This window comes from Paenirhodobacter enshiensis, assembly GCF_000740785.1.
Lineage (GTDB): Bacteria > Pseudomonadota > Alphaproteobacteria > Rhodobacterales > Rhodobacteraceae > Rhodobacter > Rhodobacter enshiensis.
Window position 1 is genome coordinate 1 of sequence record NZ_JFZB01000027.1, and the last position, 57,671, is coordinate 57,671.

Genomic DNA, 57,671 nt, shown 5'->3' on the forward strand with positions numbered 1-57,671 from the left:
ACCATCAAACCGTGGGATCAAACACCTAGAGTTTCTGGGCGTTGATCACAATGCCGGGCTGGCGGCGCCATCGGGGCTCGGGACGTTGTATCCAATCGCGCTATGCGGTCTGTCGTCGTTATAGTGTCTACACTGATCATCCAGCTTTTCGCTGGCATCTGCAAGGCTCATGCACCAGTGCGCGTTCAGGCACTCGGACCTGAGCTTGCTGTTGAACGTCTCGATGAAGCCGTCGTCTGTCGGCTTGCCCGGTCGCGAGAAGTCCAGCGTGGCCTCCTTGGCGCAGGCCCACAGATAGAGATCTCTGGAGACAAATTCGCTGCCGTTGTCGACCCTTATGGTTTTCGGATAGAAACTCGGGGCTATTCATACCTCGCTATCCTCAAGTTCGAGAAGGAGGGCAGAAACGCCAGAGACGTGGTTTGCGGCCCGCAATCAGTCGCCATAATGTTCAGCGAGCACTTCGACGCATAAGTATCTGAAACCGCATGTGCCAGGGCAGATACACAGAGTTCAGGACATTCTCCGACTGACAAACTCGGCCCGCAGCAGAGCACGAGGCCCAACGCCAGCTACACCATCAGCGGGGACATCATCCGCGCCCCGACCGGACGTTCCGGCGAAGCCCGTCGCGCCGGAGGTATCTTCCGGTGCGGCACAGGAGCAGAGGCGGGAAACGATCGTGTCGCTCACCTCGTTCCCGCCGCGGATGGCAACCATCGCCGGGTGCATCGGATCCCTGAAGCAACAGTCGATGGCGGCGGACCGGATCTTGCTGTGGCTGTCCGAAGAGCAGTTCCCGAACCGGATGCAGGATCTTCCCGAAGCGCTGCGCTCTTTGGAGGACGAGCGGTTCTCGATCCGCTGGGTGCGCGGCGATATCGGTCCGCACAAGAAGTATTTCTATGCGATGCAGGAATTCCCGGACGCGGTCGTGGTGACGGTCGACGACGATGTCGCCTATGACCGCGATCTGCTGCGATGCCTGCACGAAGCCCATCTGGCCCATCCGGACACGATCGTCGCCGGGCGGACGAACCTGGTCCGGTTTCGTCCCGACGGCGGCGTGCGCACCTATGACCAATGGGCCTACGACTACCAGCACCTGCGCGAAACCGAGACCTATGCGCTGTTGCCCACAGGGGTTGGCGGCGTGCTCTATCCTGCCGGGGCCATTCCGTCAGAGGCTTTCGATGCCGATCTGATCGCCGAACTCTGCCCCCATGCCGACGATCTGTGGCTGAAGGCGATGGCAACGGCCAACGGCTATCCGGTGTCGATGCCCCGCAAGCGGTTTTCCTATCCGAATATCGACGGCTCGCAGACCGCGGCACTGTGGCGGGGAAACTCGTTCCGCAACGGCAACGATCTCGCGCTCGGGAAAATCCTGGCGGGGCTGGAGGCGGCTTATGGCATTGCGACGCCGATCCTGCACCGGATCTGGGGGGTCCGTCCCGACGGGTCTTTCGTGGGGCCGGGCGACACACCGGACCGCGAGCCGCTCTGGCCCGACGCGAGCCGGGAGCGGGCCGGCGAGTGCCTGCGCCGGTCGGGCTGAGTGCGGAGCCGCCCCGATGCACAGGAAAACCCATATCCCCACCCTCTCGGTCATCGTCACGTTCCACAACGAATCCGCCTATCTGGAACAATGCCTGACCTCGATTCTCGGGCAGAGCCTGAGCGACATCGAGGTCATCTGCGTCGACGATTCCTCGACCGACAGCACTCCGAAACTGCTGAGGAAATTCGAACGCGCCGATTCCCGGGTCGCGGTTCTCAACAGCAGCATGAAAAGCCTGCCCGCCTCGCGCAACATCGGGCTGCGCGAGGCCACGGGAGAGTATGTTGCCTTCGTCGACGGAGACGACTTCCTCGACCCCGGTTACTACGAGGCCCTGCATGACGCGGCCCGCGATGCCTGGCCCGGAGGCGCGGACGGTGCACGCTCCGGCTACACGAGCCTCTGGCCCGACCGTCAGCAGGACGACCGCTTTTGCGAGATCATCGAGCGGCGGGCCACAGAGGGATGCCTGCTCAATTCCTGGGACAACAGCAATGTCGTGTGGAACGCGATCTACCGGCGCAGCTCTCTGCTCGGGGCGGGGTGCTACTATTTCCGGGAAGACCCCAAAACGACCGAGGATCTGTTCTGGACATTGCGCGCGATGCATCGGCTGCGGATCATGGTGCCGGTCGCGGGGGTGCGCTACTGGTATCGCATGGACAAGCCGAACAGGCTGTCCTCGGTCACGGTGCCGAATGCGCTGAACCTGCTGAAAGCCAACAAGCAGGCTCTGGACTACATCCAGGGTGCGATCTGGGGGAATGTCGACGAATATTATCACCAGTTCGAGCGCATCCTGTGGCGCTATACGCTGTGGGAAGAGCGGCTCCGCGGGCTGGTCGGCGACAATCATCCCGCCCTCGCGAGAACGCATCGGGACATGCGGGACGCTTACGCGGCATGTCGCCATCCCCAGATCGCAGAGCACATCCACCGCAATGACTGGTGGCCGAAATATGACGCGATCCTCGGATCTGGCGGGGGCGCCGCGGCACAGCGGCCGGCCGCAGGGCTGAAATCCGTGCCGTGACGGGGGCGGGCACGGGGACGGGGGGCATGGCATGAGGCCGGTTTCCTGCGGCGCGCGGTCATTCGGGTGGTTGCCTCGGCGGCGCGGACGTCGGATGTAAGGCGGGCATCTGCGACGTCTGATATGCGTTTCTGCGTCGGGTCGGATGCCTGCCGCAGGAAATGACCGAGATGCCCGAACACCAGCGCCCCATCCACCCTCCCGTCCGCCTTGCCCCGTCGCCGTGCCGCGCGACCGTCTTCGTGGCGCACCCGACCGGGGGCGTGATGCCGGCGCAGGCCGGCCCGCTGCTGCGCGCGCTTGAACGACTGGGGGCGGTGACGCTGGTGCTGTGCGGCGACGCCCTGATGCAGCAGGAATGGCGTGCGGCCTTCCCGGGGCTGACCTGCCGGTCCGCCCCCGGCGACACCCCCTTGCCAGAGGGGTATCGGATCGGGCTGCAACAGCTCGGGACCGACCCGGATCGGCTGGTCCCGGATCAGCTGATTTTGTGCGACGACCGCAGCTTCGGCCCGGTCGGGTCGGTCGTGCCGCTGCTCGGGGCGGCACAGGCCTCGGGTGCGGGGGTCTGGGGGGCTTTCGCGCGCGGCGACGGCAGCCCGCTGCCCGACGATGGCTGGCTGATCCTGAACCGTCCGGCCTGGCTGGACCCGCTGACGCAGGCCTGGCTGCGGGGCGATGCTGTGCCGGCCGATGGCACGCTCGCCGGACTTCTGGAGCGCACCGGGCTGGGGGTGAGCGGCCGCGCGGCAGCCGAAGACGGGCTGCACCATCCGCTCGCCGATCTGGAGGCCGGTTTTCCGCTGCTGCGCGCCGAGGCCCTGCGCTCCTCGCGGCATACCGGCGACAGCATCGCGCAGACGCTCTCCCTGCTGCACGCGCGTGCCCCCGAAATCCATGCCGCGGCACTTGCCGAAATGGAGATCGCCCGGTTCGGCGCCGCCCCCGAGGTCGGGTTCTCACTGATCGTTCCGGTCCTCGCGGGGCAGGAAGCGGCGCTGGAGCGCACGCTCGGAACCGCGTTCGCCCAGACCCACCCCCGGTTCGAGGTGATCGCGGTGGCAACGGCAGGCGCCGAAACGGCCCAGTGGGAACGCCGCTTCGCCGCCGAGTGCACCCGGGGCCGGTTGCGACTGATCGCCGGAACAGAGGCGGCGGATGGCTGGCAGGCGCGCAATGTCGCTCTGGCACTGGCCCGATACGACTGGATCGTCTGCCCGGAGCCCGGCGAGGAATTGCCCCCGGCCTGGCTCGGACGTCTGGCCGAGGCCATCGTCGAACATCCCGGTCACGACAGCTTCCTGACCTGCGGCCCGCAGATGCCCTCTTCCGGAACCGCCCGGACCGGGGGGGACGATGTCCTCGGAGCTTTCGTGCATCGCCGGGCCCTGATGCACCGTGCGGGCGGCTTCGATCCGGATGCGGGCGCGCTGGCCGGAGCCGAGCTGATCGCGCGCCTCGGGCGTGTCCAGCCGCCGCTGCAGCTGGCGCTGACGCGGCCCCGGGCCCCGGCCGCCGCGCCCCGACCGACGCAGCCGGAGGCCGTCATTGTGCATCGCGCCGACGCGACGATGCCAACCGTCTCGACCGTGATCGTCAGCTACAACCATCAGGATTTCATCGCCGAAGCCATCGAAAGCGCATTGGCGCAACGCACCCCCTTCCCGCATGAAATCCTGATTTCGGACGACGGTTCAAGCGACGGAACCGGACGGATCGTCGCGCGCTATGCGGCCCGTTATCCGGACAGGATCCGAAATATCGGAAGATCCGGAAATCACGGTATTTCGGAAAACTACCGTCATTGCCTGCGCGAGGCCAGGGGCCGCTTCGTCGCCATCCTCGAAGGCGACGACTACTGGAACGACCCGGACAAGATCGCGAAACAGGCCGGGGTGATGATGCGCGAACCCGATGTGGGGCTGGTGTTCTCGCGCTATGTCTCTCTCGACATGACGGATGGGAAGCTGCGGCGCCTGAAGTCGCAAGAGACACTGCCGCCGTTTCTGACAGGGGCGGATTTCGCGGCGCTGCCGTCGCTGAATTACATCGTGAACCTGTCGTGCATCATGGTGCGCCGCGCGGCGATGATCTGCGCCCCGGCCTGTCTCTACGATCCCCGGCTGAGTGAAATCGCCCTGGCTTTCTACATGGACCGTCTCGGCCGCATCGGGTTCCTGAACGAGATCATGACCGTCTACCGGCTGAACCAGGGATCTGTCTGGTTCGGCGCCGACCCGCCAGAGCGGCTGCGTCAGGCGATCGCCGTGCGCAAGGCGGCGATCGCCGTCGCCCGGCCCGAATACCGGATGCAGATCCTCGAACGGCTGCGCGAGAAAGAGGCCGAACTGGCGGAGCTGACGCACTGACGAAGCCCCGGGGGTCGCGCGCACACTCCCGTGCCGGGGCCCCCGGCCCGGGTCATTTCCCGCGCTTCAGCAACCGGCCGATCGCCCGGATCGGCGCCGAAATCTTCCACGACGTGCTGGCGCGATAGGACCTGTGCACGGCCTCGAGCGCCTTGCGGTTGGCCGAGCTCAGCGTATCGAGCCGCTTCTTATTGTCGGCCGTCAGCGTATCGAGCCGCTTCTTGTTGTCGGCCGTCAGCGTGTCGATCCGTTTCTTGTTATCCGCCGTCAGGCTCGCCAGCTTCTTATCGAGCACGGCCTTCTCCTGCACGGCCTTGCCCCGCAGGGTGCGGATTTCGTCTTCCAGCCGGGCGATCTTTGCCTCATGGGCCTTGCGATCGGCGATGGCCTTCTTGTCGCGCTCGATCAGCTTGTCGGTGATGGCGCGGCTTTCCTTCTCCAGCGCATCGCGCTGGAAGGCCGCATCGTTGCGCAGCGCCGCGATGGCCTTGTCGCGCTCGATCAGACGGTCGGTCGCGGCGTCGATCTCGGCGCGCAACGCGGCGATGGTGCGCTCGCTCTCGGCCAGACGGTCGCTCAGCGCATCGCGTTCGGCCTTGCCGGCCTCGGTCTCTGCGCGGGCCTGATTCAGCATCTCCTCGCCCTGGCGCAACTGACCTTGCCGTTCATGATCAAGTGCCGAAAGCGCATCGCGCTCGCGCAACAGCGCATCGACCCGGCTGCGCTCCTCGCCCAGTCTGGCGTTCAGCGTCCCGATCTCGGCTTCGGAGGCCAGTCGCGCCTTCTCCGCCGCCTGACGCTCCGCGGCGAGTGTCGCCGTCAGCGTCTCCGTCTCGGCGCTCAGCGCCTTGCGCTGCCCCTGCTCGCGTCCAAGCGCGGCCAGCGGCTGCACGAACAGACCCGAGCTCAGCTCCAGCTCGGCCCGGATCGCGTCGAGAACCTCGCGGCCGGCCGCATCCTCGCCGGCGTCCGCCCAGCTCTCGAACACCGCCAGCGCATCGCGGATCAGCGGCGAGACCGCGCCGTTCTTCAGCAGCGCGGAAATCCCCGTGTCGTGATGGCGCAGGCTTCCGTCCATGAAGCTCCGCACCGCCTGCTCGCGCGCCGCCATCGACAGCGGCCAGCCGAACCCGAAGGTTTCCTCGGCCCGCTCCGACATCTGCGCCCAGTCCTCGAGCAACCGCCCATAGCTGGTGAAGATCCGCGCCAGCCCGCGGCTCGCCCGTTCGGCATCGAGAACATGCCGCAGCCACAGCAGCATCCCCATACCGGTATCGACCTCGATGCCGACATGCGGTTCGAGCGAGCGCGCCACATCGAGCGGGTTGCGATGGGTGTGGATGCACACCACCCGATAACCGATCTCCTCAAGCACCTCGCGCCACAGCGGCAACAGCCGGCAGATCCGCGGATCCTTGAGATAGATCAGCGAGGCGGCGCCGTATTCGTCCTCCATCACCCGGGCGATGCGGTCGCGGAACTCGTTGAACCGGGGCGAGCTCTGCCAGCCCGGGTTCAGCGGCATCCAGTCGCTCCACTTCGAGCCGAGCGCGGTGAAGATATCGTCGTTCAGCGGCTTGATGGCATTGGATTCGAAATACCCCTTGGGGTTTTTCGCATTGCCGAGCATCACCGATTTCGGTCCCTGGCACCCGAGACATTCGAGAACACCGCCGAGCATGGAGGTGCCGGAGCGGTGCATCCCGAGGACCAGAACCGCGACTTTGGAGGGAGAGGAAGAAGGCATGTTTCGGTCTCTGTCTTGCTGTTTCGGAAAGTCGGACGGCATCTGCGCACTCATGCCGCCCGGGGGCTCTGGCCGGTTTTCGTCAAGGCCGCCAAAGCGGCTTCCTTCTCGGCGATATGCCTGCGCAGGGTAGCGTGATAGATCGGGCGGGCGACCTTCAGCGCCATCTGGCGCACCGCGATGGCCTGTCTCAGCTGGGACGCCTGATCGGCCCCGGTCCAGACGCTGGCACCGTTCAGCCGATAGGTGCTCATGACCCCGGGCAGGAACCCGAGCGGCCCCAGCCGGTCCAGATAGAACGCCAGGGCGATCTCGCTCAGCCGCGGGTCGTAGAGCACCGAGGGCAGCGCGGTCATGACATCCTTGCGGAACATGCAGCACGACAGATTGACGATCAGGTTGAGGTTCTGATCGGCGGCGAACTCGCGCGCCGAGACCAGCTCCGGCAGTCCCTCCTGCCGTTTCAGCAACCGACGGCTGTTGTTGCGCATGTCGAACAGCTCGATGCGCGAAAAGACCATCGGAGCCGTGTCGTGACGCTTCAGAAACTCGGCCTGTCTGAGGTTCTTCTCCGGGTCGGTCCAGTAGTCGTCGCCTTCGAGAATGGCGACGTAATTGCCGGAGGCCTCCCGGAAGCAATGCCGGTAATTGGCCGAAATGCCATGGTTCCCGCCCCGGGTGATGTTGCGGATCACCCCGGGATATTTTGCGGCATATCGCGCCATGATGCGCGCGGTCGCATCGCTCGATCCGTCGTCGGACAGCAGGATCTCGTGATAGAAATCGCCTTTCTGTTCGAGCGCGCTCTCGATGGCCTCGACGAGAAAATCCTCGTGATTGTAACCGACGATGGCGGTCGAGACGGTCGGCTTGGGGCCGTGCTTGCTGTGCACCGCGATCTTAGCCTTTAGGAATGATTCCTTTACCGAAATTCGATCTGAATGTTCTTGGTCCGTATAATCAAGAAGAATGGCACTAAGATATCCCGGCGCCTTGTGCCGGGTGTAACGGATACAAAGATCCCAGTCGACAAGGCGGCGCAGTTCTCCATCAAACCCACCGAGACGGGCTACCAAGCCAAGTCGATGCACAAAAACACCAAGGTCGATGAAATTGCCATGCAGAATCCCTTCACCATCGAACGGCTTACCGACGATACGGCCGCTGTTTACATGAATGAAGCGGCCATAGAACGCATCCTTTTCTGGAGCGGCGACGATCAGGCTGGCCATCATCGTTAGATAATAGGGCCGCATCGCATTGTCGCTGTCGGCATAGGCGATCAAGGGATTGCGCGCATGGGCAAGACCTACATTGCGCGCATTGCACACGCCGATGTTCTTCTCCAGCCGGACATAGCGGATCTTCCCATCCACGAAGTCTTGCGCGAAGCGGTCGCGCATCATCGCTTCAGTGCCGTCGCTCGAGCCGTCATCGACGATGATCAGTTCGAAATTCTCGTGAGTCTGCGCCAGAACCGCTTCTACCGCCACCGAAATACACCATGCACGATTATGGGTCGGCATGATAATTGAAAAAGCAATATCTTTGGCATCTTCGAACTTGGCAATATCCAGATCAGATGTTGCACAAGCATGGACATCAGGGGCGTGCTTATACAGCCAGTTCAGAACTTGCCCCTGACTGTTCATGTTCATACGCGGCTCTCGCAGCGCCTTGACCTTGACCAGAGGCACCCCGCTTTCCATCGCATAGAGCGGAAACATGGTCATGTTCCAATATGTCGGATCTTTTGGATGCACCCCTTCGAGCTGATTTTCCAGCATCGCCCCCGAGGTGAAACCCGCGTCCTTCAGGCATCGGGTCAGCCCGAGTTCATAATTCAGAATGACCTGCTGAACATTGGCCTCTTTCTCGATCCCGGAGATGAAATCGCGAAATACCTGCGAGGAAAATGCCTTGCGCGTCAGAACAACGAAATAGCTCTGCAGGTGATAATTGATCTGATGACTGTCGGTCGCGCCCCAGAAATCGAGGCCCTTCGCCTCCATGGTCGCGAACATCGGCTCGAACGAGCCGACCGGGCCGAAACAGCTGTCGTTGCACAGCACCAGCGCATCGGCACTGTCTAGACGGCCGGTCTCGCGCAGCCAGGCAACACCGCGCTTGTAGGAGCCGAAGTCGTATTCGCCATGCCGGCCGGTGATGACATGGGCGGCAAGGCCCGAAAGCTTTTGAATTTCCTCGGGCAGAAGATCGTTGTCGCACACCACCACGATATCGGAGACCAGCGGTTTCAGCCCCTGCAGATAGGGGATGACCTGCGGCGGCAGCAGACCGTTGCCGCTGTAGGAGGCGAAGACCGCGACCCGGCGGCGCGGCTGCAGCACGGCCGTGACCGGGGCACGGCGCGGGCGGACGAACAGGTTCGCGGCAAGCGGCGTCAGAATGCGGGGAATCGACTGCTCGACCCGCGGCAGATCGGCCGGAAAGCCGGTCTCGGGTTCGGGGAAGCGGTCCGGGAAGCGCAGGTCCTGCAGCAGGACCTTGCCGCCCGAAAGCGCCACCGCCAGACCGAACATCCGCTCCGCGGCATGGGCGAGCGTGCCGTCGGTGGTGTAATCCCCGGCGCGGAATCTGGGCTCGCAGGCCGCCATCCGCGTCAGGACCGAGGTGCGGATCCAGAAGCAGGTTCCCGCGATGAACCCCCAGTCCATCTCCCGGATGTCGGCCGTGCCGATCATCGGCGCAAAAGCTCCGACAAGCCCCTCCGCATTCTTGAACAGATAGGACGGACCGTGCAGGAACAGCTGCCGCGCCCCGGCCAGCATCAGCTGCGGATCGGCACGGAACCGGGCGACGATATGGCCCGCCTGCGCCGCCGATCCCAGCACGCCGCCGAACAGGGCGGTGCGCCAGATCTCGGGCATGTTCATGCCCTTCTTGGTATGGATCTTGCAGATGAAATCGTAGCGCCCCAGATCGACCTTGCCCATCAGCTGGAACAGCGCCCCCACGTCCTGACCGGCGTTCTCGACCGCGACGAGGACCGCTCCGGGCAGGGCCGTCGCGACGCGGGCACGCTGCGCGGCCGAAAAGCTGTCGGGAACGGTGACGAAACGATCCACGCCCGGCGGCAGATTGTCCGCCGCCGCCGCCAGGTCGTCGAGCACATCGAGATGCCAGACATGAACGACCAGGGCGAAATCCGTCGTTCGTGCAAGAGTGTCCAACAGTCTGTCCTTTCCAGTCCTGCAAACCGGCCGCTTCGATCTGACGCAAGCCCGGATCCAATACGAAACGCCTGCACCGGCTTTGCCCCGGACGCAAGAGGATGGCACAGCCGATCGTGCCGGCGCGGCATCTTCGCAACGCCCCGCCACCCCTCTCCGCATATCCGCCGAAGGCGCACAACCGCATGTGGACGGCGGCGCCGAATTGTGGTTGATGTGATGCCCGATCCGCCGGCCTTTCGCCGGCCCATCCAAGGGCCGAAACCGGCCAGAACGAACAGCGGGACGCACAGACATGCAGATTGAGCAGACGAGCCTTCCGGGCGTGGTCATCCTGACCCCGGTGCGGCACGGCGATGCACGCGGATTTTTCTCCGAAAGCTGGAACCGCCAGCGCATGATCGAGGCCGGGCTCGACATCGACTTCGTGCAGGACAACCATTCGCTCTCGGCCCGCGTCGGCACGATCCGGGGTCTGCATTACCAGGCCCCGCCCCATGCCCAGGCAAAGCTCGTGCGCTGCGGCAAGGGCAAGCTGTTCGACGTCGCCGTCGACATCCGCAAGGGCAGCCCGACCTACGGGCAGTGGACCGGCGTCGAGCTCAGCTTCGAGAACGGCCGTCAGCTGCTGATCCCGGCGGGTTTCCTGCATGGCTTCGTCACCCTCGAACCCGACACCGAGATCGTCTACAAATGCTCGGACTATTACGCGCCCGAATGCGACGGCGGCGTGCTGTGGTCGAGCTGCGGCATCGACTGGCCGTTCACCGGCGAGCCGCTGCTGTCCGACAAGGACCGCAAGGCGGTGCCGCTCGCCGATTTCACCTCGCCCTTCAGCTTCGAGGCCTGAGCCATGAAGATCCTCGTCACCGGCGGTGCCGGTTTCATCGGCTCGGCCGTGGTGCGTCAGGCGATCGCACGCGGTCATGCGGTCGTCAACCTCGATGCGCTGACCTATGCCGCCTGCCTCGAGAACGTCGCCTCCGTCGCCGACAACCCGGCCTATGCCTTCGAGAAGGCCGACATCCGCGATCCCGCGGCGCTCGCGGCGGTGTTCGCCCGTCACGACCCCGATGCGGTGATGCACCTTGCCGCCGAAAGCCATGTCGACCGCTCGATCGACGGGCCCGGGGCCTTCATCGAGACCAACGTGATCGGCACCTACAACATGCTCCAGGCCGCCCGCGCGCATTGGGAGCACAAGGGCCGGCCCGAGACGTTCCGCTTCCATCACATCTCGACCGACGAGGTGTTCGGCTCGCTGCCCGCCGACCCGGCGGTGAAGTTCACCGAGGATACGCCTTACGATCCGCGCAGCCCCTATTCGGCCTCGAAAGCCTCGTCCGACCATCTGGTGCGCGCCTGGCACGAGACCTATGGCCTGCCGACGGTGCTGACCAACTGCTCGAACAACTACGGCCCCTATCACTTCCCCGAGAAGCTGATCCCCGTGGTGATCCTGAACGCGCTCGCCGGCAAGCCGCTGCCGATCTACGGCAACGGCGCCAACATCCGCGACTGGCTTTACGTCGAGGACCACGCCACGGCCCTGCTGACGGTGCTGGAAAAGGGCGAGATCGGGCGCAGCTACAACATCGGCGGCGAGAACGAGCGCAGCAACCTCGAGCTGGTCGAGACGCTGTGCGCGATCCTCGACCGCAAGCGCCCGAAGCCCGCGGGCCGCTATGCCGATCAGATCGCCTTCGTGACCGACCGGCCCGGCCACGATGCGCGCTACGCCATCGACCCGTCGCGGATCCGCGCGGAACTGGGCTGGCGGCCTTCGGTGACGGTCGAGGAAGGTCTGGAGAAGACCGTCGACTGGTATCTCGCCAACGAGGCATGGTGGCGGCCGCTGCTGAACCGTCAGGGCGTGGGCGAACGGCTCGGCACCGGGACGGAGAAGGCCCGGGCATGACCCCTTCCGGCACGCTGTGGCTGCATGTGGGCACCCACAAGACCGGGACCACATCGATCCAGCGGGCGCTGCGTCTGAAGGAGGCGGCGCTCGTCGCGCAGGGCATCGCGCTCTCGCCCTACGAGAACGCCTGGCAGGTCGCCAACCTGTTCTTGCGCGGCACGCTGGTGACCACGCCGCGCCTCACGGGGATGTGCACCCTGCCGCGGCTGCCCGATTACGACGCGATCACCACCCGGCTGCGCAGCAGCCGCGGCAGCTGCGCGGACATGATCCTGAGCAGCGAGGAATTCTGCATGTTGCGCGACGGGCTCGAAGCCTTTGCGCTGCGCAGTTTCTTTCGCCCGATGTTCGCCCGCATCGTGCCGATCCTCGCGACCCGCGATCCGACACACTGGCAGGCCTCGCGCACCGATCAGCTGCGCAAGTCCGGCACCTGGGAACAGCAGAAGGCCCTGCCCGACGCGCACAGCAACGACGGCCCTTGGTATTACGATCTCGCCGCGATCCGCCGGTTCTGGGAGGCGATCGGACCGGTCACGCTGATCGACTACGATGCCGCCTGCGCGACCGAGGGCGACATCCTGCCCGCCTTCGCCCGCGCGATCGGCCAGCCCGGCCTGTTCGACGAGCTGACCCCCCTGAGACTGAACGAACGGAGCACCCGATCCCAATGACCCTCCTCGTCTTCGGCAAGACCGGCCAGGTCGCCCTCGAACTCGCCCGGCGCGTGCCGGATGCCGTGTTCCTCGGCCGCGCAGAGGCCGATCTGTCGGATCCCGCCGCCTGCGCCGCCCGCATCGCCGAAATCCGGCCGCAAGCCGTGATCAATGCCGCCGCCTGGACCGCCGTCGACCGCGCCGAGACCGAGGAAGCCGCCGCCCTCGTCGTCAACGGCGAGGCCCCGGCCGCGATGGCGCGCGCCTGTGCCGCGGCCCTGATCCCCTTCGTGCAGATCTCGACCGATTACGTCTTCGACGGCACCGGCACCGAGCCCTTCGCGCCGGACCATCCCACGGCACCCCTCAACGCCTATGGCCGCACCAAGCTCGCAGGCGAGGACGGCGTGCGCGCCGCGGGCGGGGTCCATGCGATCTTGCGCACCTCCTGGGTGTTCTCGGCGCATGGCAACAATTTCCTCAAGACCATGCTGCGCCTCGGCGCGACGCGCGAGGTTCTGAACGTGGTCGGCGACCAGATCGGCGGCCCGACCCCCGCCGGCGCCATCGCCGACGCCTGCCTGCAGATCGCGCATCGGCTGCGCCGCGCCCCCGAGACCAGCGGCACCTATCACTTCTCGGGCGCCCCCGACGTCAGCTGGGCCGATTTCGCCCGCGCGATCATGGCCGGGGCCGGACTCGCCTGCCGGATCGAGGACATTCCGACCTCGGCCTGGCCGACCCCCGCGGCACGACCGGCGAATTCGCGGCTCGACTGCACATCGCTTTCGGTCTTCGGCCTCGACCGGCCGGACTGGCGCGCCGCCGTGGCGCAGATCATCGACGAACTGGACGAAACGAAATGAAACAGCGCAAGGGCATCATCCTGGCCGGCGGCTCGGGCACCCGGCTTTACCCGATCACCATCGGCGTCTCGAAGCAGCTGCTGCCGGTCTACGACAAGCCGATGATCCATTATCCGCTCTCGGTGCTGATGCTGTCGGGCATCCGCGAGATCGCGATCATCACCACGCCGCAAGATCAGGAACAGTTCCGCCGCACCCTGGGCGACGGCAGCCAGTGGGGGCTCGATCTGCATTACATCGTGCAGCCCAGTCCCGACGGGCTCGCGCAGGCCTTCATCCTGGCCGAGGATTTCCTCGACGGCGCGCCCTCGACGCTGGTTCTGGGCGACAACATCTTCTACGGCGCCTCGCTGCAGCAGATGCTGCGCCGGGCGGCGGCACAGGAGCGGGGCGGCACCGTCTTCGGCTACCGCGTCGCCGATCCCGAGCGCTATGGCGTCGTCGCCTTCGATGCCGCGGGCAAGGCCACGCGGATCATCGAAAAGCCGGCCGAACCGCCGTCGAACTACGCCGTCACCGGGCTTTACGTCCTCGATGCCGATGCGCCCGCGCGCGCGCGCGCCGTGCGCCCCTCGCCGCGCGGCGAGCTGGAGATCACCAGCCTGCTCGAGATGTATCTCGACGAGGGCGCCCTCTCGGTCGAGCTGATGGGGCGCGGCTATGCCTGGCTCGACACCGGCACCCACGCCAGCCTGCTCGACGCCGGCAACTTCGTGCGCACCTTGCAGATGCGTCAGGGCCAGCAGGTCGGCTGCCTCGACGAAATCGCCTATGTCAGCGGCTGGATCGACGCCGATCAGCTTGCCGCGCGTGCCCGGCTGTTCGCGAAGAACGATTACGGCAAATACCTCGCCCGGCTGCTGCGCGAGGAAACCCCCTTCCGCCCGGGCGTCTGAGGCCGCCCTGCCCGTTTCGGCTTTCGGGAAATATCCCGGGGGAGTCTCCGAAGGAGACGGGGGCAGCGCCCCCGCCCCCCGTCGGGATCGGAAACCGGGCGCCGGAAGCCGGAAACCGCCCGCGAGTGCGCAGCGGCGTCCAAAGCTGCGTGACGCCGGCGGCCCGGTTGTGTATGGCAAGAACGCACAGAGCCCTGCTCCGCAGCGGAGGCAAGGCAAGCCATTTCCCGCCGCAGGGCAGATCGCGCCTGCCCCCGGCACCTTCATTCCTGTCGCGCGAACCGAGGGTTACATGAAAATCGCCGTTGCCGGTCTTGGATATGTCGGTCTGTCGAACGCCGTTCTTCTCGCGCAGCACAACGAGGTGACGGCGGTCGATGTCAGCGCCGCGCGCGTCGATCTGGTCAATGCCCGCAAATCGCCGATCGTCGACGCCGAGATCGAGGACTTCCTCGCCCACAAGCCGCTCAGCCTGACGGCGACGACCGATGCCGCCTCGGCCTACAAGGACGCCGAATTCGTCATCGTCGCGACGCCGACGAACTATGACACCAAGACCAACCATTTCGACACCTCCTCGGTCGAGTCGGTGATCGAGCTGGTGACCTCGGTCAACAAGACCGCGACCATCGTCGTCAAATCGACGATCCCCGTCGGCTTCATCGAGGACGTGCGCCAGCGGATGCACACCGAACAGGTGATCTTCTCGCCCGAATTCCTTCGCGAAGGCCGCGCGCTTTACGACAACCTCCACCCCTCGCGCATCATCGTCGGCGAGCAGAGCGACCGCGCCCACCGCTTCGCCGAACTGCTGATCGGCGGCGCGATGGAAAAGGACATCCCCGTCCTTTACACCAACCCCAACGAGGCCGAGGCGATCAAGCTCTTCGCCAATACCTATCTCGCGCTGCGCGTCGCCTTCTTCAACGAGCTCGACAGCTACGCGCTGTCGCGCCACATGGATGCGCGCCAGATCATCGAGGGCGTCTGCCTCGATCCGCGGATCGGCAGCCATTACAACAACCCCTCCTTCGGTTACGGCGGCTACTGCCTGCCCAAGGACACCAAGCAGCTTCTGGCGAATTACGACCAGGTGCCGCAGAACCTGATCTCGGCGGTGGTCGAGGCGAACCGCACCCGCAAGGATTATCTCGCCGATCAGATCATCGCGCGCCATCCGAAGGTGGTGGGCGTCTACCGTCTGGTGATGAAGGCGGGGTCCGACAATTTCCGCCAAAGCTCGATCCAGGGCATCATGAAGCGGATCAAGGCCAAGGGGATCGAGGTCGTGGTCTACGAGCCGACGCTGAAGGAAGACAGCTTCTTCGGCTCGCGCGTGGTGCGCGATCTCGGCGCGTTCAAGGCGGGCTCGGACGTGATCGTGGCGAACCGGCGCACGCAGGACCTCGCCGATGTCGAGGATAAGGTGTTCACCCGCGACCTGTTCGGCGCGGACTGAGCACGCGCCATCGTCGTCCCGACACTCCCCGGGGGCCGGGACGACCCCAGAGGAAGCGATCCGCCATGTCAGGCCCCCCCAGGCTGAGCTTCATGATCTGCGGCGTGCAGAAGGGCGGCACGACCGCGTTGTGGCATTTCCTGCGCAGCCATCCGCAGATCGGCTTCGGCCCGCGCAAGGAGATGCACTTCTTCGACGACGAAAGCCGGGACTGGAGCAACCCGTCCTGGGACGATCTCGAACGGCCCTACGCCCATCACCCGGCCGGCAGGATTTTGGGCGACGCGACGCCGATCTACACCTACTGGCCGTCGAGCCTCGGGCGGATCCGCCGTTACAATCCCGGGATGCGGCTCATCGTGTCGCTGCGCCATCCGGTCGAGCGCGCCTATTCGCACTGGCGCATGGCCACCGCCCGCGGTCAGGAAACCCTGCCCTTCGGCGAGGCGATCCGCGCCGGGCGCCGGCGTCTGGACACGGGCGACGAGCGGGCGCTGCGGGTGTTCAGCTATGTCGAGCGCGGCTTTTACACCCCGCAGCTCGACCGGCTGTTCGCCCTGTTTCCGGCCTCGCAGGTGCTGCTGCTGCGTCAGGCCGATCTGCAGTCCCACCCTGCCGGGACCCTGAACCGGGTCTACGACTTTCTCGGCCTTCCCCGTCCGGAACGGATGCCGGCTCCCGAAACCGTCTTTTCGCATATGGGCCATGCGGTCGCTGCGCTGAGCGCAGAAGACGCAGCCTGTCTGCAAGCGCTCCATGCCGGGGATCTGCGACAGCTGCGCGCGCGCTATGGCATCGTGCTGTAACCCCGCCGCGATCCGGATCCTTGCCAGCGAAAAAGACGATCCCGGGCGGATATGCCGTCTTTCGGCGGACAGGACGGGCCGGAACGGATCGCCCTAAAAATGCGCAACATATTGTCTTGAAATGACTTTTATGGGGAACTAGACAGCGAATATCTGGCAAGGCACCGCCGGCGAGGTCGGAGCAAAAGACGATGGAAACGATCTATTCCGGCGCGGATATCGTCGTATATCTCGAACCGGGCTCTGGCGGGGTCGCGGTGTTCAGCTTTTCCGGCCATGGGATGCACAAGGCCGACAATCCGCGCTACGGAGACGGGCTCTTCCGCAAGCTCGGCGTCACGGGGGTGTATTTCACCACCCGCGACGATCACTGGTGGCAAAGCGCCGAGATGCCGGCCGCCATCGCCGCCGCCAATGCCGCGACGGCCGGGATCGCGCGTCGCATCGCCTACGGTCAGAGCATGGGCGGCTTCGGCGCCGCGGCCTTCGCCCGCGACCTGAATGCGGACTATCTGATCACCGCGCCGCAACTGTCGGTCCGCGCCGGGGAGGTGTTGCTGAACCCGATCTGGGAACAGTCGATCCGCCTGCGCCCCGTGCTTTTCCCGAATGCCGCCGAACGGCTGTCGGGCCTGTCGGGCACCATCGTCTACGATCCGCGTCACAGGATCGACCCGACCCATGCCCGCCTGCTGAACGGGCTGGCCGGACAGCACCGCCGCCTGATCGTGCCCTTCGGGTCGCATTTCATTCCCCGGACCCTGACCGAGATGGGCATTCTTTCGACTCTGGTGTCGGATATCGTGCTCGGCCGGGCGAAGGATCTGGCCTTCTACCGCCGGATCATCCGCGAAAACCGGATGAAATCGTCGCGCTATGTCGAGATGCTGACCGCGCTGTTGCCGCAGCGACAGACCCCCGGGTTGTGGCGGCTGGCCGGGGCCCGCGTTCTGCGCGAGATCCGCGACAGCGGCGCGAAGGCGCACGATGCGCCGCATCTCTTCGCATTTCTGGCAAGCTACGACAGCGCGAAATGGGGGCCGCGCTCCGAGGCGGAAACGAAGGCCCTGGCCGGGCTCGGCGCGGCCGTTGCGGTTTCTTCCCCGCCGGTTGCTCCCCAGACAGCCGGTCTCTATCATCAGGCCGGGCAAAGCGCACCGATGGGCACCATGAAAATCAGGTTCGAAACGACGAACACCTCCACGAAAATCCGGAGCTATCTCAATCCGCAACTGGCGACACAGCTGCAGGAGGGGCGGATCTGCCTGTCGGGCTGGGCCTACGACCCCGACGGGGCGATCCCCGAGGTCGCGATCCGCACCCCGGAGACGACATTCCTCACCGCGCTGAAAAACGTCCGGCCGGATGTGGAACAGCATCTGCAGAGCCGCGGGTTCGGCCATATCCGCCAGCCGCTGGGATACAAGTTCGATTTCCTGTTCACCCCCGGCATGGAGATCGGATACCGGATCGGGGACCGGACGGAGTGGGTCTACCGGCTGTCGGCCGACACGATGGTGTAATTCCCCCGCTTCGACAGCCTTCCCGCGCTGGTCCGCTCCGGGGAAGGCGTATGCGGCAATGTCTATTTCCACGATGGCCCGGACTGGTCGAAGGCGGTCGTGATGTTCAACGGCGCGCTGACGCCGGGCAAGGTGGCCGCCGAAAAGGCGGTGTTCCAGCGCTGGAGCTGGGCCAGGCAGTTCCGTCACCCGGTGTTCTGCATCGCCGACCCGCTGACCCTCGGCGAGGATCCGATCGTGCTCGGATGGTATCTCGGCGCGAGCGGGCGCAATGCGCTTCCCGCCCTGCTCGAACCGGTTCTGGCCGCGATCCGGGACAGGGCGCCGCAGTGCCGGACCCTCGGCTTCGGCAGCTCGGGCGGCGGGTTCGCGGCCCTGGGCGGCACCTTGCTGGGCCTTCTCGACGAAGCCATCGTGATCAATCCGCAGATCGACGCCCTGAAGTTCGAGGTGCAGAGCGCGGTGAAGGACTTCCTGCGCAAGCGCAACGGAACCGCGTGCGATTCCGATCTGAAAGCCTATGACATGTCGCGAATGAAGCCCGGGGCGCGGATCTTCTATCTGCAAAACCGCTTCGACCGGCATCACCTCGACATCCATTACCGGCCGTTCCGCGAGACCTGCACCGCGGCGGGGCTGGCGTCCCGGATCTCGTTCATCGAATACGAGGACGAGAAGGCCGGCCACATGCCGCCGAACATGGCGGACATGGAAAAGATCCTGGGAGAGCCGTTCTCCACGCTGCTGAAGGCCTGAGACGACGCCTGTCAGACCCTTCTGCGGGGGCGGTTTCAGGCTCGGCGGTCTCAGGCTGCGGTGACCTCGATCCGGCGGTGACGGCCGGACTCCTCGGCCCAGGCGAGGGGACCGGCGCCGGCGCGGCAGCGAAAGGTCTGCACGAACCAGCTGCCGGGCCGGTCGGGGGCGCTGAGGCGCAAAAGCTCGGCCCCGCCGGGCAGACGGTAAGGCCGGGCGGGCTCGCGATGCGCCGGCGCCGGTGTCTCGGGGTCCCACAGCACCACGATCTCGTCCTTGCCCGCCCCACCGGGGGCGCTCAGCGCCCCCGCCAGACGTTCGCCGGCGCGACACCGCGCGGGCAGGCCCAGAACCGGCAGCGCCGGAGCGTCCGGCACCGGCCGGGCGGGCCGGGGGGTCGCGATCATCGCGCGCAGCACCCGGACGAGGTCCGCCACCCGCTCCGGATCGAAATAGGTGCCGTGGCTGCCGGGCAGGATCGCCACCTCGTGGGACGGATAGATCCGCTCCCAGACCGGAACCGGATCGCGCCCGGACAGGAACGGGTTGTGACCGGGGCTGTCGGCGCCGAACAGCAAGGTCACCGGCACCGGCAGCGGCGGAAGATCGGGCCATTCCATCCCGGCGAAGCCGCGCAGATCCGCCCCTGCGAGCAGCAGCCGGCGCGCGAGTGCGGCCGCGATGGCCGCCCCCTGGCAGTTTCCGCCCAGAAAGAACGGCCGCTTGCCGAGGATCGCGCCCAGCTCCTGCGCATAGCGTTCGGCGACGCTGTGCACATCGGCCCGCGTCAGCCTGTGCGGCGCGATCACCGTGTTGAGCGAGCGCATGGCGATCAGCGGCTGATCCGGCCCCAGAGCATCCGCAAAGGCGCCGAATTCCTTCGTATCGTTCAGCACCCATACCAGCGGCGGCCGGCGCCCCGCGGCATTGGCGCGCGCGATCAGCCCCGAAGGCCCGATCTTGTCCGCGGACCAGCCCCGGACGAACCCCCCGAGGATGGCGAAGGTCTTGTCCGTGACCCGGGAGGTCTGCGGGGCCCCGGAGGTCATTGCCCGTCTCCCGTGCGCCCGTCTTCCGCGCTCTCGTCCTGTGCGCATATCGCCGGCCCCGCGGCCTGCGCGATGACGGCATCGGCGAAAGAACCGGGCGTGTCATGCTCGAAAATGTCCGACGGATCGATCTCGAGCGCGAAATCTTCCCCGAGCGCCGTGCACAGCAGCACGGCATCGACCGACTGCAGGCCGAGCAGGGCGAATTCCGAGTCCGCCGTGATGGTTTCGCGCGGCACCCCGGTCCGGGTGGCAAGCTGCGCGCACAGGGCCTCGAGAAACAGCGGGCGGGTCAGTTCGGTCATGCGAAAGGCTCCAGAACCGGAAAACAAGCGATGAAAGCGGGCATGGGGGGCCAGGGGACGGCGGCCATTCTAGACCGACTCCCCGTCGGCGGGCGCGGCCCGGGCGTCGGGGCGCAGAACCGCGCTGCGGCGGATCTTGCCGCTGGTGGTGCGCGGCAGGCTGCCGCGGCGCAGGATATGCACCGCGTCCAGCGTCACCCCGCAGCCTCCGAGAACCGCCCGGCGGATCTTGCTCTCGAGGGCCGCGCAATCCGCGGGCATCTGCCCCGCCCGGCCGGCCCGCACCTCGATATGCAGCACCGCATGACCGGCCTCGCTGCCCTCGGGCACGACGGCGGCGGCGCCCGAGGGGTTCAGCGCCGGATCCTGCCGCGCCGCGATCCACTCGATCTCGGCGGCGGCGACATTGCGGCCGTTGACGATGACGATGTCCTTGCAGCGCCCGGTGACGAACAACCGCCCGCCGGCGATCCCGCCCAGATCCCCGGTGCGCAGCCAGCGCCGCCCGGCAGCATCGGTGACGAAACTGCACGCACTCTCCCCCGGCTGACCGAGATAGCCCGTCACCAGGGACGCGCCCGAAAGCCAGATCTCGCCCTCGGCCCCCTCGGGCAGCGGGGCGCCGGTTTCGGGATCGACGATGGCAAGGGCCTGCCGGGTGGTCTGCGACAGCCGACACCCTTCATGACGACGCCAGCCCGCGGGAACGGAATCGGGCGGTGCGGCGGGGGCAGAGGGCCCAAGACCGGATGACCCAGAACCGGAAGACCCAGAACCGGATGGTGCGCGGTCGTGCCCGGGGTCGGGTTCGCCCGCGGCGAACAGGGTGGTCTCGGCCATGCCGTAGCAGGCGAAAACGGCACTGCGGCGCAGCCCGTTCGGCGCGAACCGCGCCGCGAACCGCTCGAGCAGGCCCGCCGGCACCGGCTCGGCGCCGCAAAAGGCGCGCTCCCACCGGCTCAGATCGAGCCTCCGCCCCTCGTCGGGGGCGATACGGCTGAGACAATCCTGAAAGGCGAAGGCCGGTCCGCCGCTCATCGTGGCGCGATGATCGGAGATCGCCTCGAGCCAGGACAGCGGCGAACGGATCATGTCGAAAGGGTTCATCTGCACCGAGCGGGCGCCGCACAGCAACGGATAGAGGATCCCCCCCATCAGCCCCATGTCGTGATACTGCGGCAGCCAGCTGACCATCACGGTTTCCGGCCCCATCCCCCACAACGACCGGATCAGGGCGCAGTTCGCCCTTATCTGATCCGCTCCGACCGGAACCGGTTTCGGAAACCGGGTCGAGCCGGATGTGTGCTGAACGATCGGCACATCCGCGAGCGCCCGGCCGGAGTTGCGGGAAACGGCACAGACCTCGGGCGCATCGAGCGCCAGAACCGGGCAGGCCATCTTGCCCGCCGCATCGCGCAGCTGCGCCTCGACGGCGGCGCGGTTGCGCGACAGGCACAGCGCCGCCGCCGCACCGCAGCCCGTCGCCATCCGGTGCAGCCGGTCGGGCGGATCGGTGACCCTCGGCAGCGCCACCGGCACCAGCGTTCCCGCCCCGAGCAACGAGGCTGTCAGCGCGATCAGAAAGGTCTCGCCCGGCGGCAGCGCCGCGATCAGCACCTTCGGACCGGGCCCGAGGCACGCGCTCCACAGGGTCTGCATCCGCCCCGCGGCGGCGGCGATCGCGGCGCCGGTGAACGCCGTCTCGCGCCCGTCGCGCGCCAGCACGCTCAGCAGCCGGGTTTCGGCGCGCCGGTCGAGCACCGCGAGAATGTCGTCGCTCAGCCCCCGGGCACTCATGTCGGGAAACCGGCCGTCGCGACGGGGCCGCCCGGATGCGGGAAGAACGCCGGACGCGCCGCGCGGACGCCGACCCGGCGGCCCGCCAGATCGAGCGCCAGCCGCGCATTGAGATAGCCGACCAGAGCGGCGGACAGATCGCGCGCGATCTCGGGGCGGGCCTGCGACAGTGCGGCCACCGCCTCGATCAGCCGCCGCGATCCCGGCGTGCGCGCGGCCCGCGCGATCAGCTTCAGCCCGCCCGCGCCCCCGGTCGTCCGGCCGATCCGGCCAGCCCCGCCGGGGCGGCACAGATGCTCGGGCGGGGGGGCCAGCAAAGCCGCCACATGCTCGAAACGGCGGATGGCATTGTCGGGATCGAACAGCGCTTCGGCCAGCCAGCTCGCGCCCTCGGCCAGCTGCGCGCGGCTCATGTTGCGCGGCACGATATTGCTCCACAGATCGCCGCCCGGGTAAAATTGCGCCATGGCATCATCGGCGACCAGCCGCCCCGCGGCCTTCATCTGCCCGTGCAGCGGCGTCGCCAGAGGAGCGACCAGCACCGAGACCCGCAGGTTGATCACCGGCAGCGCCATGCCGAAGGCGAACTGGCGCTCGAACGTTCCGAGATCGTCGCTGTCGAACCCGACCATCATCCCCGCCGAGACCACCACGCCCCCCGCGACGATCCGCTTCGTCGCCGCGACCAGATCCTGACGCAGGTTCTGGCGCTTGCCGCTCTCGCTCAGCGCTTCCTCGCTGCTGGTCTCGATGCCGATGAAGATGTCGCGCAGGCCCGCCTCGCTGCACATCCGCACCAGATCCGCATCGCGCGCCAGATCGATCGAGGCCTGAGTCGAGAACTGCACCGGATCGCGCCCCCCGTGCCCGTTCCAGGCCGCAAGCTCGCTCAGCAACGCCCGCGAGGCCTTGCGATAGACCGTGAAATTGTCGTCCGACAGGTTCATCACCCGATAGCCCAGATCGTAGAGCGCCTGAGCCTCGGCAACGACCATCGGGGGCGGCTTGTGGCGCTGGACGCGGCCCAGATACTGGATGACATCGCAGAAATTGCACTCGAACGGACAGCCACGGCTGGTCTGGATCACCCCGGAGATCGTGCGCCGGTTGGAATAGAGATCCCAGCGGGGCATCGGCGCGGTGGCGAGATCGGCCTTGCCGCAGCGATATTCGGGCCGGAGCCTGCCGGCCAGCGCATCGGCGCGCACCTGTTCGGCGACGGTCTCGAACTCGCCGATGACCAGGCTGTCGGCCTCGCCCGCGAAGACCTCCGGCACCAGCGAGACATGCGGCCCGCCCATGATGACCTTGCGCCCGGCGGCGCGAAAACGGCGGGCGATCTCGATGCCGCGGGCCGCCTGACCGACGTTCATGCTCAGCCCGATCAGATCGGCGGGATCGTCGAAATCCACGTCGTCGATCAGCTCGTCGCACAGCCGGATCCCGATGCCATCGCCGAACAGCGCGGCCACCGTGGTAATCCCGGCAGACCCCATCAGGGCATATCTCTCTTCCGTGTTCAGAACCTTGTCCGCGAACAGCCCGTCCCGGCCGAAGGTCGGCGCGGGCGCAATCAGATAAAGCCTCATATCTCGATCCGCCCTGAATGACGCCACGGGGTCTCGCCCCGGGCAAAAGAGCGCAGGGCCGGAAGCGACGTTAACGAAAGCTTAACTAAAAGCCAGAGAAGATACCCGTATTCCGGGAAGATCTTTTCCGCACTCGCCTGTCAGGAGTTCGCGGGCGGCCGCGCGATCTTCGCACAGCATCTTCCGGACGGCGCCGCGAAGACGTGCCCCGAAACGGGGCCGGACGTCGCACACAGGGAGGGGAGCATGACACAAGACGGCCCGATCACGCCGGTTCTGCTGTCGGGGGGCGAAGGGTCGCGGCTGTGGCCGTTGTCGCGCCGCTCGCATCCCAAGCAATTTGTCGGGATCGGCGGGCCGCTGACGCTGTTTCAGCAGGCGGCGCTGCGCTTCGCCCCGGGCGAGGACGGGCTGTTCGCCCCGCCGGTGGTGATGACCGGGGCCGATTTCCGCTTCATGGCCCGCGACCAGCTCGAATGCGCCGGCATCGCACCCGAGGCGGTGCTGATCGAACCCGTGCCGCGCAATACCGCGCCCGCGATTCTGGCCGCGGCGCTCCTGATGGAGGCGCGCGACCCCGGGGCGGTGTTGCTGATCGCCCCGGCCGATCACGCCATCCCGGACCCGGCCGGGTTTCGCCAGGCGGTGGCGCGGGGTCTGCCGGCGCTCGCCACGGGGCAGATCGTCGCCTTCGGCATCGCCCCCGACCGGCCCGAGACCGGCTACGGTTACATCGAGGCGGGTCCGCTTCTCGACAATACATCGGACCCCATCGCCGGGCCGCGCCGCGTGCTGCGCTTCGTCGAGAAACCCGATGCCGCCCGCGCCGCCGAAATGATGCAAGAGGGGCGGTTTCTGTGGAATGCCGGGCTGTTCCTCGCCCGCGCTGCCGATCTGGTGGCGGCGTTCCGCCTCCATGCGCCGCACTGTCTGGGCCCGGTCAGCGCGGCACTCGCCGGGGCGCGGGACGATCTCGGCTTCCTGCGCCTCGACCCCGCATCTTTCGCGGCGGCCCCGTCGATCTCGGTCGATTTCGCGGTGATGGAAAAGGCGACGAACCTCGCACTCGTGCCCTATGTCGGGGCCTGGTCCGACCTTGGCGACTGGAATGCGATCTGGCGCGGCCAGGCGCAAGATGACGCGGGCGTCGCCTGCCACGGCCCGGCCGAGGCGATCGGCTGCCGCAACAGCCTGCTGCGCGCCGAGGCGGGCGGGCAGGTTCTGGTCGGCATCGGCCTCGAGGACATGATCGCCGTCGCCATGCCCGACGCCGTTCTCGTCGCGCCGCGCGCACGCGCGCAGGAGGTGCGCCATGCCGTCGCGCAGCTGCGCGCCCGAAGCGCGCCGCAGGCCGATGCCGCACAACGCGACTACCGGCCCTGGGGCTGGTTCGAGACGCTGGTTCTCGGCCCCGGGTTCCGGGTGAAACGGATCATGGTAGCGCCGGGGGGGCGGCTGTCGCTGCAAAGCCACAGCCACCGCGCCGAGCATTGGGTTGTGGTCGAAGGCGAGGCGCGGATCACGCTGGGGACGCAAACGCAGGTTCTCGGGCCAGACAGGTCGGTTTATGTGCCGATCGGCACGGTGCACCGGCTGGAAAATCCCGGCCCCGATCCCGTGGTGCTGATCGAGGTGCAGACCGGCAGCTATCTCGGCGAGGACGATATCGTGCGCCATGACGATGCCTATGCCAGAAGTGCCGTCTAGCAAGGGAGACCGGCATTCCATACAACATGAATCGCGACATGTTGGATCGGATACCGGAGAGCCACTCAATGCATGGGATCGTGATATCGGCGAAAGCGGCGGTGCAATCGGGGCTCGCCACCTGGCCGCAATTATCCGACGGAGCGACGCTGGCGAATGTCCGCACGCAATTCGAACTCGGCGGACAGCATCCGGAAACTGATCTGATGCCGCTTGGATATGGCAGTTATTCGGGCTCACACTTCATGGCGAAGCGGATCGGGCGCTATTGTTCCATCGCCAAAAATGTCCGGGGCATGGGAGACAGTCATCCGGCAGACTGGGTCTCGACCAGCCCGAGGTTCTATAAACCGCGTGGCCGCAAGCGCATCGGAATGCCGCCCGCCCGTACGCCGCTGAGCTACAGCGGCGCGCCGCAAGGCGTGACGATCGGCCATGACGTCTGGATCGGTCAGGATGTCTTGTTGAAGGGTGGGATTCACATCGGCAACGGTGCCATCGTCGCCGCCGGGGCGGTGGTGACCCGCGATGTCGCCCCCTACACGATCGTGGGCGGGGTTCCGGCGCGACAGATCCGTCCCCGCTTCGATGCGGACACCGCTGCCGCCCTGTCAGAGCTCGAATGGTGGATGGCGGACCCGGCTCATTTCGTGGATCTGCCCTTCGACGACCCGAGGGAATTCATCGCCCGGGCGCGGCAGGAAAAGCCCGGATGGGTGAACAAGCCACTGGACTATCGCACGCTCGTGACGTTCGTGCGCTCCGGAGATCTGCAAGGCATCGAACTCACGGACTGAATGACGCCCACTCGACCGCCGCCACCTCCCTGCACCCCTCCGGCGCGGTCATCCCCGGATAGGCCGGGATAGCCCAGTCCCCGGCGACGGTCGGGGCGGGCTCGGCCCAGGCGGTGGTCGGGTTGGCGACGGTCTCGCCGCCGTGCTCGGCCGTCGGGTAATCGGCGATGTAGGCCGCCCAGGCGGCGGCATTGGCGGCCGCGATGGCGGCCTCTGATCCGGTCCAGTAGCTCATGCGATCCTCGGTGCGTTGGTGCGGTAAGGGTGATCGGTCGGCAGCGCGCCCGCCAGACCGTTGCGCCAGGCCATGCACCCCTCGATCTTCTGGCGCGTCGCAGTATCCGGTGTCGACGACAGGGCCAGTATCTCGAACAGCGCCCCGGACCAGCTCAGCGAGGTGTTGGGATAGCCGAGCCTCCAGCTCAGCGCAGCCGTGGTCGCATTGCGCGGACCGGCCGAAACAATACGCCGCGCCATGGGCAGAACGGCAGCCCCCGGCACCCCATCGACACAACTGGCAGACACGCCGGACCAGACAGAGGCACCTGCTGCACCGCGGATATCGAGGTTCGATGCCGCACCGCTGACAAGGCAGGTTGCCCGGGCAAACGTTGTCTCCGCTCCGGTACCGTAGCGCGCGACGACGCACCACCACATCGGCGCGACAGACACGACGGAGGACATGAAAACTGCGGCCGAGCCATCGGTAAACACCGCTGCAGGATAGCCGTCGATCATCCCCGAAACCGGCTGGTTCGCCGCATTACTCTGCACGAAATCGCACAGACCGAACCGGTCTGGCAACACCGCAACCTTGCCCCCCGCAACCGTCTGCGACCATTTTGGGTCGAGCCAGCAGACCTGTCCCGCCGTCAGCGCGGCCGGCGTCCACATCCGGATGACATTCGATGCGCCGCAGCGGATCGCCTTGCCCTCATAGGCCGCGGTCATGGTCCAGGCGGTGCCGGTCGCGCCGGCGATCGCCACCCCGTCCGCCGTCCACTGCCCGGCCACGGTCGAGCTGTAGACCGAGCCCGCATATCCGGACCCCGAGGCGATGGCGATGACGGGCGCGGCGGGGGGGCTGAACGGGCGCTCCGCGCCACCGAGCCGGATCCCGATCCCCAGCATCAGATCCACCCGGTCAGGCCGGTGGCCGTGGTGCCGGTCGCAAGGATGCGCGCGGCGAACAGCGCATAGGTGCCGACCGGCAGCGGGCCGGTGACATAGCTCGCCCCGTCGCGCGAGGACACGAAAGCGACGGTGCCCGCGGCGGTGCCGATGGTCAGCGCGCGGATCTCGGCCGAAAGGTCGGCGGTGTCGGAAGGCACGATCGGCAACGCGCCGATCGCCGAGGACAGCAGGCCCGGGGCCTGACGCTTGTGCGGTGTATACATGGGTCTCTCCTGCAGCGAACCGGAACAGACCCTAGGCACTCATGGTTTCGGCCCCGTCACCGCAGCGTGCGGGGGGGGCTGGCCGCCTCAACTGGCCGCCTCAACTGCCCGCCTCAGCCGCGCGCCGCGCGCGCCCGCGCGAAACCGATGAACGCCGCCCCCGGAGAGCGCAGCCGCGGCCGCCCCGAGCTTTCCCAGAACGCCCGCCATTCCGCCTCGAGCGCATGGACGTCGATGCCGGGCAGGATCTCGCGCACCCGGTCGTGGATCTCGGGCGAGAGCGGGCCGGGTCCGCCCGCGGCCACCGATCCCGGGGCCGGCCCCTCGACCAGCAGGACGCGCGGGCTGACCCGGACGATGTCGCCCGGCTCCTCGCTCAGCACGTAATCGGGCAGCGTGTCGGCCGCGATCATGTCGCGGATCATCTTGCGAAACACCCGCTTCGGAGAGTTCGATCCGGATTTCTTCAGCAGCACCTCGACCGAGACCCGCCAGCCTTCCTGCCGGCCGCAATGCTTGCGCGCGAGCTCGTAGATGCGCCGCTCCAGCGGCTTGCGCAGCCGGAAGTAATCGCGGCTCAGCGTCAGCACCGATTTCGACAGCACCGCGCGGAACAGCCACTCCGACAGCGTCACCGCCACCGAGACCATCCGCCCGCCGCGGGTCTTGCGCACAATCTCCCAGCTCTCGATCAGCCCGAAACCCGAGGTCACCTCGACATCGCCTGTCGTGATGTTGGTGCGGATGCGCGTGCCCGCCAGCCGCTCGAAGGCCTCGACGAGACGGCGATAGGCATCGCCCGAGGTCTCGCGGTTGGTCGCGACAAGCAGATCGTGGGCGCGCAGCGTCAGCCGTCGCGTCACCTCGCGCCCGGCGTTGAGCGCCGCCATCAGCTGGCTGACGCAGAAGATCAGGATGTCCTTGTCATGGATCGTCGCGAGACCCTTGACCGAGGGGGTCACCTCGATCTGCGTGCCGCGATGCTCGTAGCTGAGCACCCGAAGATCGGGCCGCGTGCTCAGCGAAAATACCGGATGCTCCATCGTCGCGAGATCGTCCTTCGGAATCGCATCGAAGATATCGCACAGAAAAAAGTTCGCCCGTCCGGCGAGGGCCGAGCCTGCACTCCCCCCCGCCCCTGTCGCCAGGGTTCCTGCCATCACTGCCCGCCCGATTTTTATCGTGGTTTCGTTGACGGTGAGCCTAAGCCCGCCACAGGCGCCGGTCCAGCATTTCCATCGGGGGTTCGGAATCGCCCAAACGGGGGTTCAGAGTCATGCTATCGTGGTTCCGGATTCACCTGCGGGTTTTCCATGACCGCTTTTCTCATGAAATCCAACGGGATCGGCGATACACGAAGATTGCGTAACACTTAAAATAACTCAAAAATAACTTGGCGGGATTTATCCACACCCCCCCGCGAAGCCCCCGGACCGACCCGGATTTGCCATGAAAATCAGGAGATTCCGCCCGACGCGATTCGCGATGTGCCGAAAATACTTTCATGTCCTGCGTTTTTGGGTATGCTAATGGAAACGCGATACATGAGGCAAAAATGGCCCGGGCCGACAGCGATCTCCCCCCCTATTTCAACATCGACCCGGATCAGGCGCTGCGCGAGCTGGATGGGCCGCTGGACACCGCCGGCTTCGAACGCATCGCAAGCGCCTGCAGCCGCGGACGCGACGATCTGGCCTCGCGGGGGATGGATGCCGAGGGACACAAAAGCCTGCGGCTGTTCTCGACCTGGGAGATCACCCGCTATCTGATCCCGGTGGCGCCGGCGCATTTTCGCCGTGTGCTGCGGCTGAACCCCGACCTGCCGCAGGGCCGCGCGGAAAGCGAGGCGGGGGCGAAGTGGTTCACTCTCGATGAGGTGCTGCGGCTGCGCGCGCATTTCGCGGCCGAGGGGTCCAAGGCGAAGGAGTATCTGCCCTGGCGGCCGAAGGGACTGCCGGCGAAGATGGTGGCCGTCGCCAATTTCAAGGGCGGGGTCGGCAAGACCTCGACGGCGGCGCATCTGGCGATGTCGGCGGCGCTCGACGGGTATCGGGTGCTGGTGATCGACCTCGACAGTCAGGGCTCGATGACCTCGATCTTCGGCGGCAAGGTGAAGGATGAATGGGAGACGGTGTTCCCGCTGCTGGCGCGTCATTACGCCGGGCATCTGCGGCAGTCGAACCTCGGCCGGCTCGACCGCGGCGAGGCGCCGATCCCGCTCGACGAGACGCTGAGCGAGGCGCTGAAGGTCAAGGCGGACGATGTGATCCGCAAGACCCACTGGCCGAACATCGACCTGATCGGAGCGCAGCTGAACCTGTACTGGTCGGAGTTCCAGATCCCGGTGTGGCGGATGCAGGGGCGGGGCTGGAAGCTGTGGGATGCGCTGACCGATACGCTGGCGGCGGACGGGGTGCTCGACCGCTATGACGTGATCTTCCTCGATACGCCGCCGGCGCTTGGATACCTCACGATCAACGGGCTGGCGGCGGCGGATATCTTGCTGGTGCCGCTCGGGGCGTCGTTTCTCGAGTTCGACTCGACGGGGCGGTTCTTCGACATGCTGCATTCGACCTTCGCCTCGATCGAGGAGGGCGAGAACATGGCCGCGCGCGCGCTTGGCCGGGCCGAGATGTCGTTCCAGTGGGATGCGGTGCGCGCGGTCATCACCCGCTATGACGCCAATCAGCAAGGCGAGCTGGCGGCGCTGATCCAGGCCTATATGGGGCCCGTGCTGTCGCCGCACCGGCAGGATTTCACCGCGCTGATCGGTCAGGCGGGCGAGCAGGTCAATGGCATCTACGAAGCCGATTACCGCGATTTCAACCGCGAGACCTATGCCCGCGGCCGCGAGACCTTCGACGAGACCTATGCCGCCTTCAAGCGGCTGCTGATCGGCAGCTGGCGACGCGACGAGCTGGCGGCCGAAGCTGCGGCGGAGGCCGGCTGAGATGTTTCGCACGCGAAACATGGACGGTTCGGTTAACCTGCCGTTTACCCTGACGGGCGACCCTGCCGCCCTGCCCTTCCGCATCCTGTCCGAGGAGATCCGCCCATGGCCCGCCGCCGTCTGACCCCGCCCCGCCCCGGTTTCCTCGATGCCGCAGATTCCGGGACCGAGGCCCCCCAGCCTGCCCCAGAGGTCAAGTCGATGTTCCCGATGGGCGTCGCCGCAACGGTCACCCGCGCCCCCATCGCCCAGGTCGCGGGCGAGGCGGCGGCACAGGCGGCGCTGACCGATCTGGCGGCAGAGATCGCCCGCACCCGCGCCGAGGGACGGGTGATCGAGCGCCTGCCGCTTGCGGAAATCGATGCGGGCCATCTGGTGCGCGACCGCCAGAGCGTCGATGCCGAGGAGATGGAGACGCTGGTCTCCTCGATCCGCGCCCGGGGGCAGCAGATGCCGGTCGAGGTGGTCGATCGCGGGGCCGGGGTGCATCCGCGTTACGGGCTGATTTCGGGCTGGCGGCGGTTGATGGCGCTTGGCCAGATCGGCGAGAGCCAGGTTCTCGCGCTCGTCCGCCGTCCCGAGACCGCCGCCGAGGCCTATCTCGCCATGGTCGAGGAAAACGAGATCCGCGCCGGGATCAGCTTTTATGAACGGGCCAGAATCGTGGTGAAGGCGCTCGAGTCCGGCGTCTACCCGGATACGAAGACGGCGCTGAACGGGCTGTTCGGAAATGTTTCGCGCGCGAAACGGTCGAAGATCAAGAGCTTCATGACGCTGGTCGAGACGCTCGACGACGTGTTGCGCTTCCCGGCCGCGATCAGCGAGAAAGCCGGTCTGGCGCTGGTGCAGGCGATCGAGGCGGGCCATGCGCCTGCCCTGCGCGAGGCCCTGCAGAACAATCCCGCCGCCGATGCCGCGGCCGAGGCCCAGCTCATCGCCCGCGTCTGCGGCTCCGCTCCCACCCCTGCGGCCTCAGAGCCGCCCGCCCCGCCCTGCCCCACAGATCTGTCCGCAGATCTCCCAGATGTCCGGTATGATCCGGAAACCGGGGTCATCGTGATTTCCGGCGCGGGGGTCGACAAGAAGCTGGCCGCACGGCTTCAGATTTGGATCAAAGACCGTCGCTGATATGGAGACGGCGCCCATAACTGTGGGTGCCGGAAACAACCGGGAGATCAGTCCTGACCATATCCTGGCAGACTTTCGGGCTGCAGAGTATCGGCGATAATTTTACGCAGCGCGTCCCCGGTGGTGTAGGGAAAAGCCTCCGCAATGTAGCGCTCGGCGGTCTCTGTGCTTACGGCGCCTTCGCGGAATTCCGGGTGGATCTCTGCGGATTTTCGGGCCACGATCTCGACGGTTCCGCCGCTGGTGTGAATGCGCTTGTCGTATCCGTTCGTATTGTTCGTCGAATGGCGGGTGTAGTGATAGGCCGGAAAGGTCGGGTCGCAATAGACCGGATGCTCTCTCGCATAAGCCAGATGCTGGATCTGGAACGGGGTGCGCAGCCTGGTCGGCTCATAGACCAGGGCCAGCCCGATGGCGATCGCATGCTTGTCGAATTCGCGGTGCCGGGCGACGGGATCGTCCGTGTATCCCATGACGCCTTTGGGAAAGGTGATCATCGTTGTCGGACGCAACCCCGACGAACAGGCCCGCAGCTTTTCGATATATGTCGCACACAACGCATCATCGTCATCGAGGCGAAAGTGCACCGCCGGCTTCGTGCAGTCGTCGTTCGCTTCCAGCATGATCGGCCGCAAGGCAACGCGAACGTCGGTCTTGTCGGTCCGGAATACCCGCAGGTTCGGAGACCCCGCCACCGCCGCATCCAGCCGTTCCTGATAGATGTCGGGCATCCGCTCCGAGGTCAGCAGAATCATCTGGAAATCCTGATCGGTCTGGGCGCGCAGCGACGGCAGCATCAGGTTTTCCAGAAGGTGAAACCTGACGGCCATCCGCTCCGGGTTCCACAGCAGAGCCTGGGCGTCTTCCTCCGAGCGCACGGCCCGCCCGGTGTCGGTTTGGCCGAGATAGGAAAACCGGCAATGTCCGTAGATTTTCATCGTGCGTCTGACCTTCTGCATTCGCGTGTCGTTTGTGCCGTTCCCTGGCCCGGGCAGGGGGCCTCAGAACAGCGTCGAGAACCGCTCTGGCAAGCGGTAAAGCTCTTTCGAGCGATAGCTCGTGAAGAACCAGTTGCCGCTGTCGGCACGGGTGCGCCCCTCGCGCATCCGCATGACGATCTCGGGGAATTCGGCCTGTTCGGCCACCGGGGTCATCTGGCTCAGCGCCTCGAAGCCGGCGGTGCCCTGCCACCAGGTGCTGCCGCCGGTCTGGCCTTCGGGGCGTGGACCGTCCTTGGCCTCGATCCAGTCGCGCCGCGCGTTCAGCCGCGCACGCGACAGCGTATCGTCCATGTAGCGCAGGTGAAACAGGAACAGCTGCGGATCGAGCGTCACCTCGGCCACGTCCGAGCCATGCCCGCCGATCGAGAACCGGATCCGCTGCCGGGTCAGGCAGGGTTTGGAATAATTGGTGTTCACCCGGAAATTGCGCCGCTGTGCCAGAACCGGACGCGCCGGATCGAGCGCGCCGGGTTCACTGTGGGGCGTGTGCACGATCTCGATCGCGAAGGGCGAGATCACCCGCGGTGGCCGCCCCCCGGCCGAGAGCGCGTCGAGATAGTGCATCAGCGTCTGCCCCGTCGCCGGATCCGGGGCGACGATCTCGTCGACATCGCCGCACAGAACCCAATTGTAATACAGCGTCAGACCGCCGGTGAAATCCGACAGTGCCTGCCAGCGTCTGCGGTCAAAACCGCTCTGGTCGCCGGTGTCGGGAATGTTGACGATATTCGCCCCCGCGGCCATCCGGTCGATGTCCGGGTCGGCCCCGTGACGCAGGATATACAGGTTCTCGCGCCCGGCGACCGCCCCGTAATAGCGCAGCCAGCGCTCTAGAAAGGCATGGTCGCCCTTGACCATGGTGACCACGGCAAGACCGGCTTTCGACGGGTCGGGCAGATGCCCGGATCCCTCTTCGGGCGGCACGGTGGCCGGGGCCGGCACTGCACCCGGGGCGGTAACCTGGGCGGGGGGCGTCGTCGTCACGGGTGCTATCCCCTCGGGCAGCGGCTGGCTGAAGATCCGTCCGACCCGCCCGGTTCCGACCTGGCGGCGCAGCTCGTCATAGCCCTGCGGCGCGAGGCCGATTTCCTTCAGCACGTCCCATTTGCGGTAATGCACCAGATGGATCGTGCGGTCCTCGGGCAGTGGCTTGCCACGGATCGACCCGCCCAGAATGAAGTGATGTTCCGGCGTCAGCTCGTTCCAGCGCAGCCCGGCGCGCGCCATCGCCACCGGCAGGCTCATCTGGTCGAGATAGGGGCGCTTGTTGTCGAGATCGGGGATCGCGTCGATCCGGCGCGCGGTGTCATACCAGACCTCGGCGAAGCTGCGCCCGGCGTCGTCGCGCCAGCGTTCCGGAAACACCACGAGGCCGGAGTTGAAATAGGGCGGCACGGGCTTGCGCTTGTCGCGCATCAGCCGGATGCGGGTTTGCGGCACCTCGAGGCCGACCGCGCCATAGAGCTTCGGCCACAGCTCGTCGCCCGCCCACCGCAGCGAGGCGGCCGGCGCGGCGCTGAGCGCATCCTCGGCGACGAAGCTCTCGATCCGGTCATCGGCGATGAACAGCATGTCCGAATCCATGAACCCGGAATAGTCGGTGTCGCGCTTGTCGAGGCAGGCCACCAGCTTGTTGCCATGCGGATAGGGGGTGTCGAACATGCCCTCGGTGCGCATCGGGCGCAGCTCGCAGCGCAACCGGCGCAGCGTCTCGATCACCGTGGGATGGACCTCGGCCAGCCGATGTTCGGGACAATAGCCGATCAGCTTCACCCCGGCCGGCATGTGGTTGCGGATCGAGGCGGCCAGATAGCAGGCCATGTATTGATAGGTTGGCGGCTCGACGATGAAGAACAGGGTCAGCGAGGGGGTCATCGCGGCACTTTCGGTCGTTGTCATGTCACAGGATCCCGTCGAAACGCGGCGGCAGGCGGAACAGCTTTCCGGGCCGTCCCCCGCCCATCAGGGTGAACGGCGGGCGCAGGATCGGATGTTCGGTCATCTGGCGGCGGAACTCGGGGTGTTCGATGGTCTCGGCCTCGGGGCGCAGCGAGCTGAGCCAGCGGAAGGTCTTCTCGACCGAGTTCCACCCCCAGCCCCCCGAACGCATCTGCGCCTTCTCTTCCTCGGACTTGCCGTCGAGGCGGCGTTCCAGACTGCGGGCGAAGCGTGCCATGCAATAGTCGTGGTCGATGAAGCGCAGATGGAAATTGTAGAGGTTCGGATCGAGGCAGATCTGCGCGTGATTGGCGCCGTGACCGCCCGCCTTGAATTCGGTCGGGGCCGAGATCAGGCAGGGCTTGGCATAGTTCGAATTCAGCCGGTAACAGCGCCGGCGTCCGACGATCGGCTGGCCGGACAGGAGGGGCTCGGGTTCCAGATCCGGCACGTGAACCATCTCGATCGCGAAGGTGGTGATCGCGGGCGGCACCGGGTGGCGCTCCGAGATTTCGGCCAGATAGCCCACGAGATCGGTCGAGACCGCGGGATCGAGCACGATGAACTCGTCGACATCGTTGCACGCGACCCAGTTGTAGAACTGCGTCAGCGCCGAGGCGTGCTGCGACAGCACCTGCCAGCGGCGCTGGTTGACCGATTTCTTCATCCGGTCATAGGGCAGGCGGATGACGTTGCAGCCCGCGGCGATCCGCGCCACCTCGGCATTGCCGCCGTGATTGAGCACGTAGATATGTTCATCGGGCACAAAGCGCCGCCAGTAGGCGATCCAGCGTTCGAGGAAGAAATCTTCCTCATGCACCATGGTCAGCGCGGCGAGTGGGGCCTTGGACCTGTCCAAACCATTACCTTGTCAACAATCGGGCGAAGCTGCCCGGGGAAAACCTGTCAAACTGCGCGACACAAGGCAACCCGCGGACGGGCCCGCGGGGCCTTGTTTTCCCGAAAGTCTTCTCCGGAGGATCCCCGGGGAACGGGCAGAGTGGTCCGTCAGGTCTTTCGGGCCGGGGTGTCGGGCGATTGTCCCGGCAAGACCAGCTGCGCGCCGATGTCGGCGCGCAGGGGCACGCCGGTGATCTCGACGACCGAAAGCCCGAGGCTCAGCCGCACCCTCCCCGTATCGTCGCGCCCGATGTCCGGCGCGGCGGGCCAGTCCGACAGATCGTATTCCTGGCCGCTCTGCCAGGCGTCGATCCGGGTCACGCCGCCATAGGCGATATGAAACCGCACGTCCCCGCTGCCCGGCGCGATCTCGTTGACCCCGGTGCCGACGAAAACCTCGTCGTCGCCACTGCCCAGAACGACGGTGTTGCGCCCCGGTCCGGTATGGATGCGCGACGCCCCGTCGCCGTCAAAGATCCGGTCATTGCCGTGGCCGCCGAAAATCAGGTTGTGGCCGCGCCGGCCGTGGATCTCGTCATCGCCGGTGCCGCCGTCGAGGGTGTCGTTGCCCGGCCCCCCCGACAGGTAATCGTTGCCGGCCCCGCCGCGGAAATGATGCCGGCTCGAGGGCAGGGCGGCGAGGGCGATCAGCCGGTCGTTGCCGGCCCCGCCGTCGAAATTGGCCCCGCCGTATTTCGGCCCCAGCATGATGTCATCGCCATCCGATCCCGTCACCTCGACCTCGACCCGCTCCGAGGTCTCGAAATGGATCGGGCTGTCGGGATGGGCGACGATGCGGATGCGCTTGCTCTCGGGGCCGCCGGCTTCCTTGCGCGCGACCACGGTGGCGATGCGGATGCGCTCGACATAGGGGGGGCAGTGCAGAACGTAATCGTCGGGGCCGGCCATGAACCACAGCGTGTCGGTGCCGCCATCACGCTCTTCGCGGATCTTCTCGGCATCGGCGCCATAGGCCCAGTAATCGTTGTCGCCCCGCCCGCCGGCCAGGATCACGCTGCCGTCGACCGCCATCATCGCGTTGACCCCGTCGGCCGGGTTCTCGTGGCCGCGCAGATCAAGACCGAGCCGCAGGCTGCCCTCGATCAGCTCGTCGCGCAGCCGGCCGATCGGGGCGGTGGCGATCAGATTGGTGGTCTCGCCCGGGTCGGCCTCGATGTCGTAGACATGTTCCTCGCCGTTCGGATAGCGGAAATAGCGCAGGTTGCGGTAGCCCTCGGCCGAGGGGCGCACAGAGAGCGTGCCGAACACCGAGGTGACCGGCGACAGGCTGTCGTCATAGCGGCCGAAGGCCGGGTCGATCAGCGGCAGCAGGCTTTGCCCCGAGGTCCAGTCGGGCCTCGGCGGCAGTCCGGCAAGCTGCATCACCGTCTTGGGCACATTGTGCAGCGAGACCGGCATCGCCACCTCGGCCGGTTCCATCCCCGCGTGCCAGATCGCCAGCGGCACATGCGCGGCGCTGTCCCACTGGCTCATCTTGTGGAAACTGTCGTGATTGCCGAGGTTGAAGCCGTTGTCGGACAGGAAGATCACCGTCGTCGTTTCCGCGATCGGCGAGGCTTCGAGCGCCCTCAGGAACCGGCCGATCTCGTGGTCGACATGGCTGATCGCAGCGAAATAGGCGCGCACCACCTGCCGCCAGGCCTCGTCGCCGGATTTCTCCGGGGTCCAGCGGCCATTGGCGATATAGGCGGCCTCGTAGACGGCGAAACCGGGCTGTGGGCCGAAGTAATCCTCGGGCGAGGCGATCGTGGGCCAGCGGATCGCGGCCGGATCATACATCTGGTAGAACCGGTCCGGGCAGTCGAGGTTGTAATGCGGGTGCTTGAAGCCGAGCTGGATCAGGTTGCGCCTGTCGGTGGGCACCCGGTCGAGGAAGCGGATCGCGTTCTCGGCCACCCAGTAATCATAGAAGCAGTCGTCCTGCTCGCCCCGGTCGTGGGGATAGTTGATGCCGCGGATGCCGGGGCCGCGGTCCAGGTAGTCGTGCACCCCGCCGCGATAGGGGCGGGTGATGGCGGCGGGGTTTTCGTGAAACAGCATCCGGCGGTAGGGGTCGGGCATCGGGCGGTAATTCGCGTCGACCTTGCCGGTGGTGAAGGTGTGAAAGCCGGCGCGCCGCAGATCGTAGGGCCAGGCCTTTTCCGGGGGGAGAAGGTCGCTCCAGAACCGGTTGAGATCGACGAGGCCGCTGCGGAACGGCGACAGCCCGGTCGCCAGTTCGGCGCGGCACGGCGCGCACAGCGGTACCGTGGCATAGGCATTGGTGAAACGGGTCGCGCGCGCCATGAACCGGTCGAGGTTCGGCGTCTGGATGCGGATGCCGAAGGTCTCGCGCCAGGTGTAGACGTCGATCATGTCGTCGACCCAGATCATGCAGATATGGCCGTCGCGGATCGTCTCTGGGGTGAAGCTCATGGCTCAGCAGTCCCACAGCATGTAACGGCGCAGCGCCAGATCCATCGCGGTGTCGGCGGGCTGCATCGGGCGCAGCAGCCGCAGACCCGGCCACAGGAACACGTCGCCGATCGCGGACTGGCCAAGTGTCTTGGCCAGTCCGCCGCGCTGGCTGCGCGCGCCGATGAACAGCGCCGGGCTGTGGCCAAGGTCGGGCGGCGTGCCGGTGGCCGCGGCCACCGGGCCGTCGCCTTGCCGAAACAGCACCGTGTCGCCATCGAGGGTCAGCGTCAGCAGTTGCGGCCCGTCCGGGCGCGGCGCCGCCGGCACGCTGAGCGCGACCGCCCCGCCGGTGTCCTTCAGCGTGAAGCTGTCGCCATCGTCCGAGAGAAACAGATAGGTGCCCGAGCGCGCCGCGCCGTCGGAATTGATCGACAGCAGGGTGCGGGCGGGCTCTTGCGGGGTGAAGCGCACCACCACCGCGGCCGAGATTACGGCATGGCGGCCGTCTGCGGCTGCGGGCAGCGTGGGGACGACCAGACCGCAATGCAGCCCCGGGCGACATTCGAGCGCGCAGCGCCGGCCCGCGACCCAGTCGACGGTGCGGCCGTTGCCGTCGTTCGGCTGGGTGGGCACCGCGGTATAGCGTCCGTCGTGGCTGCGCCATTGGCTCACCACCGTGCCGTCATGGCTGAACGCCTCGGGGGTGCCGTGCAACCACAGTGCCCCGGCACGGGAGATCGCGGTCGCAAGGTCGCTCTCGGCCCCGTCCAGCAGCGCCCCGGGCGGCAGGGCCTCGTCAAGCGCGATCATGCCTCTTCACCTCCGGTTTCGGAGCCGGCGTCGCCCGCCCGGTCTTCAGAGGACGCCGTTTCCGGGACCTGCGTCCCCCCGGCGCGCACCGGCAGCCACGCCGGCATCGCCCACCGGTGCAGCCGCTCGCCCGCGGCGCTGTCAAGCTGCCAGTCGTCGCGCAACGCAAAGACCGCGTTCGCGTCCGGCTGGCCATAGCCGTAGCTCAGCCGCAGCTCTTCTCCGGCATCGGGGCGCCGGTCGAGGTGCAAAAGCACCGCCTGAGGATCCTTCGGGTCGATCCGGGCCGCGACGATCCGCGGCGCGGTGGCCGCGCCCACCAGCGCAAAGCCGATAGGGCGCGCGAACCCGGTTCCGGACCCGGGAACCAGCGTCAGCGGCCCGAGCGCGCGTGCCGTGACGCGCAGCACCGGCTCCGCGCCCGGCTCGATCTCGGCCAGATGCAGGATCGGACAGCGCCAGCCACGTTCAAGCGGCGGGTCATGGCGCGTGGTGGCGGCTTCGGCGGCGATGGCGGCGGCGCTCATCTCGGCCATGCGACGCCGGCTGGTGGCGGTCGGACGGTCGTAATCGTCGAAGTCGAACATGTAATCGGGCGCCGATCCGACGAACCGGTGCGTGCCGTGGTTCCACATCAGTTCCCACTGGCCTTCGATCACCGCAGGGGGAGCCTGGCCGGGGCGGCCGGCGTCGAAACGGGCGACGAAGACCGGCGCATCGAAGCCGATCGCGGCAAGCCCGGTCTCGATGCGCTCCATCAGATCCAGCATGGCATCGCGATAGCCAAGGGCATCGTGGCGCAGATCCTCCAGCGCGAAATCGAGCACCACCGCATAGAGCCGCGCCGATTTCCCGAGCCGCGAGGCGGCGCGCCTGATGTTGCCGGCCGCGATCAGCAGGTTGTCGAGGGCCGCCCCTCTGGCCAGGGCCGCCGCATCGGCCGAGCTGTCGGTCTCGGCGCGGATGACGAACAGCGGCAGCGGGGCATGTTTGGCCATCTGCCAGTCGAGGAAAGTCTCGGCGATCAGCGCCTCGTGGGTCATCTCGCGCAGCGGATCGAGCAGGTCGGTCACCGGGGCGGTCTCGGTGCCCGCGACACCGACCGCGCCGATGTCGTCCCCGGGGGCGAGGATGTGATACGGATAGCCGGCCGGTTCCGTCGTCGCCAGCGCCGCGCGCGGTCCGCCGATCGCCAGGATGCCCAGAACCCGCCCGGGGGCATCGGCGATCACGGTGCCGTTGGCGCGCTCCATGCGGAAGTCTCGCTGGCCCTGGCGACCGGGCAGGCGGGCGGTGAAGCGCAGCGCCCCGGCCTCGGTGCGCACGTTCCAGGCGTCGATCTTTTCCAGCCGGGCGAGGACCTCTTCTTCGTCGATCGGCTCCGGCTCGGGGGCGGCGGCGGCGCCCCCGGGGGTCCCGAGGCGCATGGCGATATCGGCGATGACCCGATCCGACAGGCGCAGCACCAGCCCGGTGGAATCGTAGCGGATCACGTCGCCGTTTCGGGCCCGGACCAGAACGCCATGTCCGGGCTGCGGTTCCGAAGGGGTCTCGGGGGAAGTCCGGGGCGGGGCTTGTCGGTTCTCGTCGGTAGACACTGCGGATCCAGCCTTGTTAACATGCCCCGGGTCTGCAACACCCGAAGACCATTGCGCCTTTTGTAGCGGATCGGAACAGCAGGAGCTACCGTGGTTTCAACCGACGATGCCCGTCATGCCGCCAGGGCCATTGCGCTTTCCGGGCCGGCGGATCCGGCGCTGCCCCCGCTCATGTCTCCGCAGGCCGCCAGACCCGATGCGCCGTTCCGCGCGCTGGCCGATCATGCCGCGCTGTGGTTCGAGCCGGGCCGGGACGTGCTGATCGTGACGCTCGACAATCTTTCGACCATCGACACCCCTTATCCGCGTCCGCCCTGGCTGCGTGACCGGATTCTTGCGATGGGATATTCGGTGCTTGGCGTGCAGAGCATGGCCAAGGACTGGTATCGTAACCCCGATGCCGAAGACCTGCTGCGCCGGCTGGTGTCGACGGGGTTCTTCCGGCGGTTTCACCGGGTGCTGTTCGTCGGGGCGTCGATGGGGGGAATGGGGGCGCTGGTTCTGGCGCGGCTGGTGCCGGGGGCCATGGTTCTGGCACTGTCGCCACAATCGACGATGGCCCCCGATCTGGTGCCGTTCGAGCATCGCTTCCAGTGGGCGGCGCGGCGCACCGACTGGGACGGTCCGGGGCTGCGCGACGCGGCCGGGGCAATCCCCGATCTCGGCCGGGTCGTGGTAATTTACGATGCCCGGGTGATCGAGGACCGGCTGCACGCGGCACGTCTCGACGGGCCGAATGTGGTCCGCGTCCGCATCGACCACTGCACCCACGAAGCGATCCGGGTGGTGATGAAATGCGGTGCGCTGGCCCCGCTGATCGCAGATGTGCTGGCGCAGGGGCGCCCGGGACCGGCGTTCTGGCGCGCGATGCGCGCCCGGCGGGGCGTGCGCAAATGGGCGCGGGCCTTCATGGAAACAGTCGTCGCCGAAGGCCATCCGGCACGTATCCGCGCGGTCGCGCAGGTGCTGCTGAAGCAAGACGATTATCTCTTTGCGCACAAGGCGCTGGCGCAGCTGGAGACGCCCGCGACATGAGCCGGCGCATCGCGGTCGTCGCGTCCTCGGATGCCAACTGGGCCTGGCAGAGCCTGTTCGTGCTGACCCGCTCGATCGCCTTCGATACCGGGCAGGAGATCGACCATCACCTTTATCTCTCGGGTAGTCCCGATCCGCGCATTCTGGCGGCGATCCCCGGGGAGATCCGCTGCCATCGCATCGCGGCGCTGCCGGACTATTTTGCGCAGGGCGCACAGGCACATGTCCCGGCTGCAGCGATGCTGCGTCTGCTCGCGCTCGAAGAGCTGGCACCGGCCTATGAGCGGGTGATCTACATCGATGGCGATGTCTTTCAGTCCTGGGGATCTCTGGCCGATCTGGCCCGGGTCAGGCTGAATGGCGCGGTTCTGGGAGCTGTGCGCGATGCGATGTTCTGGACCGGGGCTTCGCGGCCGTTCTTCGAACGCTACGCCAATGCACTTTCGTCCGGGATCGGGCAGCGGTACTTCAATTCCGGTGTGCTCGTGGCCGACGGGGCAGCCTATGCGCGGGCGCAGATCTCGCGTCGTGGCTGCGATTTCCTGCGCGACACGCCGCAACGGTGCCGTTTCGGCGATCAGTCGGCACTCAATGCCGTCGTCGCCGGATCCTGGGCGGAGCTGTCTGCAGGCTGGAACTGGCAGCTGTCCGATCTGGTCTACGGGCTGACCGACGGGCGTCGGCCGCGGCTGATCCATTTCACCGGCCCGCTCAAGCCCTGGCGCGACGGGCTGCGCCTGTTGCCGCCTGCCGCCTTCGAGGCGATGCGGGTTTTTCTCGGGACGCGGGGCTGGCTCGATCTGCTGGGCGAGTCCTCGCCCCTCGGGTTCGATCCGCGCCGCGACGAACGGATGCGCACCCGCCGGCTGGAACCGTTTCTGCGTGACACTTTCGCACGGCGCGAGACGGTGAAGGCCTATCTCGACCGCGAGGATTTCGCCGATCTGCAAAGTGGCATCAGCGGCTGGGGCTGAGGCGGAGGGCCGGACCGAAGTCGGAGCAGTCCGGACATGCAGTCTGCCGCTCAGGCGGTTTCCGGGGGTCCGCTTTTCGAACGGTCATACTGCAGCGATCCCGCCTCGGCGCGCTCTTCGGCTTCGATGAATCCCCTGTCGCGCAGCACCGGTCCGAACGCACGGCGCAGATCGTCGCGCGCGGCCTCGGTTTCGAAAGGCACGATCACCCGCGCGATCCGTCCCGGGTCCTGTGCCGCGAGCTCGTCCGGGGTTATTCCGGACCGCGCCGAGATCCGCAGCGCATCGGGCTGGAAATCCTTCAGATAAGCGCTCAGCCCCCCGGCTTCGCCCTCGCCGTCCCCGGCAAAGCGCAGCGGCCCGTCGACGAAGCGCAGCCGAGGCGCGCCCGCCTCTCCGGCCCGGGCGCGGATCAGCGCCACCGCAGCGGCCATGCCGGGCTGGCTGTCCTGCGCCATCACCGTCAGCCCGGGCAACGTGCGCACCGCCTTCATCGCCGCGAGCGCGATGCCCGCGCCCAGATCCAGAACCCGCCGGCAGCCGGTCAGATAGCCTTCGATGTTGCGGGCGTGGCGGCGGTCGAACTTGCCGGCCAGAACCGCCATCACCGCTTCGGGGCTGAAGAGGCGCGGATCGGCGGGCAGGTCGATCTCCTGGTTCGGCACCCACTCCGGCGTGGCGGGTGCCGACAGGTCTATCCGCCCGGGCACGTAAAGCGGCGCCCCCGCGGCGGTCCAGCCCGGGGCCGGCTCCGCCCCTTTCGGCAGGGCGGCGCGTTCGGCGGCGCGCTTGTCGTTCGAGGTCTTCTCGACCTTGCTCATCAGCGCGGCGATCCGGGCCGGGTCGCGCGCCTGGGGCGGTTTCGCCTCGACCTCGGTGATCGGCACCTTGCCGGCGGCGATCAGGCTGTCGCGCAAGGTGGCATAGGCTTCGGTGGTCTTGTATTCGGCCAGCCGCGCCTCGATCCGGGCAAGCGCCGCTTCGTGCAGCTGCGCCAGAACCGGGTCTTTCAGCAGCTCGGCCATGATTTCGGCGCGCCGGGCGGAATGGCGCAGGATATGGGTATCGGGAACCTCGTTGCGGTCCTGCAACGCCCAGTAATCGGCGTTGTACTTGTCTTTCTTGTTGTTCACGTTGCCGCGGAACTTGCGGATCGCATAGGCGTCGACCGACTTGATCGCGTAATGGTTCATCTGCGCCCAGTCATAGCCGAGCGTGCGCCGGATCGAGCGCCAGCCGCGGAACTTGAAGTAATCCTCCATCGGCTGGCCGGAGCCGTTCAGCCATTTCACCGTGTCGGGAAAGCCGTCTTCCAGATGCTTCGCCTTGATCGAGGGGCGATGGATGCCGAGCTTCCAATACTCCGGATCGAAGCGGAACAGCGTCTTGACGCCCCAGCCCTTGTTCCACAAGGGCGGCGCGGCACGGGTGTATTGTTCGGTCACCGGGGCGCGCGACCACTCGATCACCCCGTTCGAGCCGAAGATCCGCCAGGTGACGACGATCCCGGTCGCGCCCTGTGCCACGGCATCATCGAGCATCCCGTCGAGCGTGCCCGAGGGGTGGTTGATGCACAGGAACTCGTCGGCATCGAACACCATCACCCAGTCGGCGGCGCGCACCAGCGGCTCTTCCTGGGCGTATTTCAGCGCCGAGGGCTGGGGCTTGATCCCCTCGGGGATGTCGTTCGGCCGGTGATGGCCGAGGCCGAGCTCCTCAAGGCGTTGCAGCATCTCGACGGTGCCGTCGGTGCAGTCATTGGTGTAGACGAGGATGTCGGTGAACCCCATCGCCAGATGATGGGCGAACCATTCGAGCAGATAGGGTGCTTCGTCCTTCATCATCGACACGGCCATGACCGTGCCATGCGGGCTGACATGCGGGGCGAGAGCCATGGTGCGCGGGTTTACTCCTCGAGCGCCGCAGCCGGCTCGATGCCGACCTCGTCGCACATCCGCGCGACATAGGAATTCGCCAGCGGCGGGTTCTTGCGCCACCAGGGCTTGGTGCCGTTGGTGTAAAGATGCACCGAGACCGTCTGATCGGTGAACCAGCCCTCGACCCGGCCATGCGGGTCGTAGAAGATGTCATTGAGCTGGAACGGCACCGGATAGAGCACGTCGGGGCTCATCGCGCGTTCGATGTCTCCGGTCTGCTGGGCGAACCAGGTGAAGGCCTGCGGGCCGAAGGCGGTGCGCTCGGTCTTGTAGATCATCTCGGCATGAGACAGCGCGCCGCCCTTTTCCTTCAGCTTGTCCATCTGCTTGCGCTGGCGCTTGTTCCACCAGGCCGGATAGTCGGGCAGGTTGTCGTAATAGTCGATCAGCTGATCCATCAGCGCGCATTCGCGTGGCAGCCCCACGACACCGCAGTTCAGCGCGCCGCGCATCCCGTGGCCGGCGAAGATCCACTCCCACTCGTCGGGGAAGGGCTTGTGGCAGAAGGCATCGCAATCGACCCAGATCGCCCCGGTCTTGCGGATCATCTTGTAGCGGAACACGTTCGACAGGAACGAGGCCGAGGTGCCCTCGACCAGTTTCATGTCGATGTCCATGATCTCGGTCGCGGGGCGGATCTCGACGCCTTCGGGGGCGTTGCGGACGTCATCGGTGCAATACAGCGTGACCGGATGGCCGTGCAGCAGATGCGACTTCAGGCAAAGCTGGTTCAGATAATGCAGTTTCTCGCCAATCCAGAGCGAGGCGACGGGGCGGCGGGTTTCTGCCATCGGAAAATCCTGAACCGTAAAAGACCGAGAGTATGTGGACCCTAATCGGTTCCCGGTCCCCATGCCAGTGCTGTTGCGGGGCGCCCGGGCGACCCCTCTCGCGTCACAGAGGCGGTCTTTCGATGATGAGACCCTCTTTCAGGCCCTGGCGCAGCATTGCGTCACCGATGCCGTAAAGGCGCTCAAACAGATCGCGCGCGCCCTCGCGCCCGGAGCGGTGCAACGTGTCATGCACCAGCTGCGCCATGGCCATGCGCTTGTCACCCGCGCGCGGAACGAGAACCCGGCGCTCGACCCGGTCGCAGTTCTTCTTCAGTCAGTCGTCAAAGGACAGGGCGTCGAAATGGCGCAGATGAACGCCCGGCAGGTGCATTTGTCGCAGCCTGGGCCCCCGTCCGCTGTAGACATGAAGGGGCAGGCCGATGTCCTGCTCTTTCACGATCTGCGTGCGAACGGAGGATTTCCCGAGCCGATGGGCCCAGAATGGCTCTCTCTCGGTTGGGTTGTGAACAAACGGTCGTGGGGGGCGACAGGCCTTCGGGCGGGGCGATCGGCGGATCAGGGGCGCGGCATGGTGACGGCCAGGCTGCCACGGCCGGGGCCGAAGCTGTCCGAAACGATCGGCTGGCAGACGAGGCCTTGCAACAGCAGGCGGGTCAGGAAATCCTGCGCTCCCGCCGCCTCGGGCTCGGCGGAGATCACCAGCGCATCGTCACTCAGCATCGGACGCAGCGCTGCATAGCTGCGCAGAGCCCGGATGTCAGGTTCGGCGAACAGCACCAGGTCGAACCGGTCATCGCCGGGGGCTGTCACGCCGATCTCGGCAAGAGCCTCCGCCTCATCGGCCATGACCGCCCGGACCCGGTCCGGGAAGCGCTGCATCAGCCAGTCGGCGGCCGGGGGCAGATAGGTGTCGCGCCGGGGTGGGTCGGGGTCTTTCTCGACACGCCAGCGGCCGGCGTCGATCGCGGTGATCCGCAGCTCTGGTGCAAGATGCAGTGCGCTCAGCGCCAGATGCCCGGTGTCGAAGCCGATCAGCAGCGCGTTGCGCGCCGTCGCCATCCAGCCGAGCAGTGTGCGCCGCACCGTATCGGAGCGGCTGCGCAATCTTCCGCTTGTGATGCTGTCGTTCTGCATGTGGCGGAAGAAGAACGCCCCGTGCGGTCGCATCGGAAAGCCGGCGTCGGTCATCGCCGCGTTGATCGCATGGCCGAGCGCTTCGAAATCATGGCGCAGCTCGGGCCCGGCCAGCAGGGCCGGCACGCGTGCGGTGGCCTCGGTGGCGGCCTGCTGGCGCTTTGTCACCGCAGCCGCCGGCGCATGGACGGTGCCTGCCGTCCGGGTGAGGCTGCGGTGGATCGTTCCAAGACGCTCGGCCAGTCGTTCGCCGCTCAGCTGTTCCCCGGCGGTCGCCTCGCGGTTGTAGGCCCAGGTCGAGGTGCCCCATTTCTGCTCGGCATAGATGGTATCGGGGCCGTCGTACCAGACATCGGGGGCGCTTTTCTGCCACGGGATGAAGTAATGCGTCGGCCAGATGTGCAGCGCCTCGGGGCCGGGGGCCAGCTCGCGGATCATGCGCATCAGGAAACGGTTGCCGGTCGAGACCTCGGGCTTTCGCAGCTCCCACGGCTCGAGCGTGGCCAGCCGGTCGATCACCGCGCCGACGAACGGATCGCCGGGCGCACAGGCGAGGATCGGACAGACGCCGCGGAACGGATCGGTCTCGGGCCGGTCATAGACGGTGAAGGCGCTGGCGCCGTGCAGCAGCTCGTCCACCGGATGCAGGCAGATCGCATCGGCATCGGCCATGAAGCCGCCGAAGGCATGAAGCAACTCGTAACGCATCATGTCCTGCGCCCCGGCCCAGGCTCCGCGCGCGACATATTCGTTGATCAGCTTGCGCAGGCGGAACGGATAGCCGGTCAGCGTCTCGTTGCCGAAGACGGTATAGGACCAGTCGGGGTGTTTCTCGGGCCAGCTCTGCATCCAGACCGTGGGGGCCGGTTTCGGCCCGATCCAGATATGGCCGAGGCGCCTGGGAATGGAGGTCATGAACACAGATACCGGAAAGCCGCAGGGAACAGGGCAACCTAGCCATGGATCGCACCGGAGCGAAAGACCGCCCCGGAGGTTTTCTGCGCCGGGTTGCCGGAAAAAGCTGTCGCGGCGCGTCCTGCCTGCGTGCTAAGCGTCTGGAACGGCAGGCCGGCATCGCCGGGGCCGTGTGCTGAAACCTCCTGCGGAAGGGGCCGCCATGACGGTTGTCCTGTCGATGACATCGGTGCGCAACGAGGCGCCCTATCTGATCGAATGGCTGGCCTGGCACCGGATGATCGGGGTGAACCGGTTTCTGATCTGCTCGAACGATTGCGAGGATGGCACCGATGCCATGCTCGATCTGCTTGAACGGGCAGGGGTGGTGACGCATCTGCCCCAGCCCGCGCGCGACGGGGCGCAGGGCCCGCCGCGCGGCGTGCAGTGGCAGGCGCTGCGCCGGATGTGGCGCCACCCGGCACGCAAGGAAGCGGACTGGGTGCTGATCTCGGACCTGGACGAGTTTCCGGTGATCCATGTCGGGGCGGGCCGGCTGGAGGATCTGTTCGCCCATCTGCCCGGGGCGGAACTGCCCTGGCCCGAGGCGCGCGATCAGGAGGGCGGCACCGATGCCGTGGCGCTGCCGTGGCGGCTGTTCGGCAATGCCGGGATCTCCGGCTTCGCCGACCGGCCGGTGACGGCGCAGTTCCTGCGCTCGGCCCCGGCGCGGATGCTGCATCCGGTGGCGGCGACCTTCTTCAAGACGGTGTTCCGGCCGGCGGCGTTCCAGGGGCCGGGGGTGCACCGCCCGGCGCAGCGCGCCGGGGCGCGGCCGGTGTCCTGGCGCGATGGCAGCGGTCGCGCGATGCCGCCGCTCTATGCTGAAAACCCGGGGCGGCTGTCGCTGATCGGGCTCGATGACTGCCGCGCGCTGGCCGAGATCCATCACTATTCGCTGCGCTCGGCCGAGGCGTTTCTCGTCAAGACGTTGCGCGGGTTGCCCAACCGGGCGGACAAGCCCGTCGATCTGTCCTATTGGGTCGAGCGCAATTACAATACCGAACCGAACCTCGCCGCGCTGCCTCGCCAGAAGGCGCTGGCCGATGAGATCGCGCAGCTGCTGACGATCCCCGGACTTGCCGATCTGCACCGAACGGGATGCGAGTGGCACCGTGCGGCGGCGCGGCGAATGCTGCACAGCCGCGCGGGCTACGAGCTTTATGCCGCATTGCGCCATTGTTCCGACAGCACGGTTCTGCCGCAGCCCGAGGCGCTGCGGCTGCTGCGACTGTTTTCGGAAATCGAACCCGATCCGGCAGTTCCGTGATCGCATCGGGAATCGCCAGCATGATCTGCGTGGCGACAATCATGCTTTGTCAGCCTGAACAGCGCGTTGCGATGCCCGGGCAATTCCTTGCGCGGGAGATCGCCTTCCGTGCATACTGATCCCGGTGCCTTTCATGTGGCCGCGCCTTTCGGGAACTGGGGCCAGCTGCTAATCTGCCACATAGCGGGATCTGCGGTTCAGGGACCAGTGTCCAATGACAAGAGTTATCTTTCAGGCCGGTCCGGAACTGTTGACGCCGGAAATTCTGACTGCAGCGGTCAGTGCTAACCTGAGGCGTTTGCGCACGCGTGGGATCTTCGTCGCGAACATGGCGTTCAAGCAGATCCTCGACGTCCGCGGACAGTACATGTCGGTTCTTGCCGGAGGGGGTTCCTCCGGTGAGCTGGCCGGTATCGCCGGGCGTCTGGCTGAGGTGAACCGCGAAATGCGTGCCGCGGCGACGGCTGCCGGCTGCGATACGATCGTGATGCTTCAGGACGAAGGGCTTTGTCCCTCCGGGAGCAGAATGGACGGGCTTTGTCCGTTCGTGGGGAGAGCGCTGCCGGCACTTCTGGCGGGGTTCGAGGCGGACGAAATCATTCTTGTGCTGCATCGCGCTCCATCCGGGGTCACCGGGCCGGAGGGCGCGGATCTGGCCGAGGACAGGCAGATCGAACTGTGTCGCCGGATGCAGAAGGGTCTGACGCATGGCCAGTTTGTCGTCAGGCCGGGAGTCGGGGTGGTCGGGTCCGGACCGCTGGTCGACACCTTTTTGCGCGATCTCGGGATCAACCCGTCCGAGATGCGTCTTCCGGTTCTGCCCGGCGCCATGCCGTGCCGCCCGGGGACGGATCGGCCTGAGGCCTTTTCGATTCTGCGGCCGGATCGGGCACTCACGATCTTCTTCATGATCGAGCCCGGGCCCCTCGAACTTCAGGCGCATCTTCTGGTTTCGTCGCTGCGGCTGAATTGTCTCGATCCGGCCCGGCTGGTTGGCTACTGCCGTTCGGGGCTGCTTGACGGGTTACACCCCGAGACCCTTGCCTTCATGGATCGTTGTGAGGTCGAGATCCGTCCGATCGTCAATGATTTCGCCGATGGCTATCCGGCCGGGAACAAGCTGGTCGCTGCGGCGGCCGTCGCGGACGGCGGTGGAGACTGGGGGCTGTTTCTCGATACTGACACGTTGTTGATGCGGCCGTCTCATTTTCTCGATGAGACAGTGGCGGGGCGCGTGTCGCTGTGTCTCGATACGGTCAATGGCTGGTCCGCCGATCCGCGGGCCTGGGAACTGTTGTTCGGCACGGCGGGAACGGCAGTGCCGGCGCCGGTGCGGCTGTTGTCGGGGCAGGTGTCGATCCCGATCTACAATGCCGGAATGGTGTTGTTTCCGCTGGCCGGCGGAGAAGACGGGCGCGGTTTCGGGCGGTATTGGCACGATCTGTCGCGCCGTCTGGATGCGATACCCGATTTGCCGAAGACGCGGCCCTGGCTCGATACCATCGCGCTTGCAGCCGCGGCGTTGTCCTGGGGCGGAATGCGGCTGCTGTCGCCGGACTGGAACTGCACGACCCGGATGGCTGGCCCTCAGACCCGGTTGCTGCATTATCACGGCCTGCGCCAGCTGGCTGAATTCGGCTGGGTCGCGGCCGTTGACGCCCTGCTTGCGGCGTCGGTGAGCCCGCATGACAGCCTCGAGCAGGCGGTGCGCTATCATCAGCAGGAGATGGGCCGCGATGGAGATCTGTGGCGGCGGGCCATGCTCTATGGCACGACCCGTCCGTCTCTCGGAGCCAAGCCGGGGGCATGTACGACAATGACGGATTTGCCCGGATAGACGGGGGGCGCGGGACGTGGCCGATGCCGTCGGGGTGATGGTGCACCTGCCCTCTTCTCGCTCAGTCCAGCAGATCGGTGGCGGGGTTGGTCTCGATCTCGACATCGGCATAGTAGCGCCCCGCCTGGGTGACCGAGCGGTGCAGGCTGAGCCGCATCGCCGCCTGCAACGGCGCCCCGTCGAGCGCGGCCTGCGTCAGGAAGCCAGAGCGCAGCCCGTGCGGCGTCGCGTAATCCTCGGGCAGGCCCGCGCATTTCAGCCGGTAGCGCAGGATCAGCCGCATCGCATCGGGGCCGAGCGGGCGCACGAGCGCGCGGTCGGCGCGGCTGACCGGGCGAAACAGCGCCCCGTCGGCGATGGCGGCGCGGTCGATCCAGGCGACGAGCGCACGCGCCGCGCGCCCCTTCAGCGGCAGGCGCGGCGCCTCGCCCTTCGCGGTGGTCTTGGTCTCCAGCAGCCGGATCCAGATCAGCCCGCGGTCGTCGAATTCCTCGAGGTCGATGTCCTCGCGCCTCAGCCCGGTGATCTCGCTGCGCCGCCGGCCGCCGCTCGCGAAACCGAGCATCAGCATCGCCCGGTCGCGGATGCCGCGCAGGCTGCCGTCGCAGGTCTCGATCAGCGCGTTCAACAGATCGCGGGTCACCGGGCGGGGCGATTTCGGCTGCGGCAGGTGGTTGGCGGCGCGCCGCGCCTTGGCGCGCGCCTGACGGATCAGCGGCGCCTCGAAGGGCGAGGGCAGGTTCTTCATCCGGTGAAACGCCCGCCACGAGGCGATGCGGCGGTCGAGCGTCGCGGGCGAGGGGCAGGCGAGGCTGCGACGCAGCCCGGCCGCGATCAGCTCCATCGCCGCGTCATGGGCGCTGGTGCCGGCGCGATCGGTCAGGTCGATCGAATGGTCGAGCACGAAGCGCAGCGCGACGCGCTCGTCCTCGGGCCAGGCGAGGGGGGCGCCGAACACCGCCGCCTTCCAGGCCGCGATATAGACCAGATCGCGTTCCCAGGCGCGCAGCGTATTCGCCGGCGTGCCGCGCCGGTAGAGATCGGAAAGCGCCTCTTCCTCTTCGGGGGAGAGAGCGGGGAGCGGCAGGGGAACGGGGGGTTTCATGTCCCCGAGGATGCCGCGTTTCGCCCCGCCCGGCAAGGGAGCGGGCGCAGCTTTCGCGGTGGGGAATTTTGCTGTGGGGAACGTCGCTGTGGGGAACAGTGTGGCGGGGCCGTCCGGGCCGCGGGAAAGAACATGGCCGCCCCGACGGGGAGCGGCCATGAGAAGGAAGGTGCGGGCGTGGCGAGAGGCTCAGACCAGCAGCGGCTGATGGTTCTTTCCGACGCGTTTGGCGAAGCTGCGGGCCGGACGGCCGCGGACCAGGGGACGCGCCGCCGGATACCGCTCGGCGGCATCTTCGGCCAGTTCCGGGAACAGCGTCAGGATTTCGGCGCGGGCTTCGGGGGCGACGGATTTCAGCGCCTCGGGGCCGGTGAACAGGCTTTCCGCCGCCGCCCCGTTCGCGAACACGATCTGGTGGGTGTCGCACAGGAAGTGGCAATAGGTCACCTCGGCGATGTCCGCGGCGATCTCGATGCCCTTCACGCCCGTCAGATGCTTGGCCGCGATCAGCACTTCGCGGGTGCCGAACATCCGTTCGGCGATCTTCGAGCGCACCAGCACCCGGTGCTGAGGCGAGACGATCAGCTCCCGTTCGGGCAATCCGGCGCCGAGCGCGCCCGGCCGGATGCGGATCGGGCGCAGCTGCGGCATCGCGTCGAGCTCTGCGGCAGAGATCTTGCGCGCCCCGCTCCAGCGCAGGGGCTGGAACCCGGCGTCGAGGGTGCGCACCCGGTCGCCCGGGCGCAGCCGCTCGACCGCAACGGGGCCGGCCTCGGTCTCGATCAGCGTGCCGGCGCCGAAGCAGATGACCCGCTCGATGCCGTAGAAATGGGTCGTCGAGATCACATTTCCGGCGTTGTCGGAATAGGTGACATAGCCGTCTTCGTGATCCGTGCTGGTGTAGGTGACCTTGTAGCGCACCGAGGTGTCGACGGCGAGCACGTCGATATCCGAATTGTCGGCATCCTCGCCGCCATAGATCGTGTCGTTGGCGGTGCTGCCGGCATAGATCAGATCGGAGTTGTTGCCGCCGTAGATGACGTTGTTGCCGGCGGTGTCGGTGAAGATGTCGTTGCCGTCGTCGCCGTTCAGCGTGTCGTCGCCGGCCCCGCCATAGAGCAGATCGACGCCCGCGCCGCCGGAAAGCAGGTCGTTTCCGTCCCCGCCGAACAGCTGGTCGTTTCCGGCATCGCCGTAAAGCTGGTCGTTGCCGGCGTCGCCGTTCAGCGTGTCGTCGCCCGCGCCGCCATAGAGCGCATCGGCTCCGTCATTGCCGCCGAGAACGTCGTTGCCGTTGCCGCCGAACAGCCCGTCGGCGTCGTTTCCGCCCTGCAGGCTGTCAGCGTTGTCGCCGCCATAGAGGATATCGGCGTTGTCGCCGCCATAGAGCGTGTCGTTGCCGGCATCGCCGCTCAGGACATCGTTGCCGGCCCCGCCATAGAGGATGTCGTCGCCGTCGTTGCCGCCGAGCGTGTCGGCACCGTTGTCGCCGTAAAGCGCATCGGCCCCGTTTCCGCCCTGCAGGCTGTCGTCGTTCTCGCCGCCATAGAGCAGATCGGTGTTGTCGCCGCCATAGAGCGTATCGTTGCCGGCATCGCCGATGAGCACGTCGTTTCCGGCATCGCCATAGAGCACGTCGGCCCCGTCGTTGCCGCCCAGGACGTCATTGCCGTTGCCGCCGTAAAGCGTATCGGCGTCGTTGCCGCCCTGCAGGCTGTCGTCGTTCTCGCCGCCATAGAGCGTGTCGGTGCCGATCCCGCCATAAAGCGTATCGTTGCCGGCGTCGCCGTCGAGCAGATCGCTTCCGGCATCGCCATAGAGCACGTCGGCCCCGTCGTTGCCGCCCAGGATGTCGTTGCCGTTGCCGCCATAGAGCGTATCGGTGTCGTTGCCGCCCTGCAGCAGGTCGTCGTTCTCGCCGCCATAGAGCGTGTCGGTGCCGAGCCCGCCGAACAGCTGGTCGTTGCCGGCATCGCCGTTCAGGATATCGTTGCCGTCATCGCCATAAAGCGCATCGGCCCCGTCGTTGCCGCCCAGGACGTCATTGCCATTGCCGCCGTAAAGCGTATCGGCGTCGTTGCCGCCCTGCAGGCTGTCGTCGTTCTCGCCGCCATAGAGCGTGTCGGTGCCGATCCCGCCATAGAGCGCATCGGTGCCGTTGCCGCCATAGAGCAGGTCGCTGCCGTCATCGCCATAAAGCGAGTCGTTGCCGTCATCTCCCGACAGCGTGTCGCTGTCGGCCCCGCCGTAGAGGATGTCGTTCCCCCCCAGCCCCGACATCGAATCGTTGCCGGCGTTGCCATAGAAGATGTTGGTATAATCGTCGTTGCCGCCGGTGTTGCTGCTGCCGTCGAAACCGGTGATCGTGTCGCTGTAGGCCGAACCATAGACCCCGTCGATGCCGGTATAGGTATCGCCCGCGGCATCGCCGCCAGAGCCGACATTCGTCGTCAGGTTGACGTTCACCGCGGCGGTCGAGCTGCTGTAGTCGACGTAATCCATGCCGGTGCCGCCGTTGATGACGTCGGCGCCCGCCCCGCCCGCGATCGTGTCGTTGCCGGCATCGCCATAGAGCGTGTCGGCGCCGGCCCCGCCATACAGCATGTCGTTGCCGTCGTTGCCGCCGAGCAGGTCGTTGCCGTTGTCGCCGTAAAGCGAGTCCTCGCCCGTGCCGCCGTAAAGCGTATCGTCGCCATTGGCCCCGGTGAGAGAATCGTTGCCGGCATTGCCGGAGTATCGATCGGCACTGTTGGTGCCGGTGATGGTATCGTTCCCTGGGGTTCCGTTATTCGTCGCCATCCCGTTCACTCGCCAAACCGGATCGCCCGGTCCGGTCTGCACCCGGCGGTGGGATCCATCGTTACATTTGGGCGTGCTGCCTGCGCAACGCGCCGTTCCTCGATACCCGTTTCATGAAAAGCGTACCGGACAACGGTCTGCAACCCGGTCCCGCCCGGGCCACCGATGCAGGGAACGGACTGTCCATAGGAAGGCTTTCATCATTATTCAAGGACATGATTCTCTCCCGATTCGTCAATCGGGAAAGCGTTCAGGCGCAGGGGCGCGGGCCGTTTCGCGCCCGATAATCTCGAGAAGCCGCGGCAGGCAGACCCGGTTCAGATCGTAGCGCGCCACCATGTCGGCGCGTGCCTGCGCCCGGCAGGGCTGAAACCGCTGCGGATCGGCAAGCGCCGCGCTCAGCGCCGCGGCCAGGCCCGCGATGTCGAAGAAATTGACCAGCCGGCCGTTCTCGCCGTCGCGGATCACCTCGCGCAGCGGCGCCGTATCCGAGCCCACGACCATCGCCCCCGCCGCCATCGCCTCGAGCAGCGACCAGCTCAGCACGAAAGGATAGCTCAGGTAGCAATGCACCCGGCTGACCTGCAACAGCGCCGTCAGCGCCGGGCGCGCGATCCGGCCGGTGAAATGCACCCGCGACAGGTCGATCCGGTCGCGCACCTCGTCGAGGAAGATCCGCTTCCAGCTTCCCGAAGGCGGCGGCGGGCCATAGCTTTGCCCCTCGGCGCCGACGATCACCACCCGGGCGCGGGGGCGCGCGGCCAGCACCGCGGGGAGCGCGCGCATGAAGCTGTGATAGCCGCGATAGGGTTCGAGCGAGCGGCTGACGAAGGTCAGCACCTCCTCGCCCGCGTGCAGCGTCACATCGCTTCCGGGCAGGGCGAAGCTGGCCCCGGGGTCGGGGCGGATCGCGTCGGTGTCGATACCGTCGTGGCACACGGAGATCTTGTCGCGCAGCCCGGCCGGGAAGGTCGAGGCCTGGAACGCCGTCGGGCTGATCGCGGCATCGGCCTGCACCAGGGTCTGGAGCAGATGCGCGCCGCGCGCGGTGGCGGAGATCCGGCGGGTGAACGCGTCGCGCTGAAATTCCGGGTCGAAATCGACATCGCTGCCGGTGCTGCGATACATCAGCTCGGCATAGACCAGCAACCGCGCTTCGGGCCAGACTTCCTTCAGATACAGGGTCTCGCCCCAGCCGGGATGGCCGACGATCAGATCGGGACGATAGCCGTCGCGATCGCGCAGCACGCGCGCCGCGCGCGCCGCGCGCAGTCCGCGTTCGGACACCTCGGCATAAAGCCGGGTCAGCGGCGGATCGACGCTGACCGGCGCGGGGGCGCGGTAGAACACCACCGGCACCGGCGAGGGGCGGCGGTTGCCTTCGGCGGTCAGCGCCAGCACCCGGTGCCCGCGCCCGGCCAGCGCGCGGGCGAGATGCGGAAACTGGCCCGGGAAGTTCTGATGCACGAACAGGATGTTCATCGGGGGGCGCGTCACGGTTTCCGGGCTCAGCGCCGGGGAACCAGAAGATTTTCGGGGCGGGCGGCCTCGGCGGCGCGGAACAGGCTGAAGGTCTGGTTCACCAGCCCCGACACGCCGGTCATCATCTTCAGCCAGGTCTCGATCTCGGGGGTGCGCTCGACCGCGACGAGCTGGATCGCACGGTCGGGGCCGTCGGCTTCGAACTGGCAATAGAACAGCGGATCGCCGCGCTTCACGATCAGGTCCTTGCCGGTGTCGTGCCACTCGAAGGCCCACATCAGCGGCCGCACCCAGGCATGGATCGGGAAGCGCCCGCCGAAGATCGTGCCGGGCAGCGGATCCTTGCGGTAGTGGGCGAAGGAATCGAGCTGGGTGATGTAGCAGGTTTCCTCGCACACGAAGCAATAGGGCAGGCTGAGCTGCACCGTGGGCCGGTCGGGGTAGCGCCATTCGCGCTCGTTCACCAGATGCAGGATCTGGCCGAGCTTGTTCGAGCGCACCGCGCTCGCCGCTCCGTCGCGGTTCACCAGCACCGCCTGGCCCTTGGCGTCGCGCTCGAAACCGATGTGCAGATCGTAGGGGCTGCGGATCATGAAATACCGGCTCTCGAGCTGGATCACCCCCGGGCAGCGCGCCGCCGATTTCGCATGGCTGCGGTTGGTGTCGCGAAAGCTGACCCGTTCGGGCGGAAACATGACGATCGAACTCTTGTCGTCGATCAGGAACCAGCCCACGCTGACCGGGCCGGCCTTCGGGCTGCCCTCGGGGCGCTCGATGTGAATGCGGATGTCCATGTCGTTGTCCATGCTGTGCGTCCTGTCGGTGGTCATGTTCCCGGCATCGGGGGGGAAGACGGGGGCATCGGCGTCTGGCCGGGGGGGGAGGGGGCGGGCTCCGCGGGGCGGATCAGCCCGAATTTCAGCAAGAACAGCCAGCACCGCGTCAGCGTGTCGGCGTTGAGCCGCAGCTCCTGTGCGAGGCGGGCGGGGCTCGTGCCGGCAGGGCCCCGCCCGGCGACGGCGCGCAACACGGTGTCGAGCGTCTTCAGGCTTTCGAACGGGTTGCCGATGCCGTCGTGGCGGCGCAGCTGCCAGATCCGGTGCAGCCGTTCGGGCGTGGCGGCGGCCACGAAGCACGCGCCGGTGTCGGCGAAGGTCCCGCTCGGGTAGGAGGCGAACAGATCCATCGGCAGCGGGGCGACGGGGTTGCGCAGCCAGGGCGCGGCGCGGCGCGGGGGCAACGCGGCGGTGCGGATGCGGCTCAGCTCCTGCCAGAAGTCCTGCAACTGCGGGATCACCGCGGCCCAGTCGTAGACCTGCCGGGCCCGGCGCTGTCCGGCCGCGCCCATCCGCCGGCGCAGCTCTGCGTCGCTGGCCAGCGTCACGAAGGCCTGCGTCATCGCGGCCAGGTCGATCTCGACCATCGACGACAGCCGGTTGCCGTATTGGGCATAGCTCAGCCGCCCCGCCAGATAGCCGAGGCTTTCGGGCAAGGTGCAGCCGGCCGGAACCGAGCGCGTCGGCACCCGGATGCCGACCTCGGGGGTGACGGTATCGCGCAGCCCGTCCCAGTCCGAGGCCACCACCGGCAGCCCCGCCGCCATCGCCTCGACCGGGGCGAGGCCGAAGGTCTCCTGGGTGTTGTCGATCGCGAAGGCGAAGATGTCGGCCCCCGACAGCGCCCGGTGGCGCTGTGCAGGTGCGGCGCCGTCGATCTGGCGATAGCCGACATCGGGCATCAGCGCGCGCGCGCAGTCCTCGAAGATCTTGCGGTTCATCTCGGGGCCGTAGAAACCGCAGGCGAGGAAATGCAGCCGCTTCGCCGTGCCAAGCCGCTCCTGCGCGCGTTGCAGCGCGATGAACAGCGGCGCCGGGTCGAACTTGCCATAGGGCAGCAGCCGCGCCACGGTGAGGACGACGATGTCGTCCCCGCTCCAGCCGAATTCGGCGCGCAGCTCATGGCGTTCGGCCGGGTCGGGGCGGAAGTCGTCGCAATGGATCCCGAGCGGGATCACCGGCATCTGCGGGCGTGCCGGCATCCGGCCGCCGAAGCGTTCGCGCAGGAAGTCGTCGGCCAGCTCGATGTTGCGCACCGTCGCGGCATGGACCGCGCGCGAGGTGCACACGATCCCGTCCCATTCCATCTGCGGGCTGGCGCGCAGGTCGAACCAGCATTTCAT

General features: G+C 67.0%; 46 protein-coding genes and 1 pseudogene (1 of these 47 running past the window's edge). 21 read left to right on the forward strand and 26 right to left on the reverse strand.

Translation table 11 applies throughout. The features are described 5' to 3' along the window. Positions 1–45: 45 nt before the first annotated feature. Positions 46–351, reverse strand: a pseudogene (locus CG50_RS16615) (integrase core domain-containing protein); the annotation flags it as partial. 331 nt (positions 352–682) lie between these two features. On the opposite strand from CG50_RS16615, the gene CG50_RS17085 reads away from it, so the two are divergent. The 3 genes from CG50_RS17085 to CG50_RS16275 all read left to right on the forward strand — a co-directional run bounded on the left by CG50_RS17085 (position 683) and on the right by CG50_RS16275 (position 4,963). Then, positions 683–1,558, forward strand: coding sequence for a hypothetical protein (locus CG50_RS17085; protein WP_051909953.1), 876 nt, complete (start codon positions 683–685; stop codon positions 1,556–1,558). Positions 1,559–1,574: 16 nt separating this feature from the next. Continuing rightward, on the forward strand, positions 1,575–2,594 hold the full coding sequence (locus CG50_RS16270) for a glycosyltransferase family 2 protein (RefSeq protein ID WP_051909954.1): 1,020 nt from the start codon (positions 1,575–1,577) through the stop codon (positions 2,592–2,594). A gap of 170 nt (positions 2,595–2,764) precedes the next feature. After that, positions 2,765–4,963 carry a glycosyltransferase family 2 protein gene (locus CG50_RS16275; protein ID WP_161785404.1) on the forward strand — a complete coding sequence of 733 codons (2,199 nt, stop codon included), beginning with the start codon at positions 2,765–2,767 and terminating at the stop codon, positions 4,961–4,963. Between the two features lie 52 nt (positions 4,964–5,015). Here CG50_RS16275 and CG50_RS12035 read toward each other — a convergent pair whose 3' ends face one another. Then, positions 5,016–6,710 (reverse strand): hypothetical protein, encoded by a 1,695-nt coding sequence (locus tag CG50_RS12035; protein ID WP_036638718.1) that lies wholly within the window; start codon positions 6,708–6,710, stop codon positions 5,016–5,018. Between the two features lie 50 nt (positions 6,711–6,760). Next, a complete protein-coding gene (locus CG50_RS12040; protein ID WP_036638721.1) occupies positions 6,761–9,904 on the reverse strand; it encodes a rhamnan synthesis F family protein in 3,144 nt (1,047 codons plus the stop codon). Positions 9,905–10,199: 295 nt separating this feature from the next. Here CG50_RS12040 and rfbC point away from each other — a divergent pair, with 295 nt between their 5' ends. The 9 genes from rfbC to CG50_RS12085 all read left to right on the forward strand — a co-directional run bounded on the left by rfbC (position 10,200) and on the right by CG50_RS12085 (position 18,787). Next, positions 10,200–10,754 carry a dTDP-4-dehydrorhamnose 3,5-epimerase gene (rfbC, locus tag CG50_RS12045; protein ID WP_036638723.1) on the forward strand — a complete coding sequence of 185 codons (555 nt, stop codon included), beginning with the start codon at positions 10,200–10,202 and terminating at the stop codon, positions 10,752–10,754. A gap of 3 nt (positions 10,755–10,757) precedes the next feature. After that, positions 10,758–11,822, forward strand: coding sequence for a dTDP-glucose 4,6-dehydratase (rfbB, locus tag CG50_RS12050; RefSeq protein WP_036638726.1), 1,065 nt, complete (start codon positions 10,758–10,760; stop codon positions 11,820–11,822). After that, a complete protein-coding gene (locus CG50_RS12055; protein ID WP_036638728.1) occupies positions 11,819–12,499 on the forward strand; it encodes a hypothetical protein in 681 nt (226 codons plus the stop codon). Before rfbB ends, CG50_RS12055 begins: the two co-directional genes overlap by 4 nt. After that, complete coding sequence (gene rfbD / locus CG50_RS12060) at positions 12,496–13,347, forward strand: dTDP-4-dehydrorhamnose reductase (RefSeq protein ID WP_036638730.1); 852 nt, start codon at positions 12,496–12,498, stop codon at positions 13,345–13,347. Before CG50_RS12055 ends, rfbD begins: the two co-directional genes overlap by 4 nt. Beyond that, a complete protein-coding gene (gene rfbA, locus CG50_RS12065; protein WP_036638733.1) occupies positions 13,344–14,243 on the forward strand; it encodes a glucose-1-phosphate thymidylyltransferase RfbA in 900 nt (299 codons plus the stop codon). Before rfbD ends, rfbA begins: the two co-directional genes overlap by 4 nt. Before the next feature lie 292 nt (positions 14,244–14,535). Beyond that, entirely contained in the window at positions 14,536–15,702 is a 1,167-nt protein-coding gene (locus tag CG50_RS12070) for a nucleotide sugar dehydrogenase (protein ID WP_036638736.1), read from the forward strand. A gap of 65 nt (positions 15,703–15,767) precedes the next feature. After that, positions 15,768–16,508: a sulfotransferase family protein gene (locus tag CG50_RS12075; protein ID WP_036638738.1), complete on the forward strand. Its 741-nt coding sequence runs from the start codon at positions 15,768–15,770 to the stop codon at positions 16,506–16,508. Positions 16,509–16,699: 191 nt separating this feature from the next. Further along, positions 16,700–18,031, forward strand: coding sequence for a hypothetical protein (locus tag CG50_RS12080; RefSeq protein ID WP_036638740.1), 1,332 nt, complete (start codon positions 16,700–16,702; stop codon positions 18,029–18,031). Positions 18,032–18,130: 99 nt separating this feature from the next. After that, on the forward strand, positions 18,131–18,787 hold the full coding sequence (locus CG50_RS12085; protein WP_152559504.1) for a hypothetical protein: 657 nt from the start codon (positions 18,131–18,133) through the stop codon (positions 18,785–18,787). Between the two features lie 50 nt (positions 18,788–18,837). On the opposite strand, the gene CG50_RS12090 is transcribed toward CG50_RS12085, so the two are convergent. From CG50_RS12090 to CG50_RS12105, 4 genes are all read right to left on the reverse strand, one after another. Further along, the gene (locus CG50_RS12090) at positions 18,838–19,836 is read right to left on the reverse strand and encodes a hypothetical protein (RefSeq protein WP_036638745.1); all 999 of its coding nucleotides are present in this window, start codon (positions 19,834–19,836) and stop codon (positions 18,838–18,840) included. Then, the gene (locus CG50_RS12095) at positions 19,833–20,141 is read right to left on the reverse strand and encodes an acyl carrier protein (RefSeq protein ID WP_036638747.1); all 309 of its coding nucleotides are present in this window, start codon (positions 20,139–20,141) and stop codon (positions 19,833–19,835) included. Before CG50_RS12095 ends, CG50_RS12090 begins: the two co-directional genes overlap by 4 nt. Before the next feature lie 69 nt (positions 20,142–20,210). Beyond that, positions 20,211–21,938: an AMP-binding protein gene (locus CG50_RS12100; protein WP_051909959.1), complete on the reverse strand. Its 1,728-nt coding sequence runs from the start codon at positions 21,936–21,938 to the stop codon at positions 20,211–20,213. Further along, positions 21,935–23,527: a B12-binding domain-containing radical SAM protein gene (locus tag CG50_RS12105; protein ID WP_051909962.1), complete on the reverse strand. Its 1,593-nt coding sequence runs from the start codon at positions 23,525–23,527 to the stop codon at positions 21,935–21,937. Before CG50_RS12105 ends, CG50_RS12100 begins: the two co-directional genes overlap by 4 nt. A gap of 246 nt (positions 23,528–23,773) precedes the next feature. Between CG50_RS12105 and CG50_RS12110 the strand changes: the two genes are divergently transcribed. Together CG50_RS12110 and CG50_RS12115 are read left to right on the forward strand one after the other, a co-directional pair. Next, entirely contained in the window at positions 23,774–25,234 is a 1,461-nt protein-coding gene (locus CG50_RS12110) for a mannose-1-phosphate guanylyltransferase/mannose-6-phosphate isomerase (protein WP_036638751.1), read from the forward strand. Positions 25,235–25,272: 38 nt separating this feature from the next. Further along, positions 25,273–26,031, forward strand: coding sequence for a CatB-related O-acetyltransferase (locus CG50_RS12115; protein ID WP_161785405.1), 759 nt, complete (start codon positions 25,273–25,275; stop codon positions 26,029–26,031). On the opposite strand, the gene CG50_RS12120 is transcribed toward CG50_RS12115, so the two are convergent. The 4 genes from CG50_RS12120 to CG50_RS12135 all read right to left on the reverse strand — a co-directional run bounded on the left by CG50_RS12120 (position 26,021) and on the right by CG50_RS12135 (position 28,588). Then, positions 26,021–26,266, reverse strand: coding sequence for a hypothetical protein (locus CG50_RS12120; RefSeq protein ID WP_036638754.1), 246 nt, complete (start codon positions 26,264–26,266; stop codon positions 26,021–26,023). The genes CG50_RS12115 and CG50_RS12120 overlap by 11 nt on opposite strands. Then, positions 26,263–27,162, reverse strand: a complete 900-nt coding sequence (locus CG50_RS12125) for a hypothetical protein (protein ID WP_152559505.1) — start codon at positions 27,160–27,162, stop codon at positions 26,263–26,265. The genes CG50_RS12120 and CG50_RS12125 overlap by 4 nt, the downstream gene beginning before the upstream one ends. Continuing rightward, positions 27,162–27,428 (reverse strand): spike base protein, RCAP_Rcc01079 family, encoded by a 267-nt coding sequence (locus CG50_RS12130; protein WP_036638757.1) that lies wholly within the window; start codon positions 27,426–27,428, stop codon positions 27,162–27,164. The genes CG50_RS12125 and CG50_RS12130 overlap by 1 nt, the downstream gene beginning before the upstream one ends. A 113-nt stretch (positions 27,429–27,541) precedes the next feature. Continuing rightward, entirely contained in the window at positions 27,542–28,588 is a 1,047-nt protein-coding gene (locus CG50_RS12135; protein ID WP_036638759.1) for a replication initiator protein A, read from the reverse strand. A 395-nt stretch (positions 28,589–28,983) separates the two neighbouring features. On the opposite strand from CG50_RS12135, the gene CG50_RS12140 reads away from it, so the two are divergent. From CG50_RS12140 to CG50_RS12145, 3 genes are read left to right on the forward strand one after another with little or no spacing between them, the layout of a single operon-like run. Then, complete coding sequence (locus CG50_RS12140) at positions 28,984–30,378, forward strand: AAA family ATPase (RefSeq protein WP_036638761.1); 1,395 nt, start codon at positions 28,984–28,986, stop codon at positions 30,376–30,378. A 1-nt stretch (position 30,379) separates the two neighbouring features. Further along, positions 30,380–30,502 carry a hypothetical protein gene (locus tag CG50_RS17490; RefSeq protein WP_275452234.1) on the forward strand — a complete coding sequence of 41 codons (123 nt, stop codon included), beginning with the start codon at positions 30,380–30,382 and terminating at the stop codon, positions 30,500–30,502. Beyond that, positions 30,484–31,506, forward strand: coding sequence for a ParB/RepB/Spo0J family partition protein (locus tag CG50_RS12145; protein WP_036638764.1), 1,023 nt, complete (start codon positions 30,484–30,486; stop codon positions 31,504–31,506). Before CG50_RS17490 ends, CG50_RS12145 begins: the two co-directional genes overlap by 19 nt. Positions 31,507–31,553: 47 nt before the next feature. Here CG50_RS12145 and CG50_RS12150 read toward each other — a convergent pair whose 3' ends face one another. The 6 genes from CG50_RS12150 to CG50_RS12180 form a co-directional block, all read right to left on the reverse strand. Next, positions 31,554–32,465 carry a glycosyltransferase gene (locus CG50_RS12150; protein ID WP_036638767.1) on the reverse strand — a complete coding sequence of 304 codons (912 nt, stop codon included), beginning with the start codon at positions 32,463–32,465 and terminating at the stop codon, positions 31,554–31,556. A gap of 42 nt (positions 32,466–32,507) precedes the next feature. Further along, positions 32,508–34,406 carry a glycosyltransferase family 2 protein gene (locus CG50_RS16865; RefSeq protein ID WP_152559507.1) on the reverse strand — a complete coding sequence of 633 codons (1,899 nt, stop codon included), beginning with the start codon at positions 34,404–34,406 and terminating at the stop codon, positions 32,508–32,510. 1 nt (position 34,407) lies between these two features. Then, on the reverse strand, positions 34,408–35,304 hold the full coding sequence (locus CG50_RS12165; RefSeq protein WP_152559508.1) for a glycosyltransferase family 2 protein: 897 nt from the start codon (positions 35,302–35,304) through the stop codon (positions 34,408–34,410). Between the two features lie 149 nt (positions 35,305–35,453). Continuing rightward, a complete protein-coding gene (locus tag CG50_RS12170; protein ID WP_036638771.1) occupies positions 35,454–37,781 on the reverse strand; it encodes a sulfatase-like hydrolase/transferase in 2,328 nt (775 codons plus the stop codon). 3 nt (positions 37,782–37,784) lie between these two features. Then, positions 37,785–38,573 carry a hypothetical protein gene (locus CG50_RS12175; protein ID WP_036638774.1) on the reverse strand — a complete coding sequence of 263 codons (789 nt, stop codon included), beginning with the start codon at positions 38,571–38,573 and terminating at the stop codon, positions 37,785–37,787. Further along, positions 38,570–40,066 carry a hypothetical protein gene (locus tag CG50_RS12180; protein ID WP_051909968.1) on the reverse strand — a complete coding sequence of 499 codons (1,497 nt, stop codon included), beginning with the start codon at positions 40,064–40,066 and terminating at the stop codon, positions 38,570–38,572. Before CG50_RS12180 ends, CG50_RS12175 begins: the two co-directional genes overlap by 4 nt. A 195-nt stretch (positions 40,067–40,261) precedes the next feature. Between CG50_RS12180 and CG50_RS17090 the strand changes: the two genes are divergently transcribed. Together CG50_RS17090 and CG50_RS12190 are read left to right on the forward strand one after the other, a co-directional pair. Continuing rightward, positions 40,262–41,206 carry a hypothetical protein gene (locus CG50_RS17090; RefSeq protein WP_051909970.1) on the forward strand — a complete coding sequence of 315 codons (945 nt, stop codon included), beginning with the start codon at positions 40,262–40,264 and terminating at the stop codon, positions 41,204–41,206. Then, positions 41,203–42,180 (forward strand): glycosyltransferase family 8 protein, encoded by a 978-nt coding sequence (locus CG50_RS12190; RefSeq protein ID WP_036638776.1) that lies wholly within the window; start codon positions 41,203–41,205, stop codon positions 42,178–42,180. The genes CG50_RS17090 and CG50_RS12190 overlap by 4 nt, the downstream gene beginning before the upstream one ends. 50 nt (positions 42,181–42,230) lie before the next feature. Here CG50_RS12190 and CG50_RS12195 read toward each other — a convergent pair whose 3' ends face one another. The 4 genes from CG50_RS12195 to CG50_RS16285 form a co-directional block, all read right to left on the reverse strand. After that, complete coding sequence (locus CG50_RS12195; RefSeq protein WP_051909972.1) at positions 42,231–44,075, reverse strand: glycosyltransferase family 2 protein; 1,845 nt, start codon at positions 44,073–44,075, stop codon at positions 42,231–42,233. An 11-nt stretch (positions 44,076–44,086) separates the two neighbouring features. After that, positions 44,087–44,908 (reverse strand): glycosyltransferase family 32 protein, encoded by an 822-nt coding sequence (locus tag CG50_RS12200; RefSeq protein ID WP_036638779.1) that lies wholly within the window; start codon positions 44,906–44,908, stop codon positions 44,087–44,089. 103 nt (positions 44,909–45,011) lie between these two features. Further along, complete coding sequence (locus tag CG50_RS17095) at positions 45,012–45,161, reverse strand: hypothetical protein (protein ID WP_161785406.1); 150 nt, start codon at positions 45,159–45,161, stop codon at positions 45,012–45,014. Between the two features lie 305 nt (positions 45,162–45,466). Next, positions 45,467–46,960 (reverse strand): glycosyltransferase family 32 protein, encoded by a 1,494-nt coding sequence (locus tag CG50_RS16285; protein ID WP_051909973.1) that lies wholly within the window; start codon positions 46,958–46,960, stop codon positions 45,467–45,469. A 202-nt stretch (positions 46,961–47,162) separates the two neighbouring features. Here CG50_RS16285 and CG50_RS12210 point away from each other — a divergent pair, with 202 nt between their 5' ends. Then, complete coding sequence (locus tag CG50_RS12210; RefSeq protein ID WP_051909974.1) at positions 47,163–48,269, forward strand: glycosyltransferase family 2 protein; 1,107 nt, start codon at positions 47,163–47,165, stop codon at positions 48,267–48,269. A gap of 214 nt (positions 48,270–48,483) precedes the next feature. Next, positions 48,484–50,106: a hypothetical protein gene (locus CG50_RS12215; RefSeq protein ID WP_152559509.1), complete on the forward strand. Its 1,623-nt coding sequence runs from the start codon at positions 48,484–48,486 to the stop codon at positions 50,104–50,106. Positions 50,107–50,167: 61 nt separating this feature from the next. Here CG50_RS12215 and CG50_RS12220 read toward each other — a convergent pair whose 3' ends face one another. The 5 genes from CG50_RS12220 to CG50_RS12240 form a co-directional block, all read right to left on the reverse strand. Then, a complete protein-coding gene (locus CG50_RS12220) occupies positions 50,168–51,211 on the reverse strand; it encodes a tyrosine-type recombinase/integrase (RefSeq protein ID WP_036638828.1) in 1,044 nt (347 codons plus the stop codon). A gap of 189 nt (positions 51,212–51,400) precedes the next feature. After that, complete coding sequence (locus CG50_RS12225; protein ID WP_051909975.1) at positions 51,401–54,010, reverse strand: Hint domain-containing protein; 2,610 nt, start codon at positions 54,008–54,010, stop codon at positions 51,401–51,403. Positions 54,011–54,244: 234 nt separating this feature from the next. Then, positions 54,245–55,492, reverse strand: coding sequence for a glycosyltransferase (locus CG50_RS12230; protein WP_036638782.1), 1,248 nt, complete (start codon positions 55,490–55,492; stop codon positions 54,245–54,247). A 26-nt stretch (positions 55,493–55,518) separates the two neighbouring features. Further along, positions 55,519–56,298 (reverse strand): hypothetical protein, encoded by a 780-nt coding sequence (locus CG50_RS12235; protein ID WP_245615714.1) that lies wholly within the window; start codon positions 56,296–56,298, stop codon positions 55,519–55,521. Positions 56,299–56,318: 20 nt separating this feature from the next. Then, positions 56,319–57,671, reverse strand: the 3' portion of a protein-coding gene (locus CG50_RS12240; RefSeq protein ID WP_036638785.1) for a glycosyltransferase family 4 protein. Its footprint extends 411 nt past the window's final position; only the last 1,353 of its 1,764 coding nucleotides appear in the window; its start codon lies off the right edge, out of view; its stop codon occupies positions 56,319–56,321.

What these genes read in the sequence shown, in the direction of transcription:
- CG50_RS16270 (WP_051909954.1), top strand. Translation starts at nt 1,575, where the DNA reads ATGCACAGGAAAACCCATATCCCCACCCTCTCGGTCATCGTCACGTTC.
- CG50_RS16275 (WP_161785404.1), top strand. Translation starts at nt 2,765, where the DNA reads ATGCCCGAACACCAGCGCCCCATCCACCCTCCCGTCCGCCTTGCCCCG.
- CG50_RS12035 (WP_036638718.1), bottom strand. Translation starts at nt 6,710, where the DNA reads ATGCCTTCTTCCTCTCCCTCCAAAGTCGCGGTTCTGGTCCTCGGGATG.
- rfbC (WP_036638723.1), top strand. Translation starts at nt 10,200, where the DNA reads ATGCAGATTGAGCAGACGAGCCTTCCGGGCGTGGTCATCCTGACCCCG.
- rfbB (WP_036638726.1), top strand. Translation starts at nt 10,758, where the DNA reads ATGAAGATCCTCGTCACCGGCGGTGCCGGTTTCATCGGCTCGGCCGTG.
- CG50_RS12055 (WP_036638728.1), top strand. Translation starts at nt 11,819, where the DNA reads ATGACCCCTTCCGGCACGCTGTGGCTGCATGTGGGCACCCACAAGACC.
- rfbD (WP_036638730.1), top strand. Translation starts at nt 12,496, where the DNA reads ATGACCCTCCTCGTCTTCGGCAAGACCGGCCAGGTCGCCCTCGAACTC.
- rfbA (WP_036638733.1), top strand. Translation starts at nt 13,344, where the DNA reads ATGAAACAGCGCAAGGGCATCATCCTGGCCGGCGGCTCGGGCACCCGG.
- CG50_RS12070 (WP_036638736.1), top strand. Translation starts at nt 14,536, where the DNA reads ATGAAAATCGCCGTTGCCGGTCTTGGATATGTCGGTCTGTCGAACGCC.
- CG50_RS12075 (WP_036638738.1), top strand. Translation starts at nt 15,768, where the DNA reads ATGTCAGGCCCCCCCAGGCTGAGCTTCATGATCTGCGGCGTGCAGAAG.
- CG50_RS12080 (WP_036638740.1), top strand. Translation starts at nt 16,700, where the DNA reads ATGGAAACGATCTATTCCGGCGCGGATATCGTCGTATATCTCGAACCG.
- CG50_RS12090 (WP_036638745.1), bottom strand. Translation starts at nt 19,836, where the DNA reads ATGACCTCCGGGGCCCCGCAGACCTCCCGGGTCACGGACAAGACCTTC.
- CG50_RS12095 (WP_036638747.1), bottom strand. Translation starts at nt 20,141, where the DNA reads ATGACCGAACTGACCCGCCCGCTGTTTCTCGAGGCCCTGTGCGCGCAG.
- CG50_RS12100 (WP_051909959.1), bottom strand. Translation starts at nt 21,938, where the DNA reads ATGAGTGCCCGGGGGCTGAGCGACGACATTCTCGCGGTGCTCGACCGG.
- CG50_RS12105 (WP_051909962.1), bottom strand. Translation starts at nt 23,527, where the DNA reads ATGAGGCTTTATCTGATTGCGCCCGCGCCGACCTTCGGCCGGGACGGG.
- CG50_RS12110 (WP_036638751.1), top strand. Translation starts at nt 23,774, where the DNA reads ATGACACAAGACGGCCCGATCACGCCGGTTCTGCTGTCGGGGGGCGAA.
- CG50_RS12115 (WP_161785405.1), top strand. Translation starts at nt 25,273, where the DNA reads ATGTTGGATCGGATACCGGAGAGCCACTCAATGCATGGGATCGTGATA.
- CG50_RS12120 (WP_036638754.1), bottom strand. Translation starts at nt 26,266, where the DNA reads ATGAGCTACTGGACCGGATCAGAGGCCGCCATCGCGGCCGCCAATGCC.
- CG50_RS12125 (WP_152559505.1), bottom strand. Translation starts at nt 27,162, where the DNA reads ATGCTGGGGATCGGGATCCGGCTCGGTGGCGCGGAGCGCCCGTTCAGC.
- CG50_RS12130 (WP_036638757.1), bottom strand. Translation starts at nt 27,428, where the DNA reads ATGTATACACCGCACAAGCGTCAGGCCCCGGGCCTGCTGTCCTCGGCG.
- CG50_RS12135 (WP_036638759.1), bottom strand. Translation starts at nt 28,588, where the DNA reads ATGGCAGGAACCCTGGCGACAGGGGCGGGGGGGAGTGCAGGCTCGGCC.
- CG50_RS12140 (WP_036638761.1), top strand. Translation starts at nt 28,984, where the DNA reads ATGGCCCGGGCCGACAGCGATCTCCCCCCCTATTTCAACATCGACCCG.
- CG50_RS17490 (WP_275452234.1), top strand. Translation starts at nt 30,380, where the DNA reads ATGTTTCGCACGCGAAACATGGACGGTTCGGTTAACCTGCCGTTTACC.
- CG50_RS12145 (WP_036638764.1), top strand. Translation starts at nt 30,484, where the DNA reads ATGGCCCGCCGCCGTCTGACCCCGCCCCGCCCCGGTTTCCTCGATGCC.
- CG50_RS12150 (WP_036638767.1), bottom strand. Translation starts at nt 32,465, where the DNA reads ATGCAGAAGGTCAGACGCACGATGAAAATCTACGGACATTGCCGGTTT.
- CG50_RS16865 (WP_152559507.1), bottom strand. Translation starts at nt 34,406, where the DNA reads ATGACAACGACCGAAAGTGCCGCGATGACCCCCTCGCTGACCCTGTTC.
- CG50_RS12170 (WP_036638771.1), bottom strand. Translation starts at nt 37,781, where the DNA reads ATGAGCTTCACCCCAGAGACGATCCGCGACGGCCATATCTGCATGATC.
- CG50_RS12175 (WP_036638774.1), bottom strand. Translation starts at nt 38,573, where the DNA reads ATGATCGCGCTTGACGAGGCCCTGCCGCCCGGGGCGCTGCTGGACGGG.
- CG50_RS12190 (WP_036638776.1), top strand. Translation starts at nt 41,203, where the DNA reads ATGAGCCGGCGCATCGCGGTCGTCGCGTCCTCGGATGCCAACTGGGCC.
- CG50_RS12195 (WP_051909972.1), bottom strand. Translation starts at nt 44,075, where the DNA reads ATGGCTCTCGCCCCGCATGTCAGCCCGCATGGCACGGTCATGGCCGTG.
- CG50_RS12200 (WP_036638779.1), bottom strand. Translation starts at nt 44,908, where the DNA reads ATGGCAGAAACCCGCCGCCCCGTCGCCTCGCTCTGGATTGGCGAGAAA.
- CG50_RS17095 (WP_161785406.1), bottom strand. Translation starts at nt 45,161, where the DNA reads ATGGCCATGGCGCAGCTGGTGCATGACACGTTGCACCGCTCCGGGCGC.
- CG50_RS16285 (WP_051909973.1), bottom strand. Translation starts at nt 46,960, where the DNA reads ATGACCTCCATTCCCAGGCGCCTCGGCCATATCTGGATCGGGCCGAAA.
- CG50_RS12210 (WP_051909974.1), top strand. Translation starts at nt 47,163, where the DNA reads ATGACGGTTGTCCTGTCGATGACATCGGTGCGCAACGAGGCGCCCTAT.
- CG50_RS12215 (WP_152559509.1), top strand. Translation starts at nt 48,484, where the DNA reads ATGACAAGAGTTATCTTTCAGGCCGGTCCGGAACTGTTGACGCCGGAA.
- CG50_RS12220 (WP_036638828.1), bottom strand. Translation starts at nt 51,211, where the DNA reads ATGAAACCCCCCGTTCCCCTGCCGCTCCCCGCTCTCTCCCCCGAAGAG.
- CG50_RS12225 (WP_051909975.1), bottom strand. Translation starts at nt 54,010, where the DNA reads ATGGCGACGAATAACGGAACCCCAGGGAACGATACCATCACCGGCACC.
- CG50_RS12230 (WP_036638782.1), bottom strand. Translation starts at nt 55,492, where the DNA reads ATGAACATCCTGTTCGTGCATCAGAACTTCCCGGGCCAGTTTCCGCAT.
- CG50_RS12235 (WP_245615714.1), bottom strand. Translation starts at nt 56,298, where the DNA reads ATGGACAACGACATGGACATCCGCATTCACATCGAGCGCCCCGAGGGC.